The organism is Micromonospora sp. DT53 (assembly GCF_049841535.1).
Classification (GTDB): domain Bacteria; phylum Actinomycetota; class Actinomycetes; order Mycobacteriales; family Micromonosporaceae; genus Micromonospora.
This window is the reverse complement of record NZ_JBNCKM010000003.1, coordinates 569,929-624,081: the sequence shown is the minus strand read 5'-3', so window position 1 is coordinate 624,081 and position 54,153 is coordinate 569,929. Positions and strand designations below refer to the sequence as shown.

Sequence of the window (54,153 nt, the reverse complement as noted above, 5' to 3'; positions counted from 1 at the left end):
GTCTGTCGTCACAAACGGATCTTCAACACCCTTCGTCTATGCCAACAGCCCGGGGTCGTTAGGACTTACTCGTCTAGAGGCGCTACTCGACGGTGCGATGCAGGAAGAGCTGTGGCGGAAGTCCGTCACCCTGGCCGACTCGCAGCGCACAGCAAATGGCAGATTCAACCGAGTCTGGAAGTTCTTCCACCCCAAGCCCGCGCAGCCTCGGACCCCACTCGTGCAGCCCGCTGCTGTTGCGCTTCGCGACTGGATCGGCGCCGGCGCCGGCGCCGCGATCTTCACCCTCGCCGTGGTGCAGTCAGCCATACTGATAGCGGCTCACGGCACGCTCGACCCATTCCTCGGCCTACTTGCGTGCATGGTTGGACTGGCCGCGGCCTGCCTTGGCGGTGCCGACCGGTACTACCGTAGGAGACGACTGCGCGCGAAGGAAGCACAGATCCGGCCACCACAGCAACGGCGACCAGAAGCGCCATCGCAGGGCTTCGCCCGCAAGGTGGACCGGCTCTTCGATCGCTACTTCGGCCGATACGTGCCGGAAGGCACCGACCGGGCCTATTGGCGTGCCCAGACAACGGGTATCCAGCGGCACCTCCGCGACGAGGTGGTCGGGCTTTACCGGGAACAGCGCATCGACGCAGACCGAGTCGCCTGGCTCGTACGGCACCTGGTGGGCGATGTGCGAGGGCAATGGGAACGGGACACGCTCACGGCGTATCGCCAACAGTTGCGCATCCCCGCCGGGACGATGGCTCTCCATGTTTGTGGAATTGCACTGCTCGCTGCTGGGACCCTCTGGGTTGTTCCGGCCGTCATGGCCAGCGCCCCCGTTGCCGGCACAGGCTGGCTACTGCTAGCGGTGGCGTCCGTGGTGCCAGCTGTCCGCTCGTCGCTCCGGATCATCGCCGAACAACGCAGGGTCAGGGACGACCAGGCGGAACGAGTCAACAAAGACGCCGCCCGCTGGGAGGCATACCGCCGGTGGTGTCACAAGCTGTCCGACAAACCATCGGACACCGAGATGGCCGCCTGGTTGGAGAGCGACCGGAAAGTCCTGGTCGACCAAGCCATACAGCAGTACCGACTCCATCCCAGCCACGTAATCGCGCACGCCTTCATCGAGGCACCGGCTGCCTCCTGCAAGAAAGCGCGGTACCCCCAGGGGCCGTGGCGGTACTCCCGGTATCGAATGCTGCTGTTCCTGCTCACCGACGACGGCGTCCGGCAGGTGAACATCGACCTCGACTTTGAAACCGCTACAAGCGGCACCACGCAACGGCTCAACTACCGCTTCGACGCCGTCGCCGCGGTCCGGATCGACGGCATTGCTACACAACAGCAGACCTTCGAGCTGACGCTTTTCAACGGTGAACCGATCTCCATCCGAGTGAGCGAACCCGACAACGAGACGCTTCAGCACGACGAGAATGCCACCAAGATTGCGGAACTGTCGCTCGACGCCGCCGGACTCAGTCACACCCTGCACGTCCTCGAAGGCGTCGCCGCCGAAGGCAAGGAATGGGTGAAGCACCGCCGCCACCGAGCGGACCAGAGACTCGCCGACCTCGCAGCCACCATCCGCGGGCTACTTGACTGAGCCATGTCGACTCACGCACCTGCAGGGCATCGGCAATGAGGCACTCGTTCCCAGGCTGCATCTTGGTGGTGGTGGAGGAGCCCATTGCGTGTCCGTTAGCCGTGCGGACATTCCAGCCGTGAGGATGGAGCGGAAATCCCGGGTGTCGGCCCTGCGTCAGGCGGACGGTCGTTGGTCGACGATGCGGCGCATCTTGCCCATCGACCGTTCCACCGTGTCCGGGGCGAGGACGTCGACCGCCACGCTCACGCCGATGGTGTTTTTGACGAGCTGCACCAGCGTGTCGCCGGCCCGTTCGGCGGCGTCCGCCTCGACGTCGGCCCGCCGTTCCACACGCACCGTGAGGGTGTCCAGCCGGCCGTGCCGATCGAGGACGCACTGGAAGTGCGGCGAGAGCTGCGGGGTGCGCAGGATCAGCTCCTCGATCTGGGTGGGGAAGATGTTCACCCCGCGCAGGATCATCATGTCGTCGGTCCGGCCGGTGATCTTCTCGATCCGGCGCATCGGCCGGGCGGTGCCGGGCAGCAGCCGGGTCAGGTCGCGGGTGTGGTGGCGCACGACCGGCATCGCCTCCTTGGTCAGGGAGGTCAACACCAGCTCACCCCGCTCACCGTCGGGCAGCACGGCACCGGTGACCGGGTCGATGATCTCCGGGTAGAAGTGGTCCTCCCAGAGGTGCAGCCCGTCCTTGGTCTCCACGCACTCGGTCGCCACGCCGGGGCCCATCACCTCGGAGAGCCCGTAGATGTCGACGGCGTGGATGTCCAGTTGCTGCTCGATCTCCCGGCGCATGTCCTCGGTCCACGGCTCGGCCCCGAAGATGCCCACCCGCAGTGAGGTGGCGCGCGGGTCGATGCCCTGGCGGCGCATCTCGTCGACGATGGCCAGCAGGTAGCTGGGCGTGACCATGATGACCTCGGGCTCGAAGTCGCGGATCAGCATGACCTGACGCTCGGTCATGCCACCGGAGACCGGGATGACCGTGCAGCCCAGCTCCTCGGCCCCGTAGTGCGCGCCCAGGCCGCCGGTGAAGAGGCCGTAGCCGTACGCGACGTGCACCCGGTCGCCGGGACGGCCGCCGGAGGCGCGGATCGAGCGGGCCATCAGGCGCGCCCAGGTGCGCAGGTCGTCGCGGGTGTAGCCGACCACGGTCGGCCGGCCGGTGGTGCCGGAGGAGGCGTGCAGACGGGCGACCCGCTCGCGGGGTACGGCGAACATGCCGAACGGGTAGTTCTCCCGCAGCTCGGCCTTGCCGGTGAACGGGAAGCGCGCCAGGTCGTCGAGATCCCGGCAGTCGTCGGGGTGCACCCCGGCCGCGTCGAACGCCCGCCGGTAGTGCGGCACGTTGTCGTACGCGTGCCGCAACGACCAGCGCAGTCGGTCACGTTGCAGGGCGCGAAGCTCGTCGATGCTGGCGCGCTCGATCGGCTCCAGTTCCTCCGGACGAGGGGTGCGGTCCTGCATCGGCTGTCTCCTTGGCGCGGCGGTCCCGGTGGGCTGCGGGTACCGTACGCCCGCCGTCACCCCGGGCCGGCCGGACGGTCAGCGGGTGGCCGGGAGCCGGTGCAGGGCGTCGACCAGCGGCGCCAGCTCGGGGGTGGCCTGCGCCTCGGCGAGCGCGTCGGTGAGCACCCGGTCGTGGGTCGGTCGGGTCTGGGCGAGCAGCTCGGAGCCGGCCGGGGTCAGCTCGGTGTAGATGCCGCGTCGGTCGTCGGCGCAGAGGATGCGGGTGAGCAGCCCTCGCTGCTCCAGGCGGGTGACCAGCCGGGTGGTGGCGCTGCCGGAGAGCGCGGCGGCGCGGGCGAGCTGGCTCATCCGCATGTGCCAGCCGTCCTGCCGGGAGAGCGCGTCGAGCACCGTGTATTCGACGACGGAGAGGTCGTGGCCGGCCTGCAGGGCCCGCTCCAGGGAGGTCTCGATCAGCCCGTGCAGGGCGGCGAGGGTGCGCCAGCCCTGCGCGCGGATCTCGACCGCGTCGTCGGCGATGCCCATGCCGGCCTCCTCGGTGTGATCTGAACGGACCCCAGGCTACCACGCTTGCGCCGATATAAAGCGCGTGCAAGTATTTCGTTGTCGGCGCGCGTAGTTGCACGCGCTGCATATCTGCCTCCTCCCGATGGGAAGACCATGTCCGTACGCCAAAAGACCCTGCCGCCCGGCCTGATCGCGCTGGCCATCGGCGCCTTCGGCATCGGGCTCACCGAGTTCGTGATCATGGGGTTGTTGCCCGAGGTGGCCGCCGACTTCGCTGTCACCGAACCGGTGGCCGGCTGGTTGATCTCCGGCTACGCGCTCAGCGTGGCCGTCGGCGGGGTCGCCCTCACCGCAGCGGTCACCCGACTGCCGCGCAAACCGGTGCTGCTCGGCCTGATGGTGCTCTTCATCATCGGCAACCTGCTCTCCGCCGTCGCCGGCGACTACGCCGTGATGATGGCCGGCCGGATCGTCGCCGCGCTGTGCCACGGCGCGTTCTTCGGCATCGGCGCCGTGGTCGCCGCCGGCCTGGTGGCACCGGCCCGCCGGGCGGGCGCCATCGCCATGATGTTCGCCGGCCTGACCATCGCGAACGTGCTCGGCGTGCCCTTCGGCACGTTCCTCGGGCAGCACTTCGGCTGGCGCTCGACGTTCTGGGCGATCACCGCCATCGGGGTGGTCGCCCTGATCGGGCTGGCCCTGCTCATCCCGGCCGGCGACACCGCCAACGCCGACCGCCCGGCCGGTGGGCTGCGCGGCGAGCTGCGGGCCTTCACCCACCCGCAGGTCTGGCTCTCCCTGGTGATCACCGTCCTGGGCTTCGGCGGGATGTTCGGCGCGTTCACCTACATCGCCTACACGCTCACCGAGGTCAGCGGCTTCGCCACCAGCACCGTGCCGTGGCTGCTCGTCCTCTTCGGAGTGGGGCTCTTCGCGGGCAACCTGCTCGGCGGCCGGGCGGCGGACAGGTCACTGTCGCGCACCCTGGTCACCGTCCTGGCGGTGCTCACCGTGGTGCTCGTCGGCTTCGCGCTGACCGCCACGAACCCGGTGCTGACCATCGTCGCGCTGGTGCTGATGGGCGGGTTCGGGTTCGCCACCGTGCCGCCGCTGCAAATGCGGATCATGCGGTACGCCCACCAGGCGCCGACGCTGGCGTCCGGGGCGAACATCGCCGCGTTCAACCTCGGCAACGCGTTGGGCGCGTGGATCGGCGGTGTGACCATCGCCGCCGGGCTCGGCTACACCTCGCCGATCTGGGCCGGCGCCGCACTGACCCTGGCCGGCCTCGGCGTGCTCCTCGGCGCGCTGCGGCTGGCCCGTCGCGACGGGTCGGCCCGGGCCGACTTGAGCCGGGTGGACGCCACGGTCTGACCCCTCGGGAGGAGGGCGCCGGGCCGGGCGGAATGCCCGACCCGGCGTCGCTCTGATCATCGCCCTGCCATCTTCTCGCAACTGCAAAAGATGTGCAACAAGGTCTGGACAACTGACTCACGCTGTAACTAGCCTGATCGCCATGAGTCCTTACATCGTGGATCCCTGGGCCTGGCAGGAGAGCTGGGACCGCCAGCAGGAGGCCTATCTCCCGGACCGGGAACACCGGTTCACCGCCATGCTCGACACCGTCGACGCGGTCCTCGACGGCCGGCCACCGCGCGTGCTCGACCTGGCCGGCGGCACCGGCACCATCTCGCTGCGGACGCTGGCGCGCTTCCCCGCCGCGCAGACGACAGTGGTCGACCTCGACCCGGCGTTGCTCGCCATCGCCGCCGCCTCACTGGACGACCGGGCCACCATCGTCACCGCCGACCTCGGCACCCCCGACTGGCGCTCCACGCTCCCCCACCACGAGTACGACGCCGTGCTCACCGCCACCGCCCTGCACTGGCTGCCGGCCGACCGGCTCGGGCAGCTCTACGCCGAGGTGCGCGAGGTGCTGCGACCGGGCGGCGTCTTCGTCAACGCCGACCACATGCCCGACGACGCGCTGCCGGAGCTGACCAAGCGGTTGATGGACCGCGCCCGGGACCGACGCAACGCCCGGTACGCCGCCGGCTCGATGCTGTCCTGGTCGGACTGGTGGGAGCGGGCCGGCGCCGACCCGGCGCTCGCCCCGCTGGTCGCCCAGCGACACGCGATCTACCCGACCGGGCACAGCCCCGAGTGGAACCCGCCGGTCTCCTGGCACCTGGCCGCGCTCACCGCGGCCGGCTTCAGCGAGGTCGGCACCCTCTGGCGAGGCGGCCCGGACGCCGCGGTCGCCGCGGTGCGCTGACGCGCTGCCGCCGGCAGCAACTGACGCCGCTGTCGCCGGCAGCTCGCGGAGGCCGCTGTCGCCGGCAGCTCGCGGAGGCGACTGTCGCCGGCACTACGCTGAGGAGTCGTGCCAGAGCCGTTCGAGCCGCGTACCGACCCCGACGTCGACCTGCGCGTTCCCGCCGACCGCCGCGAGCTGACCATTCGCCCCGCGACGATCCTCGCCACGATCGCGGCCGGAGGGATCCTCGGCGCGCTGGCCCGGACCGGCCTGCAACACGCCGTTCCGCACGCCCCGACCGGCTTCGGTTGGGCCACGTTCGCCATCAACACGTCCGGCTGCCTGCTGATCGGCGTGCTGATGGCGGTGCTCGGGCACCTCGACGGCGGACACCCCCTGGCTCGCCCGTTCCTCGGGGTCGGGGTGCTGGGCGGTTTCACCACCTTCTCCACCTACGCGGTCGACGTTCAGCAGGCGTTCGTCGCGGGCGCGCCGGGCACCGGGCTGGCGTATCTCGCCGCGACGGTGCTCGGGGCGCTCGTCGCCGTCGGGTTGGGCGACGCCCTCACCGCCGGGCTGCTGCGGCGGGCGACCCGATGACCGTGCTGCTCATCGCCCTGGGCGCGGCCGTCGGCGCTCCGCTGCGGTACCTCGCCGACCGGGCCGTGCAGTCCCGGCACACCTCGGCGTTCCCCTGGGGCACGTTGTTCGTCAACGTGGCCGGGTCACTGCTGCTCGGCGTCCTGGTCGGGTGGCCGACCGGCCCGGCGGCCAGCGCGTTGCTCGGCATCGGGTTCTGCGGCGCGCTGACCACCTACTCGACGTTCAGCTACGAGACGCTGCGGCTGACCAAGGGCGGCCATCGGCTCCTCGCGCTGGCCAACGTGTTCGGCAGCGTGGCCGCCGGGCTCGCCGCCGCCACCGCCGGCTACGCCCTGGCCCGCGCTCTGAGCGGTTGACCAGGGACGCGGTCAGCAACACACCGGGGGTATATCCGCGAGGTATACCCCCGGTGTAGTCTGTTGGCATGAGCGTGCCACTGACCCTTCTCGGCCTCCTCGAACGAGAGCCCAGCCACGGATACGACCTGAAGCGCGACTACGACGCCTTCTTCGGCCGGGGCAAGCCACTGCCGTTCGGCCAGGTCTACTCCACCCTCAGCCGACTGGCCCGGGACGGCAAGGTGGTGATCAGCGACGTCGCCCCCGGCTCCGGCCCCGACCGCAAGCGCTACGTCATCACCGACGTCGGCGCGACCGAGGTCGAGCAGTGGCTGACCCAGCCGGTCGACCCGGAACCACACCTGCAGACAGTGCTCTTCGCCAAGGTCGTGCTCGCGCTGATGCTGGACCGGCCGGCCGCCGAATACCTCGACACCCAGCGCAGCGCGCACCTGCACCGGATGCGCGAGCTGACCGAGATCAAGCGCGCCGGCAGCCTGGTCGACGCGTTGCTCGCCGACCACGGCCTCTACCACCTGGAGGCGGACCTCCGATGGATCGAGATGACCGGTGCCCGACTGGACGCCCTGCGGAAAGAGGTGCGGCCGTGAGCGTCGTGATCGAAGCGCGCGACGTGGAGTTCTCCTTCGGTCAGACCCCCGCCCTGCGCGGCGCGAGCGTCGCCGTGGAGGCGGGTGAGATCCTCGCCGTCATGGGCCCCAGCGGCTCGGGCAAGTCCACCCTGTTGCACTGCCTGGCCGGCATCCTGGTGCCCGACTCCGGCGAGATCCTCTTCGACGGGGCCCGGGTGCACGCCATGGCCGAGACCGAGCGCAGCAGCCTGCGCCGGGACCGATTCGGTTTCGTGTTCCAGTTCGGTCAACTCGTCCCCGAGCTGACCGCTGTGGAAAACGTCGCGCTGCCGCTGCTGCTCAGCGGCGTACACCGAAAGCAGGCGCTACCCAAGGCGGCAGCCTGGTTCGCGCGCCTCGGGCTGGACGGCCTGGAGCACCGGCGCTCGGGTGAGCTCTCGGGCGGGCAGGCGCAACGAGTCGCCCTGGCTCGCGGCCTGGTCGCCGAGCCGCAGGTGCTCTTCGCCGACGAACCGACCGGCGCGCTCGACTCGCTCACCGGCGAGCAGGTGATGGACCTGCTGGTCGGCGCCGCCCGCGAGCAGGGCACCACTGTCATCCTGGTGACCCACGAGCCCCGCATCGCCGCGTACGCCGACCGCGAGGTCATGGTCCGCGACGGGCGCGTGAACGCGCCGGACCGGATCGCCTCATGATCCGCTTCGGGCTCCGCCTCGCGCTGGCCGGCGGCCGGGAGGCGCTCACCCGCCTGCTCGTCATCGCCGCCGCCGTCGCGATCGGCAGCGGGCTGCTGCTGACCACCCTGGCCGGAGTCAACGCGGTAAACGCCCAGCTCACCCGGTACGCGTCGATGTATCCCAACGCCTCGACCGGCGACGCCGACCCGCTGTGGTGGTCGACCCGGCAGGACTACTTCCACGGTGAGCAGATCATTCGGATCGACGTCGCCGCGACCGGCTCGACAGCGCCCACCCCGGTCGGTATCCCGACCACCCCGGGTCCCGGCGAGTACTACGCCTCGCCCGCGTTGCGCGACCTCCTGGCCGCCCACCCGGCCGACCAACTGGGCAACCGGTTCCCGGGGCGTGACCTCGGCACCGTTGGACCGGCCGCGCTGACCTCGCCGGACACCCTGCTGGTCATCGCCGGCGGCGCCCCCGACCAGGTCGCCAAGCTACCCGCTGCGAAGCAGGTCACCAGCGTCGGCGACACCCCCGCCCTCCCCGAGACCACTGTGAACCTGATCCTGGGTGTGATCGCCGGCGGGTTGCTCTTCCCGGTGCTGATCTTCATCGGCACCGCCACCCGGCTCAGCGCCGCCCGCCGGGAGCAGCGCTTCGCCGCGATGCGCCTGGTCGGCGCGACACCCCGGCAGATCTCGATGGTCGCCGCCGTGGAGGCGACCGCCGCCGCCGTTGCCGGCACCGCCGTCGGCTTCGCCTTGTTCTACGCCTTCCGCGACCCGCTCGCGAGCATCCCGTTCACCGGCATGCCGTTCTTCCCCAACGACATGTCCCTCGGCGTGCTGAACGTCCTGCTCGTAGCGCTCGGCGTCCCGGCCGGGGCGGCGGTGGCGGCCCAGGTCTCGCTGCGCCGCGTACGGATCTCGCCGCTGGGCGTCACCCGCCGGGTCACGCCACGGGCACCGCGCGCGTACCGGCTGATCCCGATGCTGCTCGGCGTCGCCGTGCTGGTGTTCGCGCTCGGCTACCGACCCGAGTCGTCCGACGGCCAGACCGCGATCTTCCTGCCCGGCCTGCTGCTCATCATGGCCGGCCTGGTCCTCGCCGGCCCCTGGTTGACGATGGTCGGCGCCCGGGTGATGGCCCGGTACGCCAACCGCCCCGCCTCGCTCATCGCCGCTCGACGCCTCGCCGACAACCCGAAGGCCGGCTTCCGGGCGATCAGCGGCATCATGCTCGCGCTCTTCGTCACGAGCGTGGCCGTCGGCGTGATCACCACGATCGTCGCCAACCGAGGTCCGGCGCCGATCGGCTCGACCGATGCGGGCACGGTGACCACCGTCTTCGACGAGAAGGCGACATCGGTGCCCGACACGCTGTTCGCCGAGCTGCACGCGATCACCGGGGTGCGTTCCGCGACCGCGATCCGGGAAGCCCCGGACGTGAACACCGGCGGCGAGGGCGGGGTGATCGCCTGCGCCGACCTCCCGAGCGCGTACGGTCGGTGCGCCGAGGGCGCGAGCGTCATCGAGGTGCCGATTGGTCTCAGCCGCTGGCAGGAGTCGGCGTCGTCCACAACGGAGTGGGGCGCGGCGTCCATCACGCTCGACGACCTCCAGCGGCTTCCGTTGGTATCGGTGGTCGTCGGCACGGACGGCTCCACCACCGCCATCGAGCGCGTCCGCACCGTGCTGGAGGTCGCCTTCCCGACCTTCTGGACGGGTCCGAACGTGCCCGGTGACTTCGAGTCGGACTTCACCAACACGATGCGGGCCTGGGAACAACTGGCCAACGTCGTCATCATCGCCAGCCTCGCGCTCGGCGGGTGCAGCCTCGCGGTCAGCGTGATCGGCGGGCTCACCGAACGCCGACGCCCGTTCAGCCTGCTGCGCCTCAGCGGCGCACCGGTGCGGGTCCTGCGTCGGGTGGTGGCGCTGGAGAGCGCCGTGCCGATGCTCGCCGTCGCCGCGGTCGCCATCGGGATGGGCCTGCTCGCCGCGCACCTGTTCCTGCGGGCACAGATGCACTACACGTTGATCGCGCCGGAGCCGCGCTTCTACGTGATCGTCGTGGTCGGACTGGTCGCCTGCCTCGGCGTCATCGCCTCCACGATGCCGCTGCTGGAACGCATCACCGGGCCGGAAACCGCCCGCAGCGAGTAGTCGTCAGGTGTTCGGCCCGGTGGTGGTGAGGGCGACCACCGGGCCGAGCACGAAGACGGCGGGCGGGCCGACGCCCTCCCGGGCGGCGACCGCGCCGATCTCGTCCAGCCGGGCGGGCAGCGACCGCTGGCCGGGCTGCCCGGCGTCCTGCACGGCGAGCACCGGAGTCTCCGGGGCGCGGCCGTGCTCGATAAGCACTGACGCGATCTTGGCGATGGTGTCGACGGCCATCAGCAGCACGACGGTGCCCCGGGCCCGGGCCAGCGCCGCCCAGTCGACGAGCGAGTCGGGGTGTCCGGGCGGCAGGTGTCCGGACACGACTGTGACGTCGTGCGCCACACCCCGGTGCGTCACCGGCACGCCGGCGAGGGCCGGTGCGGCGAACGCGCTGCTCACCCCGGGCACCACCGTCACCGGCACGCCGGCAGCCACGCAGGCCTGCACCTCCTCGTGGCCGCGGCCGAAGACGTACGGGTCACCGCCCTTGAGTCGGACCACCCGGCGACCGGCGCGGGCGTGCGACACGAGGGCCTCGTTGATCGCCTCCTGGGCCATCGACGGGCCACGGGGCACCTTCGCGGCGTCGACCACCAGCACGTCGGGGCGCAGCCCGGCGAGCAGCCCCTGCGGGGCGAGGCGGTCGACCACCACGACGTCCGCCGCGTCGAGCAGCGCCTTCGCGCGTACCGTGATCAGGTCGTCGGGCCCGGGCCCGCCGCCGACCACGGCGACCGAACCGTGGTCGTGGTGTGCGTGGTCGTGCCCGTGGTGGTGGTGGTGGCCGACCGGGTCGTCGGGGTGGTCGTGCGGGCGTTGCGGGAGACCCACCTTGTCAGCGAAGCCAGGCATCAGCACCCGGTACGCGCAGGTGTCGCAGTTCATCCGGATGTCCCCGCCCAGCGCCTCGGCGTACCGCTCCAGGACGAGGTCGGCGAGGGCGTCACAGTCGCCGATCACCTCGGCGACGCGGACGTCCAGGTCGGGGTGGGCGGCGGCGAACTCCGCCGACTGGGCGACGATCCGGTCGGGCAGCACCCCGGCGAACAGGAAGTACGGCGCCACCACGATCCGGCGCGCGCCGAGGCGACGCAGCCGCTCCAGCACGGCCGGCACCGACGGTTGCGCCAGGGAGATGAACCCCGGCTCCACGCCCGCGTAGCCGCGCCCCTCCCAGAGCAGCCGGGCGACCTTGGCGACCTCGGCGTTGGCGTCCGGGTCGGTGGACCCCCGCCCGATCAACGCGACCCACGTGCCAGCCCGGTCGGCACCGGGCAGCTCCGTGCCGGCCCGGTCGGCACCGGGCAGCTCCGTGCCGGCCCGGTCGGCACCGGGCAGCTCCGTGCCGGCCCGGTCGGCACCGGCCAGTGCGGTGTCGATGCGCTGTTCGAGGGCTTCGTGCAGCAGCGGGTGGGGGCCGAGCGGGCGGCCGTAGCGGTAGCTCAGCCCGGGGTGGCGCTGCTGCTCCCGGGCCATCGCGGCGGGGATGTCGCCCTTGCCGTGGCCGGCGCCGGTGAGCACCAGCGGCAGCGCCACAAGCGCCCGGTGGCCGCGGGCGACGAGCGCGCCCACCGCGTCGGTCAGCGGTGGGCGGGACAGCTCGATGAAGCCGCCCTCGACGTCACCGACGTCACCTCGACCGCGGACCCGCTCGACGAGAGCGGCGAACTGCTCGACCCCGGCGGCGCTGCGCGTGCCGTGCCCGACGATGACCAACCCGGTCATGACTTCTCCTCGACGTAGAGCAGGGCGTTGAGGGCGGCTGCGGCGACCGCCGAGCCACCCTTCTCGCCCACGTTGGACACGGCGGGCAGGCCGCTGGCCCGCAGCGCCGCCTTCGACTCGGCGGCACCCACGAAGCCGACCGGCAGGCCGACGACGAGCGCCGGCGCGGCATCCAGGGTGAGTAGTTCGACGAGCGCGGTGGGCGCGCAGCCAACCACCCAGACCGCTCCGGGGCCGACCCGCTGCAGGGCGATCCGGACGGCCGCCGCCGAGCGGGTGATGCCGGCCGCGCGGCCCAGGTCGGCGACGGCCGGCTCGGCGACCGGGCAGACCAGTTCCAGGCCGGCCCGGGTGATTCCCGCGGCGACCATCGCCACGTCGGTGACCACGGGCGCCCCGGCGCGCAGCGCGGACAGCCCCGATTCCAGGGCGGCCTCGTCGCAGACCAGCTCGTCGACGTACGCGAGGTCGGCGCTGGCGTGCACCACCCGCTCGGTCACCGCGCGGCTCAACGGCGGCAGATGCGACAGGTCGACGCGCTCGCGCAGGATGCGGTACGACTCGACCTCGATGGGGTGCACCACCCGGCTCATCGGGCTCCTTCACAGGTGTCGGGCTCGACGACGCGGATCGCGTCAGGGTCAGCGACGACGCGGATCGCGTCGACCGGGCAGATCTCCAGGCACTCCAGGCAGCCGGTGCACCGGTCGGCGCGCACCGTGAGGCCACCGGCGACCGGTCGGATCGCGTGCGTGGGGCAGGTGAGCAGGCATGCGCCGCAGCCCTGGCAGGCGTCGATCGTCACGAGCGCCACCGGTACCCCCGGGGTGTGACCATCCGGCCGGCGACCAGTCGCGTGTCGGTGCTGCCGACGACCACGACGCTGTACATGTCGACGATGGACGGATCGAGCGTGGCCAGGGTCGCGAGGTGCACCCGTTCGCCGGGGCGGCTGGCGTTGCGCACCACGCCTACCGGGGTGTCCGGTGGGCGGTGCGCGGCGAGGATGCCGAGCGCCTTCCCGAGCTGCCAGTCGCGGGCCCGGCTGCGCGGGTTGTAGAACAGCGTCACGAAGTCACCCTCGGCGGCGGCCGTCACCCGCCGCTCGATGACGTCCCACGGGGTGTGCAGATCGGACAGACTCAGGTAGGCGTGGTCGTGGCCGAGCGGTGCGCCGAGCAGCGCCCCGGCAGCGAGGGCGGCGGTGACGCCGGGCACCCCCACCACGTCGATGCGCTCGTCGGCGTACTCCAGGGCGGGGCTGGCCATCGCGTACACCCCGGCGTCGCCGGAGCCGATCAGCGCGACCGCCCGGCCGGCGGCGGCCTCGGCGACGGCGGCGCGCGCCCGCGCCTCCTCGGCGCCCAGCCCGCTGGAGAGCACCCGGGTGCCCGGGCGGAGCACGTCGCGGACCTGCTCCAGGTACTGGTCGAGGCCGACCACCACGGCGGCGCGACGCAGCTCGGCCACCGCGCGGGGGGTGCGCAGGTCGGCGGCGCCCGGCCCGAGGCCGACGACGGCCAGCCGGCCGCGTGGCGCGTGCCGGGCCACCGCCACGGTGGCCATCGCCGTCGCGGTCTTGCCCACCAGCAGCGTCGCGTCGTCGGCCCGGCCGTCCGAGCCGAGCAGGGCCGCGGCCTCCGCCACGCTCGGCGTGCCGACCGCGGCGCGGACCACCTCGCTGGGGTGCGGCACGTCGATCGCCGCCAGCCGCGTCGCCGGCCAGGTCACCAGGGGTACGCCGAGCGCGTCGGCGGTGCTGCGGATGCCCGCCTCGTCGGCCTTGATGTCGGCGCTGGCCAGGCAGCGCAGGCTCGCCGGGTCGAGGCCGGCGTCGGCCAGCACCCGGTGCAGCAGCTCCGCCACCTCGGCGGCGGGTACGCCCCGACTCGCGCCCACGCCGGCGACCAGCGACGGCGGCCGCAGAACGGCGGTCCGCTCGTCGGGGGCCACGATCCGGTCGGTGATCAGCAGCCGGTACCCGTCGTCCGGCGTGTCCTCGTCGGCGGCGCGCACGTTCGGGGGCAGGGCGGGCAACGGCCAGTCGGTGTCGGCGACCAGCCGGACCGGCTCGCCGTCCAGGATGGCCCGGGACACCGCGGCGACCGCTCCCTGGACGGGCCACCCGAGGGTGTCCAACCCCGGCAGGTCGACGGCGTCGGTGGCGGTGGTGATCACCGGTCGGGCGTCCAGCAGGGCGGCGACCTGCTCGGCGAGGGTGTTGGCCCCGCCGGCGTGCCCACCGAGGAGTGCCACGGCGTGCCGGGCGGCCTCGTCGACGACCACCACCGCCGGGTCGGTGCGCTTGTCGTCGAGCAGCGGCGCGACGATCCGCACCACCGCCCCGGTGGCCAGGAACGCGATCACCGCGTCATACCCGGCCCAGGCGGTCCGCAGCGCGTCGGCGACGGTGTCCCCCTGGACCAGCCGGGCGTGCGGCCACGCGGTGGCCAGGGTGTCGGCGTGCCGGCGTCCGGCGACGGTGGCCGCCACCAGGCCGATCCGGGCGGGCGGGTTCTGGTCGGTCACGGGCGCTCCCCGGTGAGGACGACCACCGGGTTGGTGGCCGCGAGACGGATCGACCCGCCGGGCAGGTCGGCGAGGCGGGCGGCGGAGAGTTGACTGCCCTCGACGGTGTAACCGGCGGCGCGCAGGAGACCCACGGCCGGTGCGACCCGGTCCAGTGCGGCCAGGGTGAGCACAACCCGCTCGGGTCGGCGGGCCACCACGGCGGCGAGGACGTCGACACCGCCACCGCCGACGAAGACCGCGTCGGGCTCGGCGAGCCCGGCGAGCGCCGCCGGGGCACGTCCGGTGACGAGCCGGACGTGCACGGCGTGCGCGGCGGCGTTGGCCTGGACGGTCGCGCCGGCCTCGGGGTCCTGTTCGACGGCGAGCACGGCCGCGCCGAGCAGCGCGCACTCGATCCCGACCGAGCCGCTGCCCGCGCCGATGTCCCAGATCAGCCGGCCCAGTCGGGGGCGCAGCCGGGCGACGACGAGGGCGCGCACCTCCGACTTCGTGATCATGGAGTCGCGGTGGGCGTACCGGTCCTCCGGCAACGCCCAACCCCCGGCCGGCGCGGCGGCGGGCTGGTTGTCGACCCGCATCCCGCCGGCCGCGACCGGATCGGACGCAGCGGCACCGGCGTCGGCGGACGCGAGCCCGGTCGGCACGGCGTCGGCGAGGCTGAGCAGGACGTGCGGGTCGGCCCAGGTCTCGGCGGCGGCCTGCTCGGGGGTGACCGCGCGGATCCGTTCGGCCGCGGTGCCCAGGTGCTCGGCGACCAACAGGCGGCGGGACCAGCCGATCAGGCCGGCGCCCAGCTCGGCCGCACCGGCGCCGGGCGCGGTGAGCACCGCGACCAGCGGCAGCGCCCGGCAGGCGTTCAGGGCCTGGCGCGGGTCGCGCCCGTGCGCGGTGACCACGGCCGCGCCGTCCCAGGGCAGCCCGGCGCGGGCGAATGCGGCGGCCACACTGGACACCGCCGGCACCACCCGCAGCGGCAGCCCGGCCGCACGTAGCCGCCGGACGATGCCGAACAGGCCGGGGTCGCCGCTGGCCAGCACCACGGCCGGCACCCCGGCGTGGACGGCCGCGGCGAGGCGGCCCAGGGCGGGGGCGAGCGGCCCGAGGGTGACGGTGTCCGCGCCGGCCGGCACCGGCACGGCGGTCAGGTGCCGGGCGGCCCCGACCACCAGCCCGGCGGTGGCCAGCACCGGCGCGAGAGCGGGGTGCGGCGGGGCGCCCGCGGCGTCCAGGCCCACCACGGTCACCGGGGACGGCACCCGGGTCATCGCGGCCACCGGCCGGACGAGGCGACGACGTGCGCTCCGGCGAAGTCGACCATCGCCACGTCCACGGTGACCGTCGGTCCGGCGAAGCGTCGCAGCACCTGGCGGACCCGCTGGCAGAGCAGGTCGCCGGCCGGGGCGAGCAGCCCGGCGGCCTCCCACAGCTCGTACGCGTGCCGCCCGGTGTTCGCCTCGGTCACGGCGGCGACGAGCGACGGGTCGCCGCCGGCCTCGGCGGTCACCGCGCCGAGCAGGGACAGGTCCACCTTGGAGCGGGTGTAGTGGGTCATCAGGATGCCGGCCGCGAGTTTGGCGAGCTTGCCGGCCATGCCGACGAAGACCACCCCGGTCATCGCGTCACCCACGGCGGCGGTGACGGCGGCCCCGGTGAAGTCGCCGACCTCGACGAAGCAGACCTCGGGCAGGTCGGGCAGGAGCGCGCGGGCGGCCCGCTCGGTACGCCCGCCGGTGCAGAGCACCACCGTCGGCTCACCCTGGGCGGCCATCACGTGCACGGCCTGCACGACGCTGGCCCGCCACGAGGCGGTGGAGAAGGGGCGAACGATCCCGGTGGTGCCGAGGATCGAGATGCCGCCCAGGATGCCGAGCCGGCGGTTGGTGGTCTTGCGGGCCATGATCTCGCCCCGGGGCACGCTGATCACCACCCGGACGCCTACCTCGCTGAGGTCGACCACCTCGGCCACCGCCTCGCCGATCATCCGGCGAGGGGTGTCGTTGATGGCCGGGCCGCCGACCGCGAGCCCGAGGCCGGGCTTGGTGACCGTGCCGACCCCGGCGCCGCCGGTCAGCCGTAGGCCGGGGACGTCGGTCCAGTCGACGGTGGCGGTCAGCTCGGCGCCGTGGGTGACGTCCGGGTCGTCCCCGGCGTCCTTGACCACCACTGCCTCGGCGCGGACCGGCGGGACGCCGGTCACCTCGCAGCGTTCGACCGGGAAGCGCACCCGCCGTCCGGCGGGCAGGCCGATCTCCACCTCCTGCTGCGGGGTGCCGGTGACCAGCGCGGTGACCGCGGCCTTGGCCGCCGCCGTCGCGCACGCGCCTGTGGTCCAGCCGGTGCGCAGCGCGGTGGGCCGGACCTTCGCGGTACGCGGCAGGTCCGGCTCGCGCAGCGGCGGCTCGGCGTACGTCACGGTGTGGCGGTCCCCCCGGTGCGGGCGCCGGCCTGGCGGCGCAGCTCGGCGCGGGCGGTCGGCTCGGCCCGGCGGAAGGTGTGGAAGTGCCCGGGGTGGTACAGGTGCGAGCGGGTGCCCTCGGCGGCGAGGGCCGGCCCGACCAGGAAAAGCGTGTGCTTCCACAGTTTGTGCTGCTTGACCGTCGTCTCCAGGGTGCCGACGGTGCAGCGAACCACCAGTTCGTCGGGCCAGGTCGCCTGGTACGCCACCACGGCCGGGGTGTCCTCCGGGTAACCGCCGGCCAGCAGTTCGGCCTGCACCTGTCCGGAGCGGGCGGCGGAGAGGAACAACGCCATTGTGGTGCCGTGCCGGGCGAAGTCGCGGACCCGCTCGCCGGGCGGCATCGGGGTCTTGCCGCCTTCGAGGCGGGTGAGGATCACCGACTGGGCGACCTCGGGCACTGTCAGCTCCCGCCCGACGATCGCCGCGACGGCGGTGAACGAGGACACCCCGGGCACGATCTCGACGGCCAGGCCGAGGGCCCGGCACAGGTCCAGCTGCTCCTGCACCGCGCCCCACAGCGCCGGGTCGCCGGAGTGGATCCGGGCCACGGTCAGCCCCTGCTCGGCGGCGCGCTCGTAGAGCGGCAGCACGCCCTCGATGGGCAGCTGCGACGAGTCGACGATCTCCGCGCCGGTGCGGGCGTGGTCGAGCACGTCGGCGTGCACCAGGCTGGCCGCCCAGATCACGATGTCCGCCTCGGCGATCACCCGGGCGGCCCGCAGGGTCAGCAGATCGGCCGCCCCCGGGCCGGCTCCGACGAACCACACCTTGCCGTCGCTGGTCACAGCTTTCCTCCTCGGTGCTCGCGGCGGGCCGGAACCAGCAGCGTCGACAGGTACGGCAGGTCGTGCTCGGTGTCGTCGACCGGCCCGATCCGTTCACCGGGTAGCCCCAGGCTGCGTCCGAGCACCGCGTCGGCGAGGCGGCCCTGCCGGCGCAGCTCGGCGAGCAGTTCGGGGTGCCGCCGCCAGCCCTTGTAGGCGACCACGGTGCCCGGCCCGGCGAGGGCGTCGGCGAAGAGCGCCAGGCCCGCGGTGGCCGGCAGCAGGGTGAGCGGTTCGCGTCCCTCGCAGAGCGGGGTGCCGCTGCGCGCCGCCAGCTCCTGCATGGCGGTGACGCCGGGCACGGTCGCCACCCGCACCGCCGGGCGCACCGCGCGGACGCTCTGGGCCAGGTAACCGAAGGTGGAGTAGACGTTGGGGTCGCCGATGGTGGCGAACGCGAGGGACCGCGCGCCCGCGTCGATCGCCTCGACCACCACCCGGGCGGCGTCGTCCCAGGCCGCCGCCCGGCGGGCGGTCACCCCACCCCTGTCGTCCAGCGCGAACGGCAGCCGGCGCAGCCGGTCCGCCGCGACGTACTCCCGCACGGTCGCCTCGGCCCGCCCGGCGTCCGCACCCGGCGGCGTCGGACCGGCGCTCGCGGTGGTCACGACCCGGTCCGCCATCACGGGTACGAAGACCACGTCGGCCTCGCGCAGCAGCCGCACCGCCTTGACGGTGAGCAGTTCCGGGTCACCCGGGCCGACACCGACCCCGGTGAGCGTGGCGTCCGCGCTCACCGGCACGCCTCGACCAGTCGACGGGCGGCGTCCGGGTGGCCGGCCCAGTGGGTGTGCAGGTAGGAGGCGTGCACCCCGCCGGTGACGAAGCCGTGTTCGGTGTCGTTCCAGCGCCACGCCGACGTCTCGCCGTGCCCGGGGTCGGTGGTGGTGCGGTGGAACTCGTGGCCGCGTACGGGCTCGCCGGCGCGCGCCACCGGGGAGTCGGTGACGGCCAGGGCCTCGCGGTAGCCGAGGGTGAGCCGGCCGGTCATCCGGGCGGTCAGGTCCAGTCGGCCGCACATGGGTACGCCGTCCAGGGACCGCCCGAGGTAGAGCAGTCCGGCGCACTCGGCCACGATCGGCCCGTCGAAGTCGGCCAGTTCGGCGCGGAGCGCCGTGTTGTCGGCCAGCGTCTGCGCGTACGCCTCGGGGAAGCCGCCGCCGATCACCACCGCCCGGGTGCCGGTGGGCAGTGCCGGGTCGCGCAGCGGGTCGACGGTGACGACGTCCGCGCCCGCCGCGGCGAGCAGTTCGGTGGTCTCCGCGTACGAGAAGGTGAAGGCCGGACCACCGGCGAGGGCGACCCGTGGTCGCTCGACGCCGGCGGGCCCGCCGACGGCGGCGACCGGGTCCCACGCGGCGGTGGTCAGCGGCGGGGCGGTCCGGGCCAGGTCGAGCACGGCGTCGAGGTCCACGGTGGCCTCGACCAGCTCGGCGAGCGCGGTGACGATCGCGACGGATTCGGGTGCCCGCTCGGCGACCGGCACCAACCCGAGGTGCCGGGCCGGCGCGGCCACCTCGGCGGCGCGGGTGACCGCCCCGAGCACCGGTACGCCCACCTCGGCGAGGGCGTCGCGCAGCAGCGCCTCGTGCCGGGGTGAGCCGACCCGGTTGAGGATCACCCCGCCGATCCGTACCGCCGGGTCGAACGCGGCCATGCCGAGGGTGAGCGCGGCGGCCGACCGGCCCTGCGCGGTGGTGTCCAGCACCAGCAGCACGGGTGCCTCGATCAGCCGGGCGACGTGTGCGGTGGAGGCGTAGTCGCGCCGGCCCACCGCCCCGTCGTGCAGACCCATGACGCCCTCGACGACGGCGATGTCGGCGGGCGTGGGGATGCTCGCGCCGTGTCGCAGCAGGGGGGCGATCCGGTCTGCCCCGACCAGGAACGGGTCGAGGTTGCGCCCGGGTCGCCCGGCGGCGAGGGCGTGGTAGCCCGGGTCGATGTAGTCCGGGCCGACCTTGTGCGGGCTGACCGTCAGACCCCGTCGGCGCAGCGCGGCGAGCAGCCCGGTGGCCACAGTCGTCTTGCCGTGGCCGCTGGCCGGGGCGGCGACCACCACCCGGGGCAGCGCCCAGTGCGCGCTCACCACTCGATGCCCTTCTGGCCCTTCTGGCCGGCGTCCATCGGGTGCTTGACCTTGGTCAGCTCGGCGACCAGGTCGGCGGCGGCGACCAGGCGCGGGTCGGCGTCCCGACCGGTGATCACGACGTGTTGGAAGCCGGGCCGGTCGGCCAGGGTGGCGACCACCTCGTCGACGTCCACCCAGCCCCACTTCATCGGGTAGGTGAACTCGTCCAGCACGTACAGCCCGTAGCGCTCGGCGGCCAGGTCACGCTGGATCTGCCGCCAGCCCTCCAGGGCGTCGGCGGCGTGGTCGGCGTCGCCGCCGCGCTGGATCCAGGACCAGCCCTCGCCCATCTTGTGCCAGGCCACCGGCGCGCCCTGGCCGGTGCGCTCGTGTACCTCGCCGAGCGCCCGGAAGGCGTTCTCCTCGCCCACCCGCCACTTGGCGCTCTTGACGAACTGGAACACCCCGACCGGCAGGCCGGCCGTCCAGGCGCGCAGCGCCAACCCGAAGGCGGCCGTCGACTTGCCCTTCATCTGTCCGGTGTGGACGATCAACAGCGGCCGGTGCCGCCGCTGCCGAGTGGTCAACCCGTCGGCAGGCACGTGACTCGGTTGTCCCTGCGGCATCAGGCAACGCTCCTGTCGGTCGTGGGGCCGGTCGAGATCTTGGAAGCAACGTGCCCCCGGGAGGGCCGTTTCCCTCCAAGATCTCCACTGCCCGGGGCTTGGGGGTGGAATGCCACGTCGTCCAGAGGGCGGCGGGGGGCTCGGAGTTGCCGGGCCAGGCTGTGTGCCAGATTTAGGCGGACGGGGCCGGATTCGCAGTCGACGACGACGCAGGGCGCGCCCGTCGCGGCCAGGACCGCCGCCGCCGCGGCCGCGCGGTCGAGCGGACGCGGGCCGGCGGTGGCACGACCGTCGGTCACCACCAGGACCAGGGGACGCCGCTTCGGGTCGCGCAGGCGCTCCACCCGCAGCAGATCGGCGGCGGCGAGCAGCCCCTCGGCCAGCGGCGTACGCCCGCCGGTGGGCAACTCGGCCAGCCGGGTCGAGGCGGCCAGCACCGACGAGGTGGCCGGCAGCAACGTCCGCGCACCCGTCCCCCGGAACGCGATCACCGCCACCTTGTCCCGCCGCTGGTACGCGTCGGTGAGCAGGGCGAGCACTGCGTCCTTCACAGTGGCCATCCGCTGCCGGGCGCCCATCGAGCCGCTGGCGTCCACCACGAACAGCACCAGGTTGCCCTCGCGTCCCTCGCGAACCGCCTCGCGCACATCGTCCGGGCGCAACCGCAGCGGACCGGTCAGTCGCCCCCGGTCGAACTGGTGCGGCGCGGCTGCGCGGATCGTGGCCGGCAGGTGCAGGGCCGCGACCCGGCCCGTCGGCACCCGCGACCCGGTGGTGCGCCCCCGCCCGGTGCGGGCCCGCGAACGCCGGCCCGGCACCCCGTCACCCACGCCGGGCGCGGTGAGTACCCGCGCCGTCAACCCACCCCTGGGTACGGCCACCGACTGGGACCCCCCGCCGCGAGTCGGGTCGTCGTCGCCGGTCGCCGATTCGCGGCCGGCAAGCATCCGCGCGTGCTTGTCGTCGGCGCGCCGGTCGTCCGACGGGCGCTGCGGCCAGCCGTCGTCGTCCCGCTCGCCCGTGTGGCGCTGCGGCCAGCCGTCGGCACCGTCCGGGCCGTCGGTGCGCCCGTCCGGGCCACTGCCGTCCCGCGCAGCCGAATGCCCGGCCGACTCGGTTTCACCCCGGTCGACGCCGTCACCGCCCTGCGGACCGCTGCCGCCCATCGGGCGACCGCCGTCCGGACCACCGCCGTTCGGGCCGCCATCGTTCGGCCCGCCACCACCGGCCGGGCCGCCACCCTGGGGGCCACCGCCGTCCGGACCGCGATCCTCGGGGCCGTTGCCGGGGCCGTTGTCGTCCGGGTCGTCGGGGTGGGCGTCCTGGGCGCGCTGCAACGCCTCGTCGAGGCGTTTCGCGTCCAGCCCCGGGGTGTCGAACGGGTCGCGGCGGCGGCGGTGCGGCAGGGCCAGCCGGGCGGCCACCCGGACGTCGTCGATGGTGACCCGGTCCCGGCCGTGCCAGGCGGCGTGGGCCAGGGCGGTACGGGCGGTGACGATGTCGGCCCGCATCCCGTCCACGTCGAACGCCGCGCACACCTCGGCGATCTGCCGCAGCGCGGCGTCCGGGAGGCGTACCCCGGGGAGTCGGCGGCGGGCGGCCGCCACCTGGGCGGCGATCTCCGCGTCGGCGTCGGCCCAGCGGGCGGCGAAGCCGCCCGGGTCCGCGTCGGCGGCCAGCCGGCGGCGGACCACCTCGACCCGGACCTCCGGGTCCCGGCTGGCGCCCACCTCGACGGTGAGCCCGAACCGGTCGAGCAACTGCGGGCGCAGCTCCCCCTCCTCCGGGTTCATGGTGCCCACCAGCAGGAACCGGGCGGCGTGGCTGACCGAGACGCCCTCCCGCTCGACGTGGCTGCGGCCCATCGCCGCCGCGTCCAGCAGCAGGTCGACGAGGTGGTCGTGCAACAGGTTGACCTCGTCGACGTAGAGCACGCCCCGGTGGGCGGCGGCGAGCAGACCCGGCTCGAAGGCGCGTACGCCCTCGCCCAGGGCCTTCTCCAGGTCCAGTGAGCCGACCACCCGGTCCTCGGCGGCACCGACCGGCAACTCGACGAGGCGGGCCGGGCGGGTCTCGGCGGCGGCGTCGGCCGGGTGTGGGCCGTCCGGGCAGGCCGGGTCCGGCTCGGCCGGGTCACAACCGAAGCGGCAGCCTGCGACGCGGCGCACCGGGGGCAGGAGCGCGGCGAGCGCCCGGACGGCGGTCGACTTGGCGGTCCCCTTCTCACCTCGCACGAGGACCCCGCCGATCGCCGGGGACACCGCGTTGAGCAGCAGCGCCAGCCGCATGTCGGCCATGCCGAGCACGGCACTGAACGGATAGATCGTCATGCCCGGTCCTCCAGGTCGCCCTCGCTGGCCAGGTACGTGTCGCGCAGCCGGTCCAGGGTGGCCGGCTCGGGTTTGGCCCACAGCCCCCGGTCGGCGGCCTCCAACAGCCGCTCGGTGATGCCGCGCAGCGCCCACGGGTTGGACTGCTCCAGGAACTCCCGGGTGGTCTCGTCGAAGAGGTACGCGGCGGCCAGGTGCTCGTACATCCAGTCGTCGACCACACCGGCGGTGGCGTCGTAGCCGAACAGGTAGTCCACGGTGGCCGCCAACTCGAACGCGCCCTTGTAGCCGTGCCGTCGCATCGCGGCGATCCACTTCGGGTTGACCACCCGGGCCCGGAACACCCGTCGGGTCTCCTCGCCCAGCGTGCGCGTGCGCACGTCGTGCGGCATCGCCGAGTCACCCACGTACGCCTGCGGTGACGTGCCGGTGAGGTGGCGGACCATCGCCACCATCCCGCCGTGGTACTGGAAGTAGTCGTCGGAGTCGACGATGTCGTGCTCACGGGTGTCCTGGTTCTTCACCGCCACCGCGATCCGGGCGAACGAGCGCTCCATGTCGGCGCGCGCCTCCCGCCCGTCCAGGCCCCGGCCGTACGCGTAGCCGCCCCACACCGCGTACACCTCGGCCAGGTCGGCGTCGCTGCGCCAGGTCCGGGCGTCGATCAGGGGCAGCAGCCCCGCGCCGTACGCGCCGGGCTTGGAGCCGAAGATCCGGGCGGTGGCCCGCCGCTCGTCGCCGTGCTCGGCGACGTCGGCGGTGACGTGTGCCCGCAGGTAGTTGTCCTCGTCCGGCTCGTCCAGGGCGGCGACCCGCCGGACCGCGTCGTCGAGCAGCGCCACGACGTGCGGGAACGCGTCGCGGAAGAAGCCGGAGATGCGCACTGTGACGTCGACGCGGGGCCGACCCAGCTCGGCGGTCGGCACGACCTCGACACCTGTGACCCGCCGGGACCTGTCGTCCCAGACCGGCCGGCAGCCCAGCAGCGCGAGCACCTCGGCGATGTCGTCGCCCTGGGTCCGCATGGCGCTGGTGCCCCACACGGTCAACCCCACCGACCGGGGGTACGTGCCGGTGTCGGCGAGGTGCCGGGCCAGCAGCGAGTCGGCGAGGGCCACCCCGACGTCCCAGGCGTTGCGGCTGGGGATGGCCTTCGGGTCGACGGAGTAGAAGTTGCGGCCGGTGGGCAGCACGTTGACCAGGCCCCGGGTGGGTGAGCCGGAGGGGCCGGGCGGCACGAACCTCCCGTCGAGCGCGCCGAGGGTGTTGGTCAGCTCGTCGGTGGTCCGGTCCAGTCGGGGCACCAGCTCGGTGGCGGCGAAGTGCAGCACCGCCGCGACGTCCGGGATCGACTGGCCGGTCACCTCGGTCACCACGGCGTCGACCGTGTCCACGGCCCAGTCCAGGGTTTCCATGCCGACGACCAGCCGCCGGGCGAGGGCCTCGATGAGGTCGATCGCGTCGGCGGCGGTGCCGGCCGGTCCGTCCACCACGTCGGTCAGCGCCGGGGGCAGGGCCAGGCGCTGTCCCGGCGTCGCGAGCAGCTCCTGCTCGTCGAGGGAGTACGCGACGGCGAGGGCCTGCCGCAGACCGGGCAGGGCACGGGCGCCGCCCCAGATCTGCGGGGCGCGCAGCACCGCGAGGACCAGGTTGACCCGCGGTTCGCCGGTGGGCGCGTCGGCGAGGATGTGCAGCCCGTCGCGGATCTGCACGTCCTTGACCTCGCACAGGTACCCGTCCAGGTGCAGCACGAACTCGTCGAAGTCGTCCGCGTCGGGCATCGCCTCGGCGTGCAGGTCGTGATGCAGCTCGGCGGCGCGCACCAGGTCCCAGATCTGGGCCCGCACGGTGGGCGCCTTGGCCGGGTCGAGGGCCTGCACGGTCGCGTACTCGTCGAGCAGTTGCTCCAGTTTGGCCAGGTCGCCGTAGGTCTCGGCGCGGGCCATCGGCGGGACCAGGTGGTCGACGACCACGGCGTGCGCCCGCCGCTTGGCCTGGGTGCCCTCGCCGGGGTCGTTGACGATGAACGGGTACACCAGCGGCAGGTCGCCGAGGACCGCGTCGGGCGCGCAGTCGGCGGCGAGGCCGAGGCCCTTGCCGGGCAACCACTCCAGGGTGCCGTGCTTGCCGAGGTGCACCACGGCGTCCGCGCCGAAGCCGCCGTCCGCGACGGGCGCGGTCAACCAGCGGTACGCGGCCAGGTAATGGTGGCTGGGCGGCAGGTCCGGGTCGTGGTAGATGGCGATCGGGTTCTCCCCGAAACCGCGGGGCGGCTGGATCAGCAGCACCACGTTGCCGAAACGCAGCCCGGCGAGCACGATGTCGCCGCCCTCGGTGTACAACTCGCCGGGCGGCTCACCCCAGTGCTCCCGCATCCGCTCGCGCAGTTCGGCCGGGACCTGGTCGAACCAGCGCTGGTACGTCGGTCCCGGTATCCGGGCCTCCGCGGCGGCCAACTGCTCCGGGGTGAGCCACTCCACGTCGTGACCACCGGCGGCGATCAGCGCGTGGATCAGTGCGTCACCGTCGTCGGGTGGGGGCGCGTCACCCAGGTCGTAGCCGGCCTCGGCGAGCGCGGCGAACAGCCGGACCGCCGAGGCCGGAGTGTCCAACCCGACCGCGTTACCGACCCGGGAGTGCTTGGTGGGGTACGAGCTGAGCACCACGGCGACCCGCTTGTCGGCGTGCGGCACGTACCGCAGCCGGGCGTGGCGCACCGCGATCCCGGCGACCCGGGCGGCCCGCTCGGGGTCGGCCGCGTAGACCGAGAGCCCGTCGGCGTCGATCTGCTTGAACGAGAACGGCACGGTGACGATCCGGCCGTCGAACTCGGGGATGGCCACCTGCATCGCCGCGTCCAACGGGGACATCCCGGCGTCGCTGTCGGCCCACTGCGCGCGGGTGCTGGTCAGGCAGAGGGCCTGGATGACAGGCACGTCCAGGGCGGCCAGGGCGCCGACGTCCCAGGCGTCCTCGTCGCCGCCACCGGAGGCGTCCGCCGCCACCGCGCCGCCGGCGGCGAGCACCGTGACCAGCAGCGCGTCACAGCGGGCGAAGAGCCCGAGCGGTCCGGCGCCCACGGTCAGCCCGCGCAGCGAACCGCAGAAGATCGGCAGCGGGTTGCCGCCGGCCCTGTGGACGGCGTCCGCCAGCACGTCGACGAAACCGGTGTTGCCGGCGAGGGCGTGCGCCCGGTAGAAGACGATTCCCACGGTGGGTCGGTCCGGGTCGGCGGGGTGTTCACCGTGCACGCCGTACGCCGGGGTGGGTGCGGGCGGGGCGAACCCCTCGCCGGTGAGCAGCACCGTGTCGGAGAGGAACCGGGCCAGCTGCCCCAGGTTGTCCGGCCCGCCCTCGACCAGGTACGCCAGCGCCTGGGTGACGACCCCGGACGGCACGGTGGAGATGGCCATCAATTCCGCGTCGGGCAGCGCCTCACCGCCGAGCACGACAGTCGGCACGCCGGTGGCGAGCACCGCGGCGAGGCCGTCCGGCCACGCCTGCCGACCGCCGAGCAGGCGTACGACGACGAGGTCGACCCCGTCGAGCAGGGCGGGCACCTCCTCGACGGTGACCCGCGCGGGGTTGGCCAACCGGTAGTCGGCGCCGCTGGCGCGGGCGGCCAGCAGGTCGGTGTCGGCGGTGGACAGCAGCAGGATGCGCACGGCAGGCTCCGGAAAGTGACGCCCTGGGGCCCTCACGGGGCGCCCGGGGACGATGCGGGTGGGTGCGGCGTCAGCCGGTACGACGGCCCGAGCGGGCGGCGCGCCGACGCGGGGGTCGGGGCGACGCGGGCGTCGGGGCCGGACAGCGTCAGGCGATCAGCTCAGCGGTGCCGGTGGCCGGTGCCCTTGGAATGCACTGCCTGGAGCGCAATACGACGATGATCGTCGATGAATGAGACGCCGTGCGTCATCGGGTCCTCCTCGGGTGTCCACGCCCTGGGGTACGTCCCGACGGCCGAAGTATCCTGGCTTCCGGATCGACGCTCTCCCCCGGCCTTCCAACCGCAGACACACGGCCGTGACTCACGAGGGGGGATCGCTCCCCGGTGACAGTGGCGGGACCGCGTCGGAATTGCACCGACTTCCTTCACTGCCGTCAGGCCGCGAATGCTGCCACACCGCCGCGCTGCCGGTCAACGCGGACCCCGCCGTCACCCGGCCCCGCTCACCACATTGACCTGCGGAAATATCGGTGTCGACGCGTCAGCCCTGGGTCATCCGTGCCCAGACCGGCGCGGCCGGCGGGTCAACGACAGCCAGCCGAGGAAACGCGCATGCAGCACGGCAAGGTCGGGGCGACCGCCGAGGCTGTACAAGTCGTTGATGGCCTCGTTCAGACAGGACGTCAGGTAGAGGGCCAGCGCCAGCGAGTGTCCGTAGAACTCGGCGACGAGATCAAGTTGGGCGCGGGAGCACGGCCACGCGGCGGCACAGTTGCGGCTGTCGCGCTTACCATCCCCGACCTGCTGTGGGACAGCACCGAGATGGTCGATGCTTTGGCCGCTCGCGACGTCGCTCAAGTATTCCGCCTCGTCCAACGAGCCACGCACGCCAGCCAAACCACAGTCGGTGTCGCCACCGGTCTCAGCCAGGCTCAGGTGAGCGAGATCATCAGCGGTGCCCGCCGGGTCAGCAGCATCGACGTCCTCACCCGCATCTGCGCCGGCCTGTCGATGCCACGCCACGCGCGCATGACGCTCCTGCTCGGCGAACGCAGCCGGATGCCAGCCGAACTCAACGTCAGGGGGCCGCACGCGGCGAAGACTGCGCGGGACCAGTGCGCCGACGTCACCGCGGTCTATGCCAGCCGGTCAGATTTCGTGGCGGAACTGCCTCCGCACGTTCTCTTCGACAGTGCCACGGACATCCGGGCGTCCGGCCTGTCGCTCAACCTCATTTGTCAGCAGTACGCCGACAACCGCCTCCTGAAGCTCCTCACCGCCGGCACCCACCTCCGTTGCCTGTTCCTTGATCCGGCCGGTGAGGCGATCAGGCGGCAGGAGCGTGAGGACGACTATCCGGACGGACACCTGAGCGCTCTCACCGAACTCAACATCCAGAACCTGGCACGCCGCATTCGTGACCGGCTCCCCGCAGGTGTCCGAGACCACCTCACCATCGGCGTCTATGACGAGGCCATTCGGGCCAACGTGCTTCTGATCGACGACCGTATCTGCGTCGTTCAGCACTACCTACCGCAGATGCGGGGCGTCGACTGCCCGACGTTGGTCATCGAGCGCAACGCGGGACCCTCCGGCCTCTACCCGATATTCGACGCGATGTTCAGCTCGCTCTGGGACCGCAGCCGCCAGCTATGACCGACTACGCTCGCCTCCTTCCCCTCGCACAGGAGGCCGTCGACCTGGCGCATGATCTGATGCGGACGCTTCAGCCCGGCGCGCTGACCTTCAAGGGTGACCGCGACATGGCTTCCGAGTTGGACTTCGCCATCGAGCGAAGGGTTCGCGATCATCTGGCCGCCAAGGCACCTGACATCGGGTTCCTCGGCGAGGAGTACGGCAGCAGTGGCGACAACAGCACTCTCACCTGGGCACTCGATCCCGTCGACGGCACCGTCAACTTCATCCACGGGTCACCCCTGTGCGCGATCTCCCTCGGTCTCGTCCACGGCGCCGAGGCCGTCCTCGGCGTCATCGACCTTCCCTTCCTCGGCACCCGCTACCACGCCGCCCGGGGACATGGCGCCTACGCCAACAACCGACCCATCCACACCAACGGGGTCACCGACCTCAAGGACGCTGTGGTCGCCATCGGCGACTACGCGGTCGGCAGCGAGGCCAACCGGAAGAACACCGAACGACTTGCCATCACCGAGCAGCTCACCCGGCACGTGCAACGAATACGCATGCACGGTTCTGCCGCGATCGACCTCGCCTGGTTGGCTGACGGCAAGATCGACGCGTTCATCATGCTCAACAACAAGCCCTGGGACACCGCCGCCGGCGTCGTCGTCGCCCGCGAGGCTGGCGCCCTGGTCGTCGACGTCGACGGCGCGCCGCACAGCATGGACGCTGTCGCCACGGTCGGCGGCAATGACCTGATCCTTCCGCCCATCCTCACGCTCGTTCAACGATCACTCGCACGTGCGGAACCCGACCGGGGCGCACAGCCGTCGCCGACCTAATGCTCTGACCACGCGCCCGGATCCGCTCCGAACACCAACACCGATGACGTCAGGTTGTCCGCCACGTGCGGGTGCCAACTGCTGGAGGACGGCGCCTACTTTCGCACCCGAAAGCGGAGCATTGTGACGGCGCCCGACTGGGCGTTGCTGAACGGCTCCAGGTCGATCCTGTCGAGGCCTGGTGGGGTGAAGCGGACACCGTCGCCGAGCAGCACCGGTAGGACGTACACCAGGATTTCGTCGACGAGCCCGCGCTGCAGGCACTGGGCGGCCACGTCAGCACCGAGGATCTCCAGGTTCTTGCCGCCCGCGGCGCTGCGTGCCGTGGCAACGGCCTCCTCGATGTCGCACGTGAGGAACGTGACGGTAGGGTCCGGCTCGCCGGGAGGTTCGTGGGTGAGGACGAACTGTCCTCCCCCGTCGTAGGGCGTGTCCTGGTTGGCCATTCGCTTGGCGACCTCGTACGTGCCCCGGCCGACGAGCATGGCGCCCGTGGCTGCCATGACCTCCGGGAACGTATCCGCAGTCAGGTACTCGAAGATCCAGTCCATCGCGTGGCCAGGACCGGCGATGAACCCGTCCAGCGACATCGCCCTGTTCACGACCACTTTGCCGGTGCCGACGCTCACATCGCTCATGCGGTCTTCTCCAAGATTCTTGGGGCCCGGGGCCGAATCATAGTTCGGCCGGTGGGAAGGGCGACCGGTTTGCGCACCATCGCCTTGCCGATCATGGAGTTGTGGTGGGGGACAAAGCAGCCGCTCGTTGCCAAACTGGGCACCACAACTCCATGATCGACCCCGACATGAGGGGCACGCGTTCGTGAGCCGTGGACGTTTCGTCTTAGCGGGCGTGGCGTTCTGGGTGGGCCCGGCTCCAGGTCCGCATCCGCTCCGGGTAACCGGTGCGGGCCGCCTCGTAGAGGGGCACCGCGTGCTTGCGGGCGATGGTCCCGGCCGCGCGAGGCGTTCCGGTACGGCGACGGATCCACTCGCCGTCGTGGGCGATCGCCACCACCGTGGTGTCCGTCGCGGTCGTCTCCGGCTCCAGGTAGAACTCCACCCCGCGTCGGGTGGCGATGAACGCCTCCAACGCCGCGAGGTCGTCGCGGGTCGCCTCCCGATCCAGCTTCGTCGGGGTCGCCTCGGCACCCCGTGACCGGCGACTGAACCAGCTCATGCCCCGCCCCTCTCCTCGACGCCCCTCCAGTGCAGCACCGATTCCTGGCAATACGCTGCACGCCGGATGGGAGACAGCTGACCCGCGTCGGGAAGCCGGGTGGAACCCGGGGTGGGTGGGCGGTGTCATCAGTGTGATCCGAACGGAGGCTCCCCTGGACGACGAGGCGCTCGTCACCCGCGCTCGGGCAGGTGACCTGGAGGCGTACAACCTCCTGGTCGCCCGGCACACCGCGTCCGCGTACCGGACGGCGGTGCTGCTCGGCGCGGGCTCGGACTCCGAGGACGTCATCCAGGAGGCGTTTGTGAAGGCGTACCGGAAGTTGTCCCGCTTTCGCGGGGACTCTTCGTTCCGGTCGTGGCTGCTCACGATCGTCGCCAACGAGACCCGCAACCTGCACCGCTCCCGGGGCCGGCGCGACGGGCTCGTCCTGCGGGCGGCGGCAGCGGACCCGACGTCGGAGGTCGCCGAGGACGACGCGGTCGGCGCGGTCCTCGCCGGGGAGCGCCGGGCGTCGCTGGTGCAGGCCCTGCGCCAACTGCCGGTACGCGACCGTGAGGTGATCGTCTGCCGGTTCTTCCTCGATCTCACCGAGGAGGAGACGGCGGCGGCTCTGGGCTGGCCCCGGGGCACGGTGAAGTCGCGCACCTCCCGGGCGATGGCGAAGCTTCGCGGCCTGCTCGACCGTGCGGAGGTCCGGCATGGGTGACCTCGAACGGGAACTGCGTGAGCTTTCCGCCTGGCTGGACACACCCGATCCTCCTGACGTGACGGCCCGTGTCCGCGTACGGCTCGACCGGCCCGCGCGCCGGTGGCGCTCGCTCGTCGCGGCGGCGCTGGTCGCCCTGATCGTGGCGGTGGTGTTGCCGCCGAGCCGGGCCGCCATCGCCGACGCCGTCACGGGGCTGCTGCGCTTCGCCGGTGTCAGCATCGCCACCTCGCCCGCATCGACGCTGCCCAGCGGTACCGCGGCACCGTTGCCCGGGCAGCGGGCCGTCGCCCTGGACGAGGCGCGACAGGCGGTACGGTTTCCGATCCGCCTGCCGGCACGGCTGGGCCCACCCGAGCAGGTGTTGGTCGCCGACCCGGACGCCACGGGCCGGTACCGGGTGGCAACGCTGCTCTACGACGGTGGCACGCTGCGCGTCGACGCCTTCGACGGTCGCCTCAACCTGTCCTTCCACAAGGAGGTCATGCCGCCGGGAGCGGAGTGGGTCCAGGTCAACGGCGACTTCGCCGTCTGGGTCGACGGCCCACACGTGCTGTCCTACGTGGACCGGGGCGGCGGGATCCGCAGTGCGACCGCCCGACTGGCCGCCTCGACCCTGATCTGGCAGGACAACGACGTGAGCTACCGACTCGAGGGCGACCTCACCGAGACCGAGGCGACCGAGATCGCACGCTCACTGCGCTAGGAACCTGGCGGGCCCGGGCGGTGTCGGAAAGAGGCGACGAGTCGTCGACGCGTACCGGAGGGGTCGAGATGGGTTCATGGGGCAGGGCGCTGCTGGCAGCATCGGTGGTTCTGGTGGCGGGGTGCGCGAGCACGGCCAGCGGCGGGTCGACCGCGCCGAGCGCGAGCGCGAGCACCACGACGAGCGCAAGCACCACGACGAGCGCAAGCGCCGCGGCGGGCTGTCACTCGCCGATCGAGACGAAGTCGCTGCCCGACTGGGCGGACGCCGGTTTCCACGGGACCAGCAAGGGCCCGCACGTCTTCGGCGCGAAGGGTGACATCGTGGCGGTGCTGTTCGCCCACCCGCTGCGCCAGGTCCGGACGGACGGGTCCAACAACAAGATCCTGTGGGTGGCCCGCGCCGCCACGACCTCGCCCGACCCGACGGCGCCGGCGACCCTGGTGATCACCGCGACACTGGACGGCACCGACACCCGGGTGACCCGAGAGGTCGCCGGCGGGCCGGGGCCGTCGATCATCGACATGCCGCAGGCCGGGTGCTGGCATCTCGACCTGCGCTGGTCCGGGCACACCGACACGATGGACCTGGTCTACGCCCCCTGAGCGACCCCGGTGTCCGCGAGCGGCGCGGGATCGGCGACGTGCTGGCCCGTCCTCGCCGCTTAGGGTGTGGTCGTGCCGATCACCTTTCAGCTTCCCGCGGGTCGGGCCGCGGCGGTGACGTTCGCGGTGTCACCGCTTGTGGAGTTGGCCTGGGCGTGGCACGTGCTGGTCGGCACCGACCATCACCCGGAGCGTGCGGAGTGGGCCCAACGAGTCCTCGGTGAGGTGCCAGACGACCTGACCGCCGAGTTGAACGCCTGGTCGTTCGCGGTGCGAGCGGTGCGCGCGACAGTGTTCGCGGATCCGACGCTGCCGCCAGCCCTCGATTGGGCCCAGGCGGTGACGGCACTCCGGAGGATGCCTCCCGCGCAGTTCGCCGCCGCGATGCTTCGGCCGCTGCTGCGGGTGGGCGGTCGATCCGGTGACGTCACCGACCTTCGCGTGGGCACCGAACTGATCGCGCTGTCGCGGGCGCGGGGAGCCGGGGCGACGCGGGCGGTGCGACTGCTCCTGGAGAAGCCCACCGTGGCGCAGGCCGCCGTGGTCGACATTCTGGAGGGCTGCTGGTCGGCCTTCTTCGCGGCCGAGTGGCGCGAGATCGAACCCGCGCTACAGGGTGAGGTGCGGGCGCGATCGCGCACGGCCGCGCGCGGCGACCTCCGCGCCGTGCTGTCTGGCTTGTCTCCCGCGGTGGCCGTCGGAGAGGACGGCCGCGTCACCGTGGACAAGGTGCAGAGCAAGTCGCTCGCGGTGTCCGAACGTGGGCTGGTGCTGGTCCCCACCGCCTTCGGCACCCCACACGTGTACGTCGCCGACGAGGCGGACCGTCCGGTGGCGGTGCACTACCCGTTCCCGCCGCCGGAGCGTACGGCCGACCGGCGACTGACCCTGCGGCGGCTCGACGTGCTCGCCCATCCGGCGCGCCTGGAGGTGTGCCGCGCGATCGCGGTCGAGCCCAGGTCAGCGCGGGAGATCGCCCGGCTCTGGCGCCTCGACGAGACCGCGGTAACCAAGCACCTGTCCGCCCTGCGCGCGGCTGGACTGGTTCGCGCGGAACGGGCTGGCCACTTTGTCAGGTACTCCCTGGAGGCGTCCGCCATCCAGACGATCGGAGCCGACCTGCTCGACGTGCTCCGGCGGTGATTCCCTGGCGAAGACTGGCAGGCATTGGCTGTCGGCCAGCGGCACCTCCTAGCGTGGCGGCCATGGTGACGCTCGACGAGACGATGCGGCGGTTGGCCGCCGACCGGGACGTGCCGATCCCCCGCACCGCGTACTGGCATGCGGCGGTTCACCTGGGTGGGCTGGCGGCAGTGGCATGACGCCGCTGTACGTGGCGGCGGACATCCACGGTCACCGCTCCGAGTTCCGGGAGTGCCTTCACGAGGCGGGGCTCGTCGACCACACCGGGCACTGGTCCGGGGGCGGCGCACGGTTGTGGCTGCTCGGTGACTACGTCGATCGCGGCCCGGACGGGATCGGCGTCATCGACGACATCCGGCGGCTCGCAGTCTCCGCAGCTGCGGTGGGCGGCCACGTCGGGGCGCTGTTGGGTAACCACGAGGTGCAGTTGCTCGCCGCGCACCGGTTCGGCAGCAGCCCCGTTGCCGGCTGGGACGAGCCGGGCGGGTTTCGCGGTGGCTGGGCTCGGTTCGGCGGACGTGAGAAGGACCTGCGCCAGCTGAGGCCACCGCATGTCGAGTGGATGACGCAGCTGCCCGCGGTCGCGGTCGTCGACCGGTTCCTGCTCGTGCACTCCGACACCGCCCGGTACCTGGAGCTTGGATCGAGTGTGGCGACCGTGAACACGGCGATCACCACGGCTCTCGGCTCCAGCGACCCCGCGACATGGCTGGACCTCTGTGGTCGGATGAGCGATCGGGGCGCCTTTCGGGACGCCGTGCTGGCGAACCCCGACGATCGGGTGTCGCTGATGCTGCGCACGCTCGGTGGCAGCGTGCTCGTCCACGGCCACAGCACCCTCACCAAGCACTTCGGGGTGGCGCCGCGGGATGTCAGCGGTGCGCTGCGGTACGCCGACGACAGGGTCCTCGCCATCGACGGCGGCGTCCACGAGGGCGGCCGGATCCTGCTCACCCGACTCCGCTGACCCTGGCTAGGCTGCCTGCCGTGCTGGAGGACGTGCGGACGGCGGCCCGCGACAACGCCGAGTGGTGCGACATCGTCTGCGGCAGCCACGGGCTGGCCGGCCGTACCGACGCCGACGCCTGGTCGGTCCCCCACCGTTCACCACCGTGGTACCCGGACGCGGTCACCCTGCGACCGGGCATCGACGCCGAGGCGCTGCTGGCCCGGATCGACGCCGGGCCCGGCGCGTCGGTGAAGGACAGTTTCGCCGACCTCGACCTGGCCCGGTACGGGTTCCGGGTGCTCTTCGACGCGCAGTGGATCCACCGGCCACCGTTGGCACCACCTGTCGACGCACCGCTGACCCGGATCACCACACCCGACGATCTGGCGTCCTGGGCGGCGGCACACGGCGGCGGGGAGTTGTTCCGCCCCGCGCTCCTGGCCGACCCACGGGTACGGGTGCTCGCCCGCCACGACGAGCGCGGTGTGATCAACGGTGGGGCGGTGCTCAGCGGCGACGGCCCGTACGGCGTCTCCAACCTGTTCACCCACGCCGACGACTCCCGGGACATCTGGCGCGCGGTGTGCGCCACCCTGCCCAACGCGCCGCTGGTCGGCTACGAAACCACCCCGGACCTGACCCCGGCGCTCGCCGCTGGCTTCAGCACCACCGGTCCTCTCCGTATCTGGCTGCACGACTAGGGCCCGTTACACCCTGATGGCGGGTGGGCACGGGTCAGGCGCTGGGCTCCGGCCGTGCCGTCGGAGCCGTTCCGGCGGGGTGCGGCTGGCGCAGCACCGGCACCAGCAGCAGGGTCGGCAGCAGCAGCAGCGGCACCGCCAGCAGCGCGCGCAGGGTACCGACCTCGTCGCCGATCAGCCCCAGCAACGGTGGGCCACCGAGGAACGCGGTGTAGCCGATCACCGCGACCACGCTCACCCGCACCGCCGCGTGCGCCTCGTCGTCGGCCGCCGCGCTCATCCCGACCGGGAAGCCCAGCGACGCACCGAGGCCCCACAGCGCGACGCCGATGATGGCCACCGGCCCGGAGCCCGCCAGCACGGCCAGGCCGGCGCCGACCACGGCGAGCCCGATGGTGCCGCTGAGCACCGGCACCCGACCCCACCGGTCCAGCGCGACGGTGCCGGCGGTGCGCCCGACGGTCATGCCCACCACGAAGACAGCGAAGACCGCCGCGCCGGCGGCCTCGCTCAGGTCCCGTCCGTCGATGAACGCGACGGCCAGCCAGTCGTTGGCCGCGCCTTCGGTGAACGCGGCCACCAGCACGAACAGCCCGATCAGCAGGGTACGCGGCTCCCGCCAGGCGGCGAGTTGCGCCCGCCGACGGGCAGCCGGGGTGGCGTCCGCCGGATCGCCGCTGTGATCGGTGCCGACGGGCAGGAACGTCCGGGCGGCGAGCGCGGTGCCGGTCAACACGACCACCGCCACCGCGACGAGATGCGCGCCGACCGACACGTCGAACCGGGCCGCCCCGGCGCCGAGCGCCGCTCCGGCCACCGAACCGAGGCTCCACCCCGCGTGGAAACGGGGCATGATCGTACGACCCAGCCGCCGTTCCACCGCCGCGCCCTCGACGTTCATCGCCACGTCGCAGGCGCCGGAGCCGTAGCCGAGCGCCACCAACCCGAGGGCGACGACGGCGAACGACCCGGCGACCGTGGCGCCCAGCCCCGCCACGGTCAGGCCGACCGCGACCAGCACGGTGGCCATCGTGACGGTGCGGGCCGCGCCGAATCGCTGGGCGAGCAGGCCGGAGGTGGGCATGGCGAGCAGCGCGCCGACGCTCATCGCCAGCAGCAGCAACCCGAGTCGTCCGGCGGAGAGGTCCAACGCCTCACGGACCGCCGGGACGCGGGAGAACCAGCTGCCGACGGCCAGCCCGTTGAGGGTGAAGGTGGCAGCGACGCCGTTGCGGGCGAGCCGCACCGTCCGCAGGGTCGGCGACGCGATGTGCGGGGTTACGGATCGACTGGTGGGGGCGCTCACGGGGGTGGTCCTCTTCCTCGGGGTGATCTCCTCGCACGATCGCACACCTGAGAGCGCTACCACCACAACCGGCAACCGCCCCTTACCGCTGCTGGTCGGGGCGGGGCATGATGTGAGCAGGAGTTGGTCCGATCGGACGGGCCGCTGCGGGAGGCGACGATGACGACAGCGGCACACCGGCCGGCCACTCTCGAGGACGTGGCCCGGGTCGCCGGCGTGTCCCGATCCACGGCGTCGCGGGTGATCGCCGGCACGGGGTTCGCCTCTCCGGCCGCTCGGGAACTGGTCACGGCAGCCGTCGACCAGCTCGGTTACGTACCCAACCCGGCCGCCCGGGCGTTGGTCCGCGGCGGCGGCGTACGCCTGGTCGTCGCCGTTCTGGGCACCAGCGCCGCGGTGCTGGACGACCCGTACGTGCACCAGGTGGTCGGTTCGGCCGCCCGGGTGTGCACGCCCGCCGGTGTCGGGGTGGCGCTGCACTGGCTGCCGTTCGGCGACCCCCGCAGCCTCGACCAACTCGACGGGGACCGCAGCGTCTGCGGGGTGATCCTGGTCAACACCACCGAGGAGCTGCTGGAGGCGGTCCCGCGGTCGCTGAGCGGTCGGGTGGTCTCGATCGGCGTCGGCTCGGCGACCGTGCCGTCGTTCGACGTCGACAACGCCGCCGGCTCCGAAGCGGTGCTGCGCCACCTGTACGCCTCGGGTCGCCGCCGGATCGCCATGGTGACCGGCCCCCGGTGGCTGCCCTGCGCGCAGCGCCCCGTGCAGACATACCGTCGGCTCATGGCCGAGGCCGGCCTACCGGAGCGGATACTGCCCGGGGACTTCCGGGCGCCGCGTGGCCGCACGGCGGCCGGCGAGGCGTTGCGCCGTTGGCCGGACATCGACGCGATCTACGCGATAAGTGACGACACCGCGCTCGGGGTGATCGCCGGCCTGCGCGACGCCGGCGCGCGGGTGCCCGGCGACGTCGCGGTGGCCGGCTTCGACGACATTCCGTTGGCCGGGATGACCGCCCCGGCGCTGACCACGGCGAGTCACCCGGTGGGGCGGATCGCCGTCGCCGCGGCCACCGCCCTGCTGGACGGGCGGCCGGCCGCTCCGGTGACCCTCTTCCCGTCCGCCCTGGTGGCTCGGGCCAGCGCCTGAGTCGACGCTCAGCGGAGAACGTCGATGGTTAACCCCACGCGGGCCGGGTAACCGCGTCGGACCTTCCGTCCACCGCGAGGAGCGCCCACTCGTGTCCGACTCCGCGCCGTCGCACTGGGACTCGCCGCCGAGCCCTCGGGACGGCCGGTTGACCGCCCGCCGCCACCCGCCGGTGGCGCCGGGCCGCACCGGGCTCGTGCCGATGACCGGCCCCGCCGGGGACCGGCTGGCCCTCAGGTATGCCCCGGAGCCGGCGACCGACGGCTCGGCGTACCGGTTGGTGCTGCTCCTGCACGGTGCGGGCGGCTCGGCGCGACAGGGACTGGACCTGCTGTTGCCCGTCGCGGACGCGCAGCACCTCCTGCTGGTCGCCCCGGACTCGTCGGCTGCCAGTTGGGACCTGATCGCCGGCGGCTTCGGTGCGGACGTGGGGCGCGTCGACGGGCTGTTGGCGACCGTCTTCGACACCTACCAGGTGTCCGACGTCACGGTCGGCGGCTTCTCCGACGGCGCCTCGTACGCGCTGTCACTGGGCCTGGCGAACGGGGATCTGTTCGACGCGGTGCTGGCCTTCTCTCCCGGTTTCGCCGCGCCGCCGGTCACCCACGGCCGACCACGGGTCTTCATCTCGCACGGGGTCGACGACCGGGTACTGCCCATCGACGTGTGCAGCCGCCGGCTCGTCCCCCGCCTGCGTGACCTCGGTTACGACGTGACCTACGAGGAGTTCCCCGGCGGCCACGACATCCCCGCCCCGATCCGTGACTCCGCCACCACCTGGCTAACCACGTAACCCACCCCACCCCACCCCACCCCACCCCACCCCACCCCGCCCCGGTCGATCCCGCCCCGCCCCGCCCCGGTCGATCCCGCCCCGCCCCGCCCCGCCCCGCCCCGCCCCGCCCCGCCCCGCCCCGCCCCGCCCCGGTCGATCATGGAGTTGTGGTGGGCAATTGACGACGGAAAGTGGCTTACGCGGGGCACCACAAGTCCTTGATCGACCCGGGCGGGGGCGGCAATGACCGGTGCGAGGGTCAGACTGGGGGGAGGCCGAGGGCGTCGTCGACGCGGGCGAGGACGGCGGCGTCGTCCTCCGGGTTGACGCCACGCAGCAGGTCGATGGCCGTGGCCCGAACCTGACCGATGATCATCGCTAGGGGGAGGGTCTGCGTGGAGCCGAAGAGCTGCCCGGCGGCGTGCACGGCCGCCAACGCCGACTCGTCGGCCCGGGCGGCGTGCCGGTCGGCGATCTCCTCCTGCCCGTTCAGGTCGGCGGCGAGTGCGGCACCTGCCGCACGGACCGCCTCGGCCAGTGACCGCAGGGCCGCGCCCAGCTCCGCCGGGGCCGGGGTGTGCAGCCGGCTGAGGGTCACGCCCGCGCGGGCCAGCACCCGGACGTTGCGGACCGCGTAGTCGATCTGCCGGATCGACTCGTCCACCGTACGCAGCCGACCGATGTGCCGACGCCGACGGACGTTGAGCCGCAGCGCCTCACCAGCGGCCAGCACCCCGTCGCGCAGCCCGTCCACCCGGGCGTCCATCCCCCGCGCCTGCCTGAGCGCGGCGACCGCCGCCGGCTCGTCGCGGTCGTCCAGCGCGTCGGCGATCTCGCCGAGGAGCCCGGCCAACTCGTCGAAGGTCCTCCGCACCTCGGCGACCAGCGGCGCCAGCGGATGCCGGGCGTCGACCAGCAGGCTGGCCGCGAGAGCGACCGCCCCGCCGACCAGCGCGTCGACGAAGCGGAACGGCACCAACGACCCGTCCGGCGGTGCGACCACCACCAGGTAGAGCGCGGAGACCGCCGCCTGCACCAACGTCACGCCGGTGGCGCCGAAGGCCACCGCGAGGAGGACGGTGAGCAGGATGACGGTGAAGACCGTCCAGGTGCTGCCCGGGCCGAGCGCCTGCACCACCAGGTCCGCGACGAGCACCCCGGCGGCGACCCCGAGGACGACCTCGACGGCCCGGCGGATGCGCTGCCCCCGGGCCTGACCGAGAACGATCAGCGCGGCGGCTGGCGCGAAGAAGGGCTGCGGGTGTCCGAGCAACCGGGTGGCCAGCAGCCAGGCCACGGTCGCCGCGGCGGTTGCCTCCAGCACCGGCCGCCAGCCGTGCCGCAACCGCCCGCCGGCCGTCCGCAGGCCGCTGAACCGCACCATCTCCTGCCCTCCCCCTACCGGCACCAGCCAACCTGTCGCGCCGAGTCCAACCACACCACCGGCTCATCGCCAAGGCGCGGCAGCACACCACCAGCTCACCGCGGCATGCCGTCCACTCCCCCTCTGAAGCTGATGTCGTAATCGAATCAGGCTCGATGGCGTAGACGATCAGCTCCAAAGGGCCCGACCACGGCACCAGCCGGCGGCCCACGGCATGCCGAGGCGATCGTCTCCCATCACGCGTTGGACCTGATCACCGGGTTGCTTCGCCTCGCCCGGACGCCAGCGCACCGAGCGGCCCGCGCGGCCGGGAGCGCGCAGCGCCAGGACCGGCGACCCGCGCCGGCCGGGTCAACTTTTGGTGAGGGCACGCAGCAGCGTACGGACGGCGGCGCCCAGGTCGGCGCGGCTGGCCGCGGTGCCGGGCTGCGGGGCGCTGAGCGCGCCCGCACCGGCCAGTCGGTCGAAGAGCAGCCCGTCCACGAACGCGACGAACTGGTCGCCCTGCCGATCGGGGTCGCTCGCCCCGGCCCGGGTCAGCAGGTCCCGGGCCTGCACCCGCAGGCCGGTGCCGTGTTGCAGGATGCCGCGCAGCTCGGGCCGGTGCACCGCCTCCAGGAGGCAGGCGTAGCGGGCGAGGCTCCGGCTGCGTCCGGTGCTCAGCCAACTGTCGAGCACCTCGGCGACACCGGCGGCGAGCGCGTCGAGGTCGTCACCGTCGAGGAGGGGTGCGGGGGTCGGGGGTGGCGGTCCGGTCGGCAGGTCGTACGCGGCCAGGTCGGCCCGGTCCCGTTCGGCGAGTCGTCCCACCACGGCCTCGATCAGCGCCTGACGGGTCCGCAGGTAGGCGGAGGTGGTGCCCGGCGGCATTCCGGCGCGGCCGTCGACCGCCCGGTGGGTCAGGGGCGCTCGGCGTGCACCGGGCCACGCTGCACCGCACCCTGCGCGAGGCCCTGCCCGCCTCGTCCCTGCACACAAACGCCCCTGTGGAGCACGTCGAGTCCGGCCCGTACCGCGCGGAGGTGAGCTATCGGGGGGCCGACGGCACGCACACCCTCACCGCCGATCTGGTGGTCGGCGCCGACGGCCTGCGCAGCCGGGTCCGCGCCCAGCTCTGGCCGCACCACCCCGGCCCGGTGTACGCCGGATCGACGACGTGGCGGGCGGCCATCGCGTTTCCCGATCCGATCCCGGCCGCCATCACCTGGGGGCCGGGTGCCGAGTTCGGCATGGTGCCGATCGGCGACGGCCAGCTCTACTGGTACGGCGCGCTGAACGCCCCGCCCGGTGGCCACGCCCCCGACGAGCTGGCGGCCGTGCGGGAGCGCTTCGGCGAATGGCACGACCCCATCCCGGCGCTTCTCGCGGCAACCCCACCCGACGTCGTGCTGCGCAACGACATCCACTACCTGGCCGAGCCGCTGCCCTCGTACGTGCGGGGCCGGGTGGCGCTGCTCGGCGACGCCGCCCATCCGATGACACCCAACCATTGCCTTCGCGCTGCGGAACATCGCGTTGCGGGTCACCCCGGGCAGGGTGGCGCTGCGCAGCATGGCCCGCTACGCGGACTGGCGACCACCGGCGGGCTGAGCCGGCCCGGCGGCGGCCCGGCCGGCGGCCAGGGCGGTGTACTCCGCCGAGGCGAGGAACTCGGTCAACACCTCCACGGTGCCCGGCGTCCACGGACGACCGTCGAGCACCTCGGCACCGGGAACGAAGAGCATCGCCGCGCCCTCGCCGAGCACCACGTCCTCCTGCCGGGCTCGGGTGCTGCCGAGGAAGTAGTGCTTCACCCGGTCCAGCTCGGGCAGCCGTTGCACGGCGACCGGGTGCAGCGGCCCGTCGGCCCGTAGGCCGGTCTCCTCCCACAGCTCCCGCTCGGCGGTCTGCTCCGGTGTCTCCCCCGGCTCGCCGTGGCCGCCGGGCAACCCCCACACGTTCGGGTGGTGCGTCGCGTCGCCGTCGCGCAGTTGCAACAGCAACCGCCCGTCGGGATCTACCAGTAGGACGCACGCGACAATTCTCATCCGGCCAGACTACGGCCGACGAGGAACCGTCGTGGCCCCAAAGCTCCAGAATAGTCATTCGGGGCGCCGTCGGAGCTAATCAAAGGCGACAGTGCGCCGGTACAATCGGCGACTTCGTTGTGACCGATCGCTGACTGCCGATAGTGAAATCGATCACACACACTGAGCGCATGAACAGGAGAGTCAACCGCGGTAGGGCACTCCGCGTCGCGGTGTGCCTCCTTCTTCTCGCCGCGCTGAGCGGCTGCATGCAACTCAACATGGGGTTGACCATCAACGCCGACGACACGGTCGACGGGCAGCTCCTGCTGACGGCCCAGAAGTCGGTGCTGAGCGGGCGTAACAAGAACCTCCCGGTCGCCTTCGCGGAGCTGCGGCAGAACATCCCCGCCCTACCGGCGGGCGAGGAGACCCTTTACCAGGACGACACTTTCTACGGCTCCCAGATCAGTTACCGCAAGGCGCCGCTGGCCGGTTTCGACACCGAGAGCGTGAAACTGGTCCGGGACGGCGACCTGTACCGCTTCACGTTGCCGATCGATCCAAAGAAATATGGCGGAAAGGTTGCGGAGCAAAATCCGCAAAATCAACAGGCGTTCCTCAAGCTCATGTCGTTCGAGATCTCGGTGACATTTCCCGGCCGGGTGATCGACAGCAATGGCACCGTCAACGGCCGTTCGGTCAGTTGGAAGGTCGATCCCAACCAGGAGAAGCCAGCCGAGCTACGGGCCGTGGCCGAGGCGCCACCTCGACCGTCCACCTCGCCGGTTGCCGCCGGCGAGGAGGACGATGGCGGGTTCCCCTGGTTGCCGGTCGTCGGCGGTGTCCTCCTTCTGCTGCTGCTCGCCGCGGTGGGCGTACTCCTGGTTCGCCGCCGTCACCCCGCGGCGCCGGCGGCGCCCGGTCCGACCCCGCCGCCGGGCCCGCCCGCCGGCACCCCGGGGCCCGGCTGATCCATCTGGTGGCCGGCTCAAGCCGGCCACGCCCGGCCCCGGCCGCCCGCGACACGACGGCGACCGGCCCCGGTGCTCCCCGAGGAGCACCGGACCTCACCACCACCACATCCCGGTCGCACCATCGCAGAAAAGGGGGATCGTCATGAACGATCTCTTCACCTGGGCAGCCCTGGGGAGCATCGCCGGCGCGAGCGCCGCGACCCTGCTGGCCACCAACGTCATCGGGGGGCTGATCGGCCCGAGCGGCGACAAGCTCCGCAAGTGGATCGCCATCGCCATCGCGCTGCTGCTGTCCTACGTGACAGCGGCGTTCGCCGACGACGTCGGCGGCGAGAAGTGGGTCATCGCGTTCTTCAACGCGCTTGTCATCTTCTCCGCCGCGCTCGGCGTCAACCAGTTCCCGCCCGGCAACCGACAGGCGACGCCGACCCAGGTCGCTGGCGGTCGTGAGCCCCGAGTCTTCCGCTCCTGGGTCTGAGGGGATGTCGTCATGGTCTTCGGAATTCTCAGCGCGGCCATCCAGGTCGGCTTCGGCGCCCTGCTCGGTTTCCTCGCCGGTGGCCCGATCGGGCTGCTGATCGGCGCCGTCGTGGGCCTGGTGGTCAGCGCGGTCTTCGGCTGGTCGGTGGCCTCCGCCGGGGTGTACGCCTCGGACGCCCGCGGCATCTTCCTCTTCGTCGTCGACCACACCTGGAGTCTGCTCAACACGGTCGTCGGCGCCATCTACCTGACCGTGCACCTGATCTTCGGGCACGCACTGGACCGGCCCACGTCGCTGGGCAGCGGTCGGGTCAGCGTGGTCGAGGGTGTCTCGCCCCGGTACGCCACCACCATCGGCACCGTCTGCGCCGGCTCCAGCTCGGGCATCCAGCGGCACGAGGACGTGCACATCTTCCAGGGTCGCCTGCTCGGGCCGCTCTACATCCCGTTGGTGCTGGCCAACTACGTCCTGTTCACCATCGCGCCGGTGTGGCTGCTCTACCACGACCACACCAACGCGCCGATCAACCGTTTCACCAGGTACTTCGAGATTGGCGTCTATCCGCACGTGTGGAACGAGGCCATCGCGTACCGGATCCAGGGGACGCCGCCGCGATGAGCACCCACGGGCGCGGACCGATCGAGACCGCCACCGCCGAACTGGTCGCCTGGGTGACCGGCGCGGCGGGGGAACCCGTCCCGGTCGGCCCGCCCCGTGCGTGCGACGACGCCGACGGGCTCACCCTCTGGCCGATGGAGCTGCGCTCGGCCCGGCAGACCCGCTCCAGCGGCGCGGTCCGCGAACCGTACCGGTTCACGGTCCGCCACCTGCTCTGCGTGACCGGGCCGGCCGGGTTGCCGCGGCTGGACCGGGTGCTCACCGCCGCGACCAGCGACGGCAGGTACCCGGTCGTGCTGGAGGCCGGCGACGCGCCACTGTGGACGTCGTTCGGCGCGGCGCCCCGACCGGCGCTGCTGATCGACGTGGCGGCGCAGGTGGACCACCCGACTCCGGCCGCGCCGCCGGTGCTGCAGCCGCTGCGGTTGCGGCAACTCGACGTGCGCAGCCTCAGTGGGCGGGTGGTCGGCCCCCAGGACCAGCCCCTGGCCGCGATGCGGGTCGAGCTTCCCGGCACCGGGTCCGCCACCCGCACCGACCCCGAGGGCCGGTTCCTGATCGTCGGCGTCCCGCACGACCCCGAGCACCCGAGCCCGGTCCGGCTGCGGCTGACCGGCCGTGGGCTCGTCCTCACCGCCGATGTCGACCCCGCCGAGGACGACATCGTCATCGTCTGCGCGCCACCGACCCACTGACACCCACCGCACAGGAGGACCGATGCCCAGTTACTTCTCCCCCGGCATCTATGTCGAGGAGGTCCCCAGCGGCGCCCGACCGATCGGACCGGCGAGCACCAGCATCGCCGCCTTCGTCGGCGTCGCCCCGGACCGCTCCGCCCACCTGGGCAAGGCGGTGCCGGTCAACAACTGGACGGAGTTCCTGCGACTCTTCGCCGGTGGGGAGCGGGTGGAGAGCACCCCGCTGGCCCGGGCGGTCTTCGGCTTCCTGGACAACGGAGGCGCCCGCTGCTGGGTGGTCAACGTCGGCGAGGGCGGCGCGATCACCGGCAGCGGGCAACGCCGTGGCGGTCTGCAACTGCTGGAGGCCGTCGACGAGATCTCCATCATCGCCGCGCCCGGCTTCCACGACGTGGTGTCGCACGAGGCGCTGCTCAGCATGGCCGAGCGCACCCGCACCATGGTCGCGATCTGCGACCCGGCACCGGACATCGACGACATCTCCGCGTTGACCCGGGTCGCCACGCCGTCCTCCGGCAAACCCCCCAAGCCCGCCGAGGGTACGGGCGGCGGCCCGGCCGGCGGTCCCGGCGGCGGTTCGGCCCAGCCGGGCGGCTCCGGCGGCCACGAGGGGGCCGCCTACCGGCCGCGACAGTCCGAGTTCGGGGCGTTCTACTACCCCTGGCTACGGGTCCGCGACCCGATCAGCGGCGAGTTGGAACTCACCCCGCCGAGCGGGCACCTGGCCGGCATCTGGGCCCGCACCGACGCCCTGCGCGGGGTGCACAAGGCCCCGGCCAACGAACCGGTGCGCGGCGCCGTCGACCTGGGCTACCTGGTCACCCGACCGGAACACGACGTGCTCAACCCCAAGGGCGTCAACGTGATCCGCTACTTCGCCGGCGAGGGCATCCGCGTCTGGGGCGCCCGTACGCTCGCCGCCGAGGCCAGCGAGTGGCGCTACCTCAACGTTCGACGTCTCAGCATCGCCATCGAGCAGGCCATCGCCAACGGCACCCGGTGGATGGTGTTCGAGCCCAACGACTTCACCCTCTGGCGCTCGATCCGGCGTGACATCGGGGCGTTCCTCACCCGGGTGTGGCGCGACGGCGCGCTGTTGGGGCGCAGTCCCGAGGAGGCGTTCTTCGTCAAGTGCGACGAGGAGACCAACCCGCCGGACGTGCGCGACGCGGGCATGGTGATCGCCCACATCGGCATCGCGGTCGTCAAGCCCGCCGAATTCGTGGTGTTCAAGCTGAGCCAGTGGGCCGGCGGCACCGAGACCGAGACGATCGGAGGCTGACATGCCCACCACCGCCACCCCGCAACCCGGCGCCCCGGTCGACCCGTACCGGGCGTACAACTTCCGGCTGCTCATCAACGGCGTCACCAACGGCCACTTCACCGAGATGACCGGGTTGGAGGTGAACATCCCCGGGCAGCCGTACCGGGAGCACGGCCTGGGTCGGATGCGGATGGTGCCCGGTCAGGCCGAGTACGAGCCGGTGACGCTGCACTTCGGCCTCACCGCCTCCCGCGAGCTGTGGGACTGGGTGAACGCCACCGCCCAGGGCACCCTCAACCGCCGCAACGTGTCCGTGGTGCTGCTCGACTCGGTGGGGACGGCCGAGGTGCTGCGCTGGAACCTGATCGACTGCTGGCCCACCCGGTGGCGCGGGATGCACCTCAACACCCTCAGCCACGAGATCGCCATCGCCTCGCTGACTCTGCGCTACGAGGGCCTGGAGCTGGAGTCCGGCGGTGCCACCGCGCCGACGCCCGCGTAGCTGGCTGGCCGGCCGGCTGCGCGCGGCGGCCGGGGCGGTGCAGCGCCTCGCCGGGCGGGTCGAGCCCGCCGGACACCTCCCGCCGCCGTCGGAGGCTCAGGTGCCGACACCGCGCCGTTTCGGGGAGCCTCCGCAACACTGGCTGGACCTGGTCGCCGCCCACGCGCCCGGTCTGCTGCACGAGCTGGACCTCGACCCGTCCGCCGCCGAGCCTGCGGAGTGGCGCGAGGACCCCGCCGGTCGGCCCGACTTCGGCGATCGGGCCGATCGGGACGGGCCCGGCCGGTGGACCGCGGTGACCCGAGCAGCTCGGCCCGTCGGGGAGGGCGCCGGACTCCCGGCCGACTCGGTGGGTCGTCGTGCCCCCGGCACAGTGGGTCGTCGTGCCCCCGGCACAGTGGGTCGTCGTGCCCCAGACAGGGGTAGTGGGCCCGGCCGCGCGACGAGCATGAGCGGGCCTGACCTGGCCGCGCACTCCGACGGGCATGGCACGCCGGGTGACGACCCAACGGTGGTCGAGGGGTACGGCGTCCAAGGGCCGGAGGCGGTGAGCGAGGACGGAAGGCCGCACGGTTCGCACTCGACGGGTCGAACCGGGAGGTCGGAGCACGCGTCGAGCGCGGCCGACTCGTCCGGCAGCCCAGGGGTCAGCGGTGTCGGGCCACGGGGTAGCAGTGACACCTCAGACGTCGCGATGACCGCCGAGGCGCCCCTCACTGCGGATGCGGACCGACGTCCGTCGGGCCTGCTGTCGAACGGTTGGCGTCTGCGCCCGCCATCCCGACGGGTCACGGCGACCGGACCGGCGCGGGACGACGCCACGGCCGCCGACCCGAGAGAGCTACCCCGAATCGACGAGCGAACCTCACCAGCGAGCCCTCCGACCCACACCGCCCCTGCCGAGATCTTGGAAGATTCCGGCCCACCCAGGGGCGCTCACCTTCCAAGGTTCACAACTGGCTCCGCCGATCTCGGCGGGGCGGGGCCGGATCGAGCGGCGGCTCGGGACGGGTGGTCGCCTGTCGGCGAGGCAGACACGGGCTGGGGGTCGACCGAGGGCGGAGTGGTGGCCGACGGCCGGTGGCCGGCGCTTCCGGACGATCGGGCACGGTCGGGGCGGCAGGGTGGCGGGCGAGTTGGACAACACCCTGAACACCGGAACGGTCAGGTCGCGAGGGTCGCGGGGGTTGCGTGGAACCGCCCGGCGCACCACGTTCCGGGCGGCGGACAAGGGCCGGAGAACACCGTGTTCCAGGCCGACGCGACGGCCGTCGACCCGTGGCCGGCCCTGCCCGACGACAGCGCACTGTGGTCGGTCGCCGGGGCGGCGCTGGACACCGCCGAGCTGACCCGACTCGATCGGGAACAGGTGGGCGACTGATGGAACGTGTCGCCTTCCTCATCGACTCCTCAGGCGTTCGGGTGGACTGCCTGCTCAACCCGGAGACCGTGCAGGTGACCCGGCTCGCCGGCGTACGCCGACGGGGTGCCGGCGGCGGGCAGCTCACCGGGTCCGGCCTGGCCGACGACCCGTTGGTCTTCACCGGCGGTGGCCGTACCGAGCTGGTGCTGGACCTGCTCTTCGACGTCGACTTCGTGGAGGCGCAACTCCGTCCGGCCGACGTGCGGGTGCTCACCCGTCCGCTGTGGATGCTGGCAGAGAACTCCGCCGCCGAACATGGTTGGCTGCGACCGCCGCTGGTCCGGTTGGTCTGGGGCAAGACCTGGAACGTGCCAGGTGTGATCATCGCGGTGGCGGAACGGTTCGACGCGTTCACCGGCACCGGGTCGCCGCGTCGGTCCTGGCTGCGGCTCAAGCTGGTCCGTGCCGCCGAGACGGCCGACCAGGCCGAGGCGGGCTTCGCCGAGGAGTTGGCCGCCGCGAGCACCCCGACCGCGGCCCCGGGCAGCGCGGTGATCGCCGCCGGTGACGGCGCGGCCGAACCGGGTCGCTCCGGTGTGCGTTTCGACCTGCTGGCCAACGACGCGTTGGGCTCGCCGCTGCGCTGGCGGCTGCTGGCCGAACACAACCGGATCACCGATCCGCTCGCCGTGCCGGCCGGAACCACACTGGCCGTCCCACCCACCGCCGTCGGCGGCGGCGGGTCGACGGTCGGCGGTGCGGTGACCGGGCTGGCTCGGGCGGTGGCCGGTGCGGTGGGCGCGGGAGCGTCGTACGTGGGCGGCTCGATCGCCGGCACGCCGTGGAACGCGGCCACCGGTACGACCGGCGCGGGTCCGAGCGGGTCCGGCAACCCCGGGGGTACGCCGTGACCAGCATCGCGCCCCGGGCGTTGATCGTCCTGCTCGACGGCGTCGAGTTGGCCGGCGCGGCTCGTCAGCGGGTGCGCTCGCTGCGGGTGGCGGCCCGCCTCGACCAGCCCACCCAGGCCGAGCTGGTGCTCGCCACCACCGCCGGGACCGGCGCGTTCGACCCGGCGGTACGCCCCGGCACGGCGCTCGACGTACGGCTCACCGACCACGACCAGGCCCTGTTCACCGGTGAGGTCACCTGTGTGGAGGTGGAGTACGCCGCCGACGGCGCTGCGGTCCTACGGTTGCGGGCGTACGACCCGCTGCACCGGCTGCGCAAGCGGCAGGGGTTGCGGGTCTTCACCTCGGTGACCGCAGTCGAGCTGGCCCGGGAGCTGTGCGGCGCGGTGGGGCTGGCGGTGACCGCCGAGGTCGAGGGGCCTCGGTTGGAGCGGCTGCTCCAACACCGGCACAGCGACCTGGAGTTGCTGCGTGAGGTGGCCGGCCGGGCCGGGCTGCACCTGGCCGCCGACGGCGACGGCGTCCGGCTGATCACGCTCGCCGGCTACGGGGAGCCTGTCGCGTTGACGCTCGGCGCGGGTGTGCACACCCTGCGGCTGTCCACAAACGCCGACCAGGCCAGTGGTGCCAGCGCGGCGCTGGGCTGGCACCCGCAGCGGGCCGAGGTGATCAGCCAGCAGGTCGACGAGGCGCGCTGCGGGCGGTCCGCCGACGACCGCCCGGACCCGGCCGACGTGGGCGCCGGCGGTGTGCGCACCGCAGTGGACCAGCCCGGCCGCAGCGACGACGAGTTGGCGGCGCTGGCCCAGGCCCGCCTGGACACCCGCGCGGCGACGCTGGTCACGGCGGAGGGGGTGGCCGAGGGCGATCCGGCGCTGCGGCCGGGCCGCCGCGTCGACGTCGGCGGTGTGCCCGACCCGGTCGCCGGAACGTACGTGCTGACCGAGGTGGTGCACACCGTGGACGGCAACGGGCACCTGACCCGCTTCTCCACGGTGCCGCCGGCCACCCCGGCGACCCCGGGCGGCGGGGCCGTGGTCACCCTCGGCACCGTCACCGACGTCGCCGACCCGGACGGGCTGGGCCGGGTCCGGTTGACCCTGCCGGCGTACGGGGACCTGGACGCCGGCTGGCTCGCCGTGCTCTGCCCCGGCGCCGGGCCGGGCAAGGGACTGGTGGCGCTCCCCGATCCGGACGACACCGTGCTTGTGGTGCTGCCCGGCGGCGAACCGGCCTCGGGCATCGTGCTCGGTTCGCTGTTCGGCGCCGTCGAGCCGTACGACGCGGGCATCGACGACGGGAAGGCCCGCCGCTGGACGATGCGCACCGCCGGCGGGCAGTCGATCGTCGTCGACGACGTGCGGCGCAGCCTGCGACTGGCCATCGACGGCGGCAGCTTCCTGGAGTTGACCCCCGACCTGGCCACCCTGCACGCGGCGTCCGACCTGGTGATCTCCGCACCCGGCCGGGCCATGGTGGTGCGCGCCCGCAGCGTGGACTTCCTGCACGCCGACTCGACCGAGGACCCGACCACCGCGGCGGAGCAGGCCCGTTCGCTCGCCCGCGCCCACCACCAAGGAGGCGGCTGATGCGCTGGATCCACAGTGACTCCGTGATCACCTGCGATCACGACGGCCGGGTCGAGAACCGACCCTCGCGGCAGTGGGTGACCGTCACCGGCGTGCCCGTGCTCGTCGACGACGACCCGGAGGGCCGCGACATCAAGGCCTGCCCGAACTACGGCCCGACCATCAAGCCGTGCACGAAGACACTGACCGTCCGGGTCGGTTACAGCGACTGGGTGCGCGTTGACGGGCACCGGGTGGTGCTGTCGCACCTGGAGGGGTTCACCGACGGCACACCGCCAGGGCTGGTCCACCACACGGTGCGCGACCCCGCTCAGGGGTTCCTGGGGGCGGACCGATGAGGGCCTTCCGCTTCGTCGGCGCCGGCTTCGACGCCGGCCGTTCCGGCGGCTTGGCGCTCACCGCGGCCGGCGGCCTGGCGATGACCGAGGGCGACGAGAGCGTACGGCAGGCGCTGTTCCTGCTCCTGTCGACCACGCCGGGCGAGCGGTTGATGCGACCCGGGTACGGCTCCCGGCTGCACCGGTTGGTCTTCGCGCCCAACGACGACACCACGGCCGGTCTGGCCATCCACTACGTCCGGCAGGCCATCGCCCGGTGGGAGCCCCGGGTCGAGGTGATCGACGTGGACGCCGGGCCGGACCCGGACGACGCCTGGCGGTTGGTGATCCGGTTGGACTACCGGGTGCGGGCCAGCCTGACACCCGGTCAACTGGTCTTCTCCGTGGACCTGCTCCCGGCCGACGAGCCCGCCCAGGGAGGCCCTTCATGACGCTGCCCGTGCCGCACCTGGACGATCGCGGTTTCCTCGACCTGGTCACCGAGGCCCGGGAACGGATCCGGCAGTCCTGTCCGGCGTGGACCGACCTGTCCGCGCACGACCCCGGCATGGCGCTGGTGGAGACGTTCGCGCACCTCACCGAGGTGATGATCTACCGATTGAACCAGTTGCCGGAGAAGGCGTACGTCTCGTTCCTGAACCTGCTCGGGGTCACCCGGCACGCACCGACGGCGGCCTGGGCGGACGTCCGGTTCACCCGTACCGGCACCGACCGCGCCGCGGTCCGGATCCCGGCCGGGCTGCGGGTCGCGGCGGCCCGGGGCGCGGACCCCCGGCCGGTCGTGTTCGTCACCACCGAGCCGACGCTGCTGCCCGCCGACGAGACGTCGGTGACGGTACGGATGCACCACTGCGAACCGGTCGAGGCGGAGCTGCTCGGCGTGGGCACCGGCCAGCCGGGTCAGGTGCTGCGCGCGGGGCACGCGCCGCTGACGCACACCGCCGAGACGCTGGACCTGCTGCTCGGGGTGGAGGTGCCGGCCGGCACTGTCGAACTGGGCGCGGCGGCCCGCGAGCACGACGGTCGCACGTTCGAGATCTGGCAGCCGGTGGACAGCTTCGCCGGGCTCGGCCCGCAGGCCAAGACGTACCTGGTCGACCGTTGCTCGGGCACCGTCACCTTCGCCCCGGCCCTCGACCTGCGACCCCCCGCCGGGGCGACCCCGCACCACGAGGTCGCGGCCGACCCGGCCGACCCGGTGCCGGTGACCATCGCGGCGGTGCCGCCGGCCGGGCGGCAGATCCGGCTCTGGTACCGCGCCGGTGGCGGGCCCACCGGCAACGTGGCGGCGGGCACGCTCACCAGCCTGCGCGACCCACTCCCCGGGGTACGCGTCGACAACCCCGCCCCGGCGGCCGGCGGCCGGGAGATGGAGGCGCTGGAGTCGGTGCTGCTGCGCGGCCCGTACGAGTTCTTCGCCCAGCAACGGGCGGTCACCGCCCGCGACTTCGAGGTCCTCGCCACCAGTTCCGGCGCGGTGGCGCGGGCGCGGGCGTTCACCCGCGCCGCGGTGTACAGCTTCGCCCGGCCGGGTGAGGTCGAGGTGGTGTTGGTGCCGTACGTGCCGGAGGCGGCCCGTCCGGGTGGTCGGCTGCCGGTGGCGGTGCTGCGCGAGCACGAGGTGCCCGAGGCGCGCCACCGGGTCGAGGCGGACCTGGAGGAACGCCGGATGCTCGGCATCCGCTCCCGGGCCAGCTGGGCGCGGTTCAAGGCGGTGTCGGTGCGAGCCCGCGTGGTGGTCCGCCGCGAGGAGGACGTGGACGCGGTCCGTCGCCGCATCCACGACCGGCTGCACCAGACGTTGAGCCCGCTGCCCACCGCGCTCAACCCGACCGGCTGGCCGTTCGGCGAGCCACTGCGGGCGTCAAACGTGTACCGGCTGCTGGAGCACGCCGAGCCGGGGGTGCGCTACGTCGAGTCGGTGCGGTTCGTCGTCGACGAGGCGCCCGACGCGAACGTCCGTGCCCTCGCCGTGGACCAGTACCAGCCGCGCACCTGGTACGCCGGACGCGGCCCGGTGCTGTTCCGCTCCAGCAACGGCGGCGCCGGTTGGGAACCGGCAGGTCGCTTCGACGGCGAGACGGTGCTGCGGGTGGCGCCCGCGCCCGCGCCGGTGCGGCCGGGCATCGTCGCGCGAGCCGGCTCGGTGGCGGTGGTGACGCTTCGCGAGTCGGGTGGCTCCCGGGTGCACCTGAGCACCGACCTGGGCGAGACGTGGTCGCTGCTCACCGACCTGGACGCGCGGATCTCCGACGTGGCCTGGTTGGACCGCGACGGCGCGGGCGCGCTGCTGGTGGCCACCGACACCGGCCTGTACGAGGTGTCGCTGCTGCCCGGGGCGGTGCCGTTGCAGATCCTGGTCGACCCGTCCGACGCCGACAGGGGTTTCTACGCGGTCCGCACGTTCGTCTCCGAGCGGGGCGCGCCGGGCGTCGCGGTGGCCGCGCAGGCCAGCTTCGGGGTGTACCTGTCGACCGCCGGCGGCCGGCCCGGCAGCTTCACCCACGTCGGGCTGGCCAACGTGGACAACCGGGTCCTCGCCGTGCAGTACGACGGCCCGGCCACCCTGCTGTGGAGCGGCGCCGGCGAGCCGGACCCGAAGAAGCCCGGCCAGGGCTGCCACCGTACCCGGCTGTTCGAGTCCGACGTGAAGTGGCAGTCGATACAGGCCGGGTGGGTCGGTGGCACCTGCCGGGACCTCGCGTTCGCCGGCCAGCAGGCGGTGGCCGCCACGCAGAGCGGCGGGGTGCTGCGGTTGGACACCCTGGCCGCCCAGCCGCAGTGGCAGGCGGTGTCGGTCAACTGCGGGTTGCCGTTGCGGGACCGGACCCGTTTCGTGCCTGTCGACGCCATCGCGGTGAGCGGCCCGACAGCCGGCAGCGCGGCGACCAGCGGCGCGGCAACCGGCGGCACGGCGGCCGGTGGCAGCGGCGCGGCGGAGCGGCTGATCCTGGCCAGCGGCGAGCGCGGCGTACACCGCAGCGCCGACGCCGTCACCTGGACGCCCAGCGCCAACCAGGCCACCGCCGACGTGGTGACCGTCCCGGATACCTGGCTGCTCTGCTCCGGCGAGCACGACATCGAGGTGGTGCGCCAGGATGCGACGCTCGGCGATTGAACGGCTGCTGCCCGCCGCCTACCAGCGGGCCTGCGTGCCGGGCAGCGTGCTCTGGGCGCTGCTGGACGTGATGGAGGGGCTACACGCCCCGGACGAGGCGGTCCTCGCCGAGGTGGACGCGCTGTTCGACCCGTACCGGGCGCCGGACGGGCTGGTCGTGCGGTTGACCCGCTGGGTGGCGATGGACCACGTGGTCGCCTCGCCCCGGCCGGACGCCCCGCTGCCGCTGCCGGTGGGTCGGCTGCGCGACCTGGTGGCCAACGCCGCCCTGCTGGCCCGCTGGCGCGGCACCCCGTACGGAATACGCCGGGCCCTGGAGCTGGCCACCGGAACGTCGGGGTTCGCCATCGACGAACCGCCCGAGCGGCCCTTTCACGTCGTGGTGCGGGTGCCGGTCGCCGCCGCCGGCCAGCTCGCCGTGATCACCCGCATCGTCGAGGCGGAGAAACCCGCCTCGGCCACCGTCGAGATCGTCCTGGAAGAGGAGTCGTCATGACCACCGAGTGGGCGGTCGTCGCCGCCGCCGAGCAGTTCACAGTCGACCCGCGCAACAGCGGCGAGCTGACCTTCACCGTCTCCAACCCGGGCAACGCGCCGGACACGGTGGTGTTCGACGTGGCGCCCGGCGACGGCTCCCAGCGGGCGTGGTTCACCGTCGCCGAGCCCCAGCGGGTCGTACCCGGCCAGGGCTCGGTGTCGTTCCTGGTCAAGCTCGCCGTGCCGGCCGGCACCCCGCCCCGGCGCTACGACATGACCGGGTTC

Annotated in this window: 52 protein-coding genes, 1 pseudogene and 1 riboswitch (1 of these 54 only partly in view); of the genes and pseudogenes, 33 read left to right on the top strand and 20 right to left on the bottom strand. The window is 73.1% G+C overall.

Going from position 1 to position 54,153, the window contains the following annotated elements; genetic code table 11:
* A partial coding sequence (locus ACLQ3B_RS14190) for a hypothetical protein (RefSeq protein WP_425780868.1) occupies window positions 1-1,600 on the top strand: 1,600 nt, incomplete at its 5' end.
* 156 nt (window positions 1,601-1,756) lie between these two features.
* Here ACLQ3B_RS14190 and paaK read toward each other — a convergent pair.
* Together paaK and ACLQ3B_RS14180 are read right to left on the bottom strand one after the other, a co-directional pair.
* Window positions 1,757-3,064 (bottom strand): phenylacetate--CoA ligase PaaK, encoded by a 1,308-nt coding sequence (gene paaK, locus ACLQ3B_RS14185; protein WP_425780866.1) that lies wholly within the window; start codon window positions 3,062-3,064, stop codon window positions 1,757-1,759.
* Between the two features lie 78 nt (window positions 3,065-3,142).
* Window positions 3,143-3,592, bottom strand: a complete 450-nt coding sequence (locus ACLQ3B_RS14180) for a MarR family winged helix-turn-helix transcriptional regulator (RefSeq protein WP_425780864.1) — start codon at window positions 3,590-3,592, stop codon at window positions 3,143-3,145.
* Window positions 3,593-3,727: 135 nt separating this feature from the next.
* Between ACLQ3B_RS14180 and ACLQ3B_RS14175 the strand changes: the two genes are divergently transcribed.
* From ACLQ3B_RS14175 to ACLQ3B_RS14145, 7 genes are all read left to right on the top strand, one after another.
* Complete coding sequence (locus tag ACLQ3B_RS14175) at window positions 3,728-4,948, top strand: MFS transporter (protein WP_425780862.1); 1,221 nt, start codon at window positions 3,728-3,730, stop codon at window positions 4,946-4,948.
* A 142-nt stretch (window positions 4,949-5,090) separates the two neighbouring features.
* Window positions 5,091-5,849, top strand: a complete 759-nt coding sequence (locus ACLQ3B_RS14170) for a class I SAM-dependent methyltransferase (protein WP_425780861.1) — start codon at window positions 5,091-5,093, stop codon at window positions 5,847-5,849.
* 108 nt (window positions 5,850-5,957) lie between these two features.
* Window positions 5,958-6,431, top strand: coding sequence for a fluoride efflux transporter FluC (locus tag ACLQ3B_RS14165; protein WP_425780860.1), 474 nt, complete (start codon window positions 5,958-5,960; stop codon window positions 6,429-6,431).
* The gene (gene crcB / locus ACLQ3B_RS14160; protein WP_425780858.1) at window positions 6,428-6,790 is read left to right on the top strand and encodes a fluoride efflux transporter CrcB; all 363 of its coding nucleotides are present in this window, start codon (window positions 6,428-6,430) and stop codon (window positions 6,788-6,790) included. The genes ACLQ3B_RS14165 and crcB overlap by 4 nt, the downstream gene beginning before the upstream one ends.
* A 68-nt stretch (window positions 6,791-6,858) precedes the next feature.
* Window positions 6,859-7,383 (top strand): PadR family transcriptional regulator, encoded by a 525-nt coding sequence (locus ACLQ3B_RS14155; protein WP_124853978.1) that lies wholly within the window; start codon window positions 6,859-6,861, stop codon window positions 7,381-7,383.
* Window positions 7,380-8,060 (top strand): ABC transporter ATP-binding protein, encoded by a 681-nt coding sequence (locus ACLQ3B_RS14150; RefSeq protein WP_425780855.1) that lies wholly within the window; start codon window positions 7,380-7,382, stop codon window positions 8,058-8,060. The genes ACLQ3B_RS14155 and ACLQ3B_RS14150 overlap by 4 nt, the downstream gene beginning before the upstream one ends.
* On the top strand, window positions 8,057-10,210 hold the full coding sequence (locus ACLQ3B_RS14145; RefSeq protein WP_425780853.1) for an FtsX-like permease family protein: 2,154 nt from the start codon (window positions 8,057-8,059) through the stop codon (window positions 10,208-10,210). The genes ACLQ3B_RS14150 and ACLQ3B_RS14145 overlap by 4 nt, the downstream gene beginning before the upstream one ends.
* Before the next feature lie 3 nt (window positions 10,211-10,213).
* On the opposite strand, the gene cobA is transcribed toward ACLQ3B_RS14145, so the two are convergent.
* From cobA to cobN, 12 genes are read right to left on the bottom strand one after another with little or no spacing between them, the layout of a single operon-like run.
* Window positions 10,214-11,932, bottom strand: coding sequence for a uroporphyrinogen-III C-methyltransferase (cobA, locus tag ACLQ3B_RS14140; RefSeq protein ID WP_425780852.1), 1,719 nt, complete (start codon window positions 11,930-11,932; stop codon window positions 10,214-10,216).
* The gene (locus ACLQ3B_RS14135; protein WP_425780850.1) at window positions 11,929-12,525 is read right to left on the bottom strand and encodes a precorrin-8X methylmutase; all 597 of its coding nucleotides are present in this window, start codon (window positions 12,523-12,525) and stop codon (window positions 11,929-11,931) included. Before ACLQ3B_RS14135 ends, cobA begins: the two co-directional genes overlap by 4 nt.
* Window positions 12,522-12,746 (bottom strand): DUF362 domain-containing protein, encoded by a 225-nt coding sequence (locus ACLQ3B_RS14130; RefSeq protein WP_425780849.1) that lies wholly within the window; start codon window positions 12,744-12,746, stop codon window positions 12,522-12,524. The genes ACLQ3B_RS14135 and ACLQ3B_RS14130 overlap by 4 nt, the downstream gene beginning before the upstream one ends.
* Window positions 12,734-14,461: a precorrin-3B C(17)-methyltransferase gene (gene cobJ, locus ACLQ3B_RS14125; protein ID WP_425780848.1), complete on the bottom strand. Its 1,728-nt coding sequence runs from the start codon at window positions 14,459-14,461 to the stop codon at window positions 12,734-12,736. The genes ACLQ3B_RS14130 and cobJ overlap by 13 nt, the downstream gene beginning before the upstream one ends.
* Entirely contained in the window at window positions 14,458-15,729 is a 1,272-nt protein-coding gene (gene cbiE, locus ACLQ3B_RS14120; RefSeq protein WP_425780846.1) for a precorrin-6y C5,15-methyltransferase (decarboxylating) subunit CbiE, read from the bottom strand. Before cbiE ends, cobJ begins: the two co-directional genes overlap by 4 nt.
* Complete coding sequence (locus ACLQ3B_RS14115; RefSeq protein WP_425780844.1) at window positions 15,726-16,877, bottom strand: cobalt-precorrin-5B (C(1))-methyltransferase; 1,152 nt, start codon at window positions 16,875-16,877, stop codon at window positions 15,726-15,728. The genes cbiE and ACLQ3B_RS14115 overlap by 4 nt, the downstream gene beginning before the upstream one ends.
* Window positions 16,874-17,707, bottom strand: coding sequence for a precorrin-4 C(11)-methyltransferase (gene cobM / locus ACLQ3B_RS14110; RefSeq protein ID WP_425780842.1), 834 nt, complete (start codon window positions 17,705-17,707; stop codon window positions 16,874-16,876). Before cobM ends, ACLQ3B_RS14115 begins: the two co-directional genes overlap by 4 nt.
* On the bottom strand, window positions 17,704-18,483 hold the full coding sequence (gene cobI, locus ACLQ3B_RS14105; RefSeq protein WP_425780840.1) for a precorrin-2 C(20)-methyltransferase: 780 nt from the start codon (window positions 18,481-18,483) through the stop codon (window positions 17,704-17,706). The genes cobM and cobI overlap by 4 nt, the downstream gene beginning before the upstream one ends.
* On the bottom strand, window positions 18,480-19,835 hold the full coding sequence (locus ACLQ3B_RS14100; protein WP_425780838.1) for a cobyrinate a,c-diamide synthase: 1,356 nt from the start codon (window positions 19,833-19,835) through the stop codon (window positions 18,480-18,482). Before ACLQ3B_RS14100 ends, cobI begins: the two co-directional genes overlap by 4 nt.
* Window positions 19,829-20,440 (bottom strand): cob(I)yrinic acid a,c-diamide adenosyltransferase, encoded by a 612-nt coding sequence (cobO, locus tag ACLQ3B_RS14095; protein ID WP_425780836.1) that lies wholly within the window; start codon window positions 20,438-20,440, stop codon window positions 19,829-19,831. Before cobO ends, ACLQ3B_RS14100 begins: the two co-directional genes overlap by 7 nt.
* Window positions 20,440-22,770 (bottom strand): VWA domain-containing protein, encoded by a 2,331-nt coding sequence (locus ACLQ3B_RS14090; protein ID WP_425780834.1) that lies wholly within the window; start codon window positions 22,768-22,770, stop codon window positions 20,440-20,442. The genes cobO and ACLQ3B_RS14090 overlap by 1 nt, the downstream gene beginning before the upstream one ends.
* The gene (cobN, locus tag ACLQ3B_RS14085) at window positions 22,767-26,435 is read right to left on the bottom strand and encodes a cobaltochelatase subunit CobN (protein WP_425780832.1); all 3,669 of its coding nucleotides are present in this window, start codon (window positions 26,433-26,435) and stop codon (window positions 22,767-22,769) included. Before cobN ends, ACLQ3B_RS14090 begins: the two co-directional genes overlap by 4 nt.
* A gap of 276 nt (window positions 26,436-26,711) precedes the next feature.
* Window positions 26,712-26,888: riboswitch (cobalamin riboswitch) on the bottom strand.
* A 161-nt stretch (window positions 26,889-27,049) separates the two neighbouring features.
* Here cobN and ACLQ3B_RS14080 point away from each other — a divergent pair.
* Window positions 27,050-28,093 (top strand): DUF5919 domain-containing protein, encoded by a 1,044-nt coding sequence (locus ACLQ3B_RS14080; protein ID WP_425780830.1) that lies wholly within the window; start codon window positions 27,050-27,052, stop codon window positions 28,091-28,093.
* Window positions 28,090-28,920 carry an inositol monophosphatase family protein gene (locus tag ACLQ3B_RS14075; protein WP_425780828.1) on the top strand — a complete coding sequence of 277 codons (831 nt, stop codon included), beginning with the start codon at window positions 28,090-28,092 and terminating at the stop codon, window positions 28,918-28,920. The genes ACLQ3B_RS14080 and ACLQ3B_RS14075 overlap by 4 nt, the downstream gene beginning before the upstream one ends.
* Before the next feature lie 95 nt (window positions 28,921-29,015).
* Here the strand turns inward: ACLQ3B_RS14075 and ACLQ3B_RS14070 are convergent, their stop codons facing one another.
* On the bottom strand, window positions 29,016-29,558 hold the full coding sequence (locus ACLQ3B_RS14070; RefSeq protein WP_425780826.1) for a dihydrofolate reductase family protein: 543 nt from the start codon (window positions 29,556-29,558) through the stop codon (window positions 29,016-29,018).
* Between the two features lie 205 nt (window positions 29,559-29,763).
* Window positions 29,764-30,099: a hypothetical protein gene (locus ACLQ3B_RS14065; RefSeq protein ID WP_425780824.1), complete on the bottom strand. Its 336-nt coding sequence runs from the start codon at window positions 30,097-30,099 to the stop codon at window positions 29,764-29,766.
* A gap of 133 nt (window positions 30,100-30,232) precedes the next feature.
* Between ACLQ3B_RS14065 and ACLQ3B_RS14060 the strand changes: the two genes are divergently transcribed.
* The 6 genes from ACLQ3B_RS14060 (at window position 30,233) to ACLQ3B_RS14035 (ending at window position 34,912) form a co-directional block, all read left to right on the top strand.
* On the top strand, window positions 30,233-30,808 hold the full coding sequence (locus ACLQ3B_RS14060; protein ID WP_425780822.1) for an RNA polymerase sigma factor: 576 nt from the start codon (window positions 30,233-30,235) through the stop codon (window positions 30,806-30,808).
* Window positions 30,801-31,514: a hypothetical protein gene (locus tag ACLQ3B_RS14055; RefSeq protein WP_425780820.1), complete on the top strand. Its 714-nt coding sequence runs from the start codon at window positions 30,801-30,803 to the stop codon at window positions 31,512-31,514. Before ACLQ3B_RS14060 ends, ACLQ3B_RS14055 begins: the two co-directional genes overlap by 8 nt.
* Before the next feature lie 68 nt (window positions 31,515-31,582).
* Window positions 31,583-32,119, top strand: a complete 537-nt coding sequence (locus ACLQ3B_RS14050; RefSeq protein WP_425780818.1) for a hypothetical protein — start codon at window positions 31,583-31,585, stop codon at window positions 32,117-32,119.
* Window positions 32,120-32,191: 72 nt separating this feature from the next.
* Complete coding sequence (locus ACLQ3B_RS14045) at window positions 32,192-33,262, top strand: DUF5937 family protein (RefSeq protein ID WP_425780816.1); 1,071 nt, start codon at window positions 32,192-32,194, stop codon at window positions 33,260-33,262.
* A 175-nt stretch (window positions 33,263-33,437) separates the two neighbouring features.
* The gene (locus ACLQ3B_RS14040; protein ID WP_425780814.1) at window positions 33,438-34,229 is read left to right on the top strand and encodes a metallophosphoesterase; all 792 of its coding nucleotides are present in this window, start codon (window positions 33,438-33,440) and stop codon (window positions 34,227-34,229) included.
* 20 nt (window positions 34,230-34,249) lie between these two features.
* On the top strand, window positions 34,250-34,912 hold the full coding sequence (locus ACLQ3B_RS14035; protein ID WP_425780812.1) for a hypothetical protein: 663 nt from the start codon (window positions 34,250-34,252) through the stop codon (window positions 34,910-34,912).
* Window positions 34,913-34,946: 34 nt separating this feature from the next.
* Here the strand turns inward: ACLQ3B_RS14035 and ACLQ3B_RS14030 are convergent, their stop codons facing one another.
* Window positions 34,947-36,218, bottom strand: coding sequence for an MFS transporter (locus ACLQ3B_RS14030; RefSeq protein ID WP_425780810.1), 1,272 nt, complete (start codon window positions 36,216-36,218; stop codon window positions 34,947-34,949).
* A gap of 159 nt (window positions 36,219-36,377) precedes the next feature.
* On the opposite strand from ACLQ3B_RS14030, the gene ACLQ3B_RS14025 reads away from it, so the two are divergent.
* Both ACLQ3B_RS14025 and ACLQ3B_RS14020 read left to right on the top strand, forming a co-directional pair.
* Window positions 36,378-37,367, top strand: coding sequence for a LacI family DNA-binding transcriptional regulator (locus ACLQ3B_RS14025; RefSeq protein ID WP_425780808.1), 990 nt, complete (start codon window positions 36,378-36,380; stop codon window positions 37,365-37,367).
* A 91-nt stretch (window positions 37,368-37,458) separates the two neighbouring features.
* Complete coding sequence (locus tag ACLQ3B_RS14020; RefSeq protein WP_425780806.1) at window positions 37,459-38,160, top strand: alpha/beta hydrolase; 702 nt, start codon at window positions 37,459-37,461, stop codon at window positions 38,158-38,160.
* A 241-nt stretch (window positions 38,161-38,401) separates the two neighbouring features.
* On the opposite strand, the gene ACLQ3B_RS14015 is transcribed toward ACLQ3B_RS14020, so the two are convergent.
* Window positions 38,402-39,526: an FUSC family protein gene (locus ACLQ3B_RS14015; protein ID WP_425780804.1), complete on the bottom strand. Its 1,125-nt coding sequence runs from the start codon at window positions 39,524-39,526 to the stop codon at window positions 38,402-38,404.
* A gap of 351 nt (window positions 39,527-39,877) precedes the next feature.
* Complete coding sequence (locus tag ACLQ3B_RS14010) at window positions 39,878-40,396, bottom strand: TetR/AcrR family transcriptional regulator (protein ID WP_425780802.1); 519 nt, start codon at window positions 40,394-40,396, stop codon at window positions 39,878-39,880.
* A 44-nt stretch (window positions 40,397-40,440) separates the two neighbouring features.
* Between ACLQ3B_RS14010 and ACLQ3B_RS14005 the strand changes: the two are divergent.
* Window positions 40,441-41,004 (top strand): annotated as a pseudogene (locus ACLQ3B_RS14005) (FAD-dependent monooxygenase); the annotation flags it as partial.
* A gap of 81 nt (window positions 41,005-41,085) precedes the next feature.
* Here ACLQ3B_RS14005 and ACLQ3B_RS14000 read toward each other — a convergent pair.
* Window positions 41,086-41,553, bottom strand: coding sequence for an NUDIX domain-containing protein (locus tag ACLQ3B_RS14000; protein ID WP_425780800.1), 468 nt, complete (start codon window positions 41,551-41,553; stop codon window positions 41,086-41,088).
* A 170-nt stretch (window positions 41,554-41,723) separates the two neighbouring features.
* Here ACLQ3B_RS14000 and ACLQ3B_RS13995 point away from each other — a divergent pair, with 170 nt between their 5' ends.
* From ACLQ3B_RS13995 to ACLQ3B_RS13930, 14 genes are all read left to right on the top strand, one after another.
* A complete protein-coding gene (locus tag ACLQ3B_RS13995) occupies window positions 41,724-42,506 on the top strand; it encodes an LppM family (lipo)protein (RefSeq protein ID WP_425780798.1) in 783 nt (260 codons plus the stop codon).
* A gap of 145 nt (window positions 42,507-42,651) precedes the next feature.
* Window positions 42,652-42,987 (top strand): hypothetical protein, encoded by a 336-nt coding sequence (locus tag ACLQ3B_RS13990; RefSeq protein WP_425780796.1) that lies wholly within the window; start codon window positions 42,652-42,654, stop codon window positions 42,985-42,987.
* 12 nt (window positions 42,988-42,999) lie between these two features.
* Entirely contained in the window at window positions 43,000-43,608 is a 609-nt protein-coding gene (locus ACLQ3B_RS13985; RefSeq protein WP_425780794.1) for a glycine zipper family protein, read from the top strand.
* Window positions 43,605-44,303 (top strand): carboxypeptidase-like regulatory domain-containing protein, encoded by a 699-nt coding sequence (locus ACLQ3B_RS13980; RefSeq protein WP_425780792.1) that lies wholly within the window; start codon window positions 43,605-43,607, stop codon window positions 44,301-44,303. The genes ACLQ3B_RS13985 and ACLQ3B_RS13980 overlap by 4 nt, the downstream gene beginning before the upstream one ends.
* A 22-nt stretch (window positions 44,304-44,325) precedes the next feature.
* Window positions 44,326-45,588 (top strand): phage tail sheath family protein, encoded by a 1,263-nt coding sequence (locus tag ACLQ3B_RS13975; protein WP_425780790.1) that lies wholly within the window; start codon window positions 44,326-44,328, stop codon window positions 45,586-45,588.
* A gap of 1 nt (window position 45,589) precedes the next feature.
* Window positions 45,590-46,072, top strand: coding sequence for a phage tail protein (locus tag ACLQ3B_RS13970; protein WP_425780788.1), 483 nt, complete (start codon window positions 45,590-45,592; stop codon window positions 46,070-46,072).
* A 1,246-nt stretch (window positions 46,073-47,318) separates the two neighbouring features.
* The gene (locus ACLQ3B_RS13965; protein WP_425780786.1) at window positions 47,319-47,453 is read left to right on the top strand and encodes a hypothetical protein; all 135 of its coding nucleotides are present in this window, start codon (window positions 47,319-47,321) and stop codon (window positions 47,451-47,453) included.
* Window positions 47,453-48,346, top strand: a complete 894-nt coding sequence (locus ACLQ3B_RS13960; RefSeq protein ID WP_425780784.1) for a hypothetical protein — start codon at window positions 47,453-47,455, stop codon at window positions 48,344-48,346. Before ACLQ3B_RS13965 ends, ACLQ3B_RS13960 begins: the two co-directional genes overlap by 1 nt.
* Window positions 48,343-49,935: a phage baseplate assembly protein V gene (locus tag ACLQ3B_RS13955; protein ID WP_425780782.1), complete on the top strand. Its 1,593-nt coding sequence runs from the start codon at window positions 48,343-48,345 to the stop codon at window positions 49,933-49,935. Before ACLQ3B_RS13960 ends, ACLQ3B_RS13955 begins: the two co-directional genes overlap by 4 nt.
* Window positions 49,935-50,273 (top strand): hypothetical protein, encoded by a 339-nt coding sequence (locus tag ACLQ3B_RS13950; protein ID WP_425780781.1) that lies wholly within the window; start codon window positions 49,935-49,937, stop codon window positions 50,271-50,273. Before ACLQ3B_RS13955 ends, ACLQ3B_RS13950 begins: the two co-directional genes overlap by 1 nt.
* Window positions 50,270-50,704, top strand: coding sequence for a GPW/gp25 family protein (locus tag ACLQ3B_RS13945; RefSeq protein ID WP_425780779.1), 435 nt, complete (start codon window positions 50,270-50,272; stop codon window positions 50,702-50,704). The genes ACLQ3B_RS13950 and ACLQ3B_RS13945 overlap by 4 nt, the downstream gene beginning before the upstream one ends.
* Complete coding sequence (locus ACLQ3B_RS13940) at window positions 50,701-53,391, top strand: putative baseplate assembly protein (protein ID WP_425780777.1); 2,691 nt, start codon at window positions 50,701-50,703, stop codon at window positions 53,389-53,391. Before ACLQ3B_RS13945 ends, ACLQ3B_RS13940 begins: the two co-directional genes overlap by 4 nt.
* Entirely contained in the window at window positions 53,372-53,887 is a 516-nt protein-coding gene (locus ACLQ3B_RS13935) for a phage tail protein (RefSeq protein ID WP_425780776.1), read from the top strand. The genes ACLQ3B_RS13940 and ACLQ3B_RS13935 overlap by 20 nt, the downstream gene beginning before the upstream one ends.
* Window positions 53,884-54,153, top strand: the 5' portion of a protein-coding gene (locus ACLQ3B_RS13930) for a hypothetical protein (RefSeq protein WP_425780774.1). It continues 660 nt past the right edge of the window; only the first 270 of its 930 coding nucleotides appear in the window; the start codon lies at window positions 53,884-53,886; its stop codon lies beyond the right edge, outside the window. Before ACLQ3B_RS13935 ends, ACLQ3B_RS13930 begins: the two co-directional genes overlap by 4 nt.

Coding starts and splice junctions, on each gene's coding strand:
- ACLQ3B_RS14135 (WP_425780850.1), bottom strand. CDS start 12,525: ATGAGCCGGGTGGTGCACCCCATCGAGGTCGAGTCGTACCGCATCCTG.
- paaK (WP_425780866.1), bottom strand. CDS start 3,064: ATGCAGGACCGCACCCCTCGTCCGGAGGAACTGGAGCCGATCGAGCGC.
- ACLQ3B_RS13975 (WP_425780790.1), top strand. CDS start 44,326: ATGCCCAGTTACTTCTCCCCCGGCATCTATGTCGAGGAGGTCCCCAGC.
- ACLQ3B_RS14180 (WP_425780864.1), bottom strand. CDS start 3,592: ATGGGCATCGCCGACGACGCGGTCGAGATCCGCGCGCAGGGCTGGCGC.
- ACLQ3B_RS13980 (WP_425780792.1), top strand. CDS start 43,605: ATGAGCACCCACGGGCGCGGACCGATCGAGACCGCCACCGCCGAACTG.
- ACLQ3B_RS13940 (WP_425780777.1), top strand. CDS start 50,701: ATGACGCTGCCCGTGCCGCACCTGGACGATCGCGGTTTCCTCGACCTG.
- ACLQ3B_RS14070 (WP_425780826.1), bottom strand. CDS start 29,558: ATGAGCGATGTGAGCGTCGGCACCGGCAAAGTGGTCGTGAACAGGGCG.
- ACLQ3B_RS14145 (WP_425780853.1), top strand. CDS start 8,057: ATGATCCGCTTCGGGCTCCGCCTCGCGCTGGCCGGCGGCCGGGAGGCG.
- ACLQ3B_RS14090 (WP_425780834.1), bottom strand. CDS start 22,770: ATGACGATCTATCCGTTCAGTGCCGTGCTCGGCATGGCCGACATGCGG.
- ACLQ3B_RS14015 (WP_425780804.1), bottom strand. CDS start 39,526: ATGGTGCGGTTCAGCGGCCTGCGGACGGCCGGCGGGCGGTTGCGGCAC.
- ACLQ3B_RS14055 (WP_425780820.1), top strand. CDS start 30,801: ATGGGTGACCTCGAACGGGAACTGCGTGAGCTTTCCGCCTGGCTGGAC.
- ACLQ3B_RS14050 (WP_425780818.1), top strand. CDS start 31,583: ATGGGTTCATGGGGCAGGGCGCTGCTGGCAGCATCGGTGGTTCTGGTG.
- ACLQ3B_RS14000 (WP_425780800.1), bottom strand. CDS start 41,553: ATGAGAATTGTCGCGTGCGTCCTACTGGTAGATCCCGACGGGCGGTTG.
- ACLQ3B_RS13950 (WP_425780781.1), top strand. CDS start 49,935: ATGCGCTGGATCCACAGTGACTCCGTGATCACCTGCGATCACGACGGC.
- ACLQ3B_RS13995 (WP_425780798.1), top strand. CDS start 41,724: ATGAACAGGAGAGTCAACCGCGGTAGGGCACTCCGCGTCGCGGTGTGC.
- ACLQ3B_RS13945 (WP_425780779.1), top strand. CDS start 50,270: ATGAGGGCCTTCCGCTTCGTCGGCGCCGGCTTCGACGCCGGCCGTTCC.
- cobO (WP_425780836.1), bottom strand. CDS start 20,440: ATGCCGCAGGGACAACCGAGTCACGTGCCTGCCGACGGGTTGACCACT.
- ACLQ3B_RS14075 (WP_425780828.1), top strand. CDS start 28,090: ATGACCGACTACGCTCGCCTCCTTCCCCTCGCACAGGAGGCCGTCGAC.
- ACLQ3B_RS13990 (WP_425780796.1), top strand. CDS start 42,652: ATGAACGATCTCTTCACCTGGGCAGCCCTGGGGAGCATCGCCGGCGCG.
- ACLQ3B_RS13970 (WP_425780788.1), top strand. CDS start 45,590: ATGCCCACCACCGCCACCCCGCAACCCGGCGCCCCGGTCGACCCGTAC.
- cobA (WP_425780852.1), bottom strand. CDS start 11,932: ATGACCGGGTTGGTCATCGTCGGGCACGGCACGCGCAGCGCCGCCGGG.
- ACLQ3B_RS14155 (WP_124853978.1), top strand. CDS start 6,859: ATGAGCGTGCCACTGACCCTTCTCGGCCTCCTCGAACGAGAGCCCAGC.
- cbiE (WP_425780846.1), bottom strand. CDS start 15,729: ATGACCCGGGTGCCGTCCCCGGTGACCGTGGTGGGCCTGGACGCCGCG.
- ACLQ3B_RS13985 (WP_425780794.1), top strand. CDS start 43,000: ATGGTCTTCGGAATTCTCAGCGCGGCCATCCAGGTCGGCTTCGGCGCC.
- ACLQ3B_RS14175 (WP_425780862.1), top strand. CDS start 3,728: ATGTCCGTACGCCAAAAGACCCTGCCGCCCGGCCTGATCGCGCTGGCC.
- ACLQ3B_RS14170 (WP_425780861.1), top strand. CDS start 5,091: ATGAGTCCTTACATCGTGGATCCCTGGGCCTGGCAGGAGAGCTGGGAC.
- ACLQ3B_RS14010 (WP_425780802.1), bottom strand. CDS start 40,396: ATGCCGCCGGGCACCACCTCCGCCTACCTGCGGACCCGTCAGGCGCTG.
- ACLQ3B_RS13935 (WP_425780776.1), top strand. CDS start 53,372: ATGCGACGCTCGGCGATTGAACGGCTGCTGCCCGCCGCCTACCAGCGG.
- ACLQ3B_RS13960 (WP_425780784.1), top strand. CDS start 47,453: ATGGAACGTGTCGCCTTCCTCATCGACTCCTCAGGCGTTCGGGTGGAC.
- ACLQ3B_RS14025 (WP_425780808.1), top strand. CDS start 36,378: ATGACGACAGCGGCACACCGGCCGGCCACTCTCGAGGACGTGGCCCGG.
- ACLQ3B_RS14040 (WP_425780814.1), top strand. CDS start 33,438: ATGACGCCGCTGTACGTGGCGGCGGACATCCACGGTCACCGCTCCGAG.
- crcB (WP_425780858.1), top strand. CDS start 6,428: ATGACCGTGCTGCTCATCGCCCTGGGCGCGGCCGTCGGCGCTCCGCTG.
- ACLQ3B_RS14080 (WP_425780830.1), top strand. CDS start 27,050: ATGCAGCACGGCAAGGTCGGGGCGACCGCCGAGGCTGTACAAGTCGTT.
- ACLQ3B_RS14065 (WP_425780824.1), bottom strand. CDS start 30,099: ATGAGCTGGTTCAGTCGCCGGTCACGGGGTGCCGAGGCGACCCCGACG.